The organism is Bariatricus massiliensis, assembly GCF_900086725.1.
In the GTDB taxonomy this organism is placed as follows: Bacteria; Bacillota; Clostridia; order Lachnospirales; family Lachnospiraceae; genus Allocoprococcus; species Allocoprococcus massiliensis.
Genome location: NZ_LT574838.1, coordinates 1,065,617 through 1,123,287 on the forward strand (window position 1 = coordinate 1,065,617; position 57,671 = coordinate 1,123,287).

55 protein-coding genes and 1 pseudogene (1 of these 56 cut by a window edge) are annotated in these 57,671 nt (G+C 45.5%); 10 read left to right on the forward strand and 46 right to left on the reverse strand.

Translation table 11 applies throughout. The features are described 5' to 3' along the window. Together BN6465_RS16715 and BN6465_RS16720 are read left to right on the forward strand one after the other, a co-directional pair. Positions 1 to 786, forward strand: a 786-nt coding sequence (locus tag BN6465_RS16715; protein WP_066737336.1) for a hypothetical protein, incomplete at its 5' end; no start/stop codon positions are given. A 317-nt stretch (positions 787 to 1,103) separates the two neighbouring features. Next, entirely contained in the window at positions 1,104 to 2,450 is a 1,347-nt protein-coding gene (locus BN6465_RS16720) for an MFS transporter (RefSeq protein ID WP_066737338.1), read from the forward strand. A 67-nt stretch (positions 2,451 to 2,517) separates the two neighbouring features. On the opposite strand, the gene BN6465_RS16725 is transcribed toward BN6465_RS16720, so the two are convergent. The 21 genes from BN6465_RS16725 to BN6465_RS20335 form a co-directional block, all read right to left on the reverse strand. Beyond that, a complete protein-coding gene (locus BN6465_RS16725; protein ID WP_066737340.1) occupies positions 2,518 to 3,285 on the reverse strand; it encodes an N-acetylmuramoyl-L-alanine amidase in 768 nt (255 codons plus the stop codon). Positions 3,286 to 3,314: 29 nt separating this feature from the next. Next, positions 3,315 to 6,089 carry an ABC transporter permease gene (locus BN6465_RS16730; RefSeq protein ID WP_227183539.1) on the reverse strand — a complete coding sequence of 925 codons (2,775 nt, stop codon included), beginning with the start codon at positions 6,087 to 6,089 and terminating at the stop codon, positions 3,315 to 3,317. 3 nt (positions 6,090 to 6,092) lie between these two features. After that, a complete protein-coding gene (locus tag BN6465_RS16735; RefSeq protein WP_066737341.1) occupies positions 6,093 to 6,767 on the reverse strand; it encodes an ABC transporter ATP-binding protein in 675 nt (224 codons plus the stop codon). Between the two features lie 59 nt (positions 6,768 to 6,826). Next, positions 6,827 to 7,750, reverse strand: coding sequence for a sensor histidine kinase (locus BN6465_RS16740; protein ID WP_066737342.1), 924 nt, complete (start codon positions 7,748 to 7,750; stop codon positions 6,827 to 6,829). A 1-nt stretch (position 7,751) separates the two neighbouring features. Next, entirely contained in the window at positions 7,752 to 8,414 is a 663-nt protein-coding gene (locus BN6465_RS16745; protein ID WP_066738741.1) for a response regulator transcription factor, read from the reverse strand. A 27-nt stretch (positions 8,415 to 8,441) separates the two neighbouring features. After that, the gene (locus BN6465_RS16750) at positions 8,442 to 11,012 is read right to left on the reverse strand and encodes an ABC transporter permease (protein WP_066737343.1); all 2,571 of its coding nucleotides are present in this window, start codon (positions 11,010 to 11,012) and stop codon (positions 8,442 to 8,444) included. Next, positions 11,002 to 11,682, reverse strand: a complete 681-nt coding sequence (locus BN6465_RS16755) for an ABC transporter ATP-binding protein (RefSeq protein WP_066737345.1) — start codon at positions 11,680 to 11,682, stop codon at positions 11,002 to 11,004. Before BN6465_RS16755 ends, BN6465_RS16750 begins: the two co-directional genes overlap by 11 nt. 66 nt (positions 11,683 to 11,748) lie before the next feature. Continuing rightward, positions 11,749 to 12,603 (reverse strand): sensor histidine kinase, encoded by an 855-nt coding sequence (locus BN6465_RS16760; protein WP_082891758.1) that lies wholly within the window; start codon positions 12,601 to 12,603, stop codon positions 11,749 to 11,751. A gap of 6 nt (positions 12,604 to 12,609) precedes the next feature. Next, entirely contained in the window at positions 12,610 to 13,278 is a 669-nt protein-coding gene (locus BN6465_RS16765; RefSeq protein ID WP_066737349.1) for a response regulator transcription factor, read from the reverse strand. A 12-nt stretch (positions 13,279 to 13,290) separates the two neighbouring features. After that, the gene (locus BN6465_RS16770) at positions 13,291 to 13,611 is read right to left on the reverse strand and encodes a hypothetical protein (RefSeq protein WP_066737351.1); all 321 of its coding nucleotides are present in this window, start codon (positions 13,609 to 13,611) and stop codon (positions 13,291 to 13,293) included. Positions 13,612 to 13,622: 11 nt separating this feature from the next. Beyond that, positions 13,623 to 14,030, reverse strand: coding sequence for a helix-turn-helix domain-containing protein (locus tag BN6465_RS16775; RefSeq protein ID WP_066737353.1), 408 nt, complete (start codon positions 14,028 to 14,030; stop codon positions 13,623 to 13,625). A gap of 214 nt (positions 14,031 to 14,244) precedes the next feature. Further along, positions 14,245 to 15,027 carry a M15 family metallopeptidase gene (locus tag BN6465_RS16780; protein ID WP_066737355.1) on the reverse strand — a complete coding sequence of 261 codons (783 nt, stop codon included), beginning with the start codon at positions 15,025 to 15,027 and terminating at the stop codon, positions 14,245 to 14,247. A gap of 93 nt (positions 15,028 to 15,120) precedes the next feature. After that, complete coding sequence (locus tag BN6465_RS16785) at positions 15,121 to 15,873, reverse strand: hypothetical protein (RefSeq protein ID WP_066737357.1); 753 nt, start codon at positions 15,871 to 15,873, stop codon at positions 15,121 to 15,123. Continuing rightward, the gene (locus BN6465_RS16790) at positions 15,866 to 17,275 is read right to left on the reverse strand and encodes a sensor histidine kinase (RefSeq protein ID WP_066737359.1); all 1,410 of its coding nucleotides are present in this window, start codon (positions 17,273 to 17,275) and stop codon (positions 15,866 to 15,868) included. The genes BN6465_RS16785 and BN6465_RS16790 overlap by 8 nt, the downstream gene beginning before the upstream one ends. Beyond that, positions 17,272 to 17,931 (reverse strand): response regulator transcription factor, encoded by a 660-nt coding sequence (locus tag BN6465_RS16795; RefSeq protein WP_066737361.1) that lies wholly within the window; start codon positions 17,929 to 17,931, stop codon positions 17,272 to 17,274. Before BN6465_RS16795 ends, BN6465_RS16790 begins: the two co-directional genes overlap by 4 nt. A gap of 71 nt (positions 17,932 to 18,002) precedes the next feature. Next, positions 18,003 to 18,593: a GNAT family N-acetyltransferase gene (locus BN6465_RS16800; RefSeq protein ID WP_082891759.1), complete on the reverse strand. Its 591-nt coding sequence runs from the start codon at positions 18,591 to 18,593 to the stop codon at positions 18,003 to 18,005. Between the two features lie 112 nt (positions 18,594 to 18,705). Further along, entirely contained in the window at positions 18,706 to 19,392 is a 687-nt protein-coding gene (locus tag BN6465_RS16805) for an ABC transporter ATP-binding protein (protein ID WP_066737363.1), read from the reverse strand. A 27-nt stretch (positions 19,393 to 19,419) separates the two neighbouring features. Then, a complete protein-coding gene (locus BN6465_RS16810) occupies positions 19,420 to 21,900 on the reverse strand; it encodes an ABC transporter permease (protein ID WP_066737365.1) in 2,481 nt (826 codons plus the stop codon). Between the two features lie 104 nt (positions 21,901 to 22,004). Beyond that, a complete protein-coding gene (locus BN6465_RS16815) occupies positions 22,005 to 23,411 on the reverse strand; it encodes a HAMP domain-containing sensor histidine kinase (protein WP_066737367.1) in 1,407 nt (468 codons plus the stop codon). After that, positions 23,412 to 24,116, reverse strand: a complete 705-nt coding sequence (locus BN6465_RS16820) for a response regulator transcription factor (RefSeq protein WP_330384829.1) — start codon at positions 24,114 to 24,116, stop codon at positions 23,412 to 23,414. Positions 24,117 to 24,698: 582 nt separating this feature from the next. After that, on the reverse strand, positions 24,699 to 24,872 hold the full coding sequence (locus tag BN6465_RS20335; RefSeq protein WP_227183527.1) for a lantibiotic protection ABC transporter ATP-binding protein: 174 nt from the start codon (positions 24,870 to 24,872) through the stop codon (positions 24,699 to 24,701). A gap of 899 nt (positions 24,873 to 25,771) precedes the next feature. On the opposite strand from BN6465_RS20335, the gene BN6465_RS20560 reads away from it, so the two are divergent. Further along, entirely contained in the window at positions 25,772 to 27,655 is a 1,884-nt protein-coding gene (locus tag BN6465_RS20560; RefSeq protein WP_082891760.1) for a sensor domain-containing diguanylate cyclase, read from the forward strand. A gap of 78 nt (positions 27,656 to 27,733) precedes the next feature. Here the strand turns inward: BN6465_RS20560 and BN6465_RS16830 are convergent, their stop codons facing one another. Together BN6465_RS16830 and BN6465_RS16835 are read right to left on the reverse strand one after the other, a co-directional pair. Further along, on the reverse strand, positions 27,734 to 28,786 hold the full coding sequence (locus BN6465_RS16830; protein ID WP_066737371.1) for a sensor histidine kinase: 1,053 nt from the start codon (positions 28,784 to 28,786) through the stop codon (positions 27,734 to 27,736). Continuing rightward, positions 28,774 to 29,442 carry a response regulator transcription factor gene (locus tag BN6465_RS16835; protein ID WP_066737372.1) on the reverse strand — a complete coding sequence of 223 codons (669 nt, stop codon included), beginning with the start codon at positions 29,440 to 29,442 and terminating at the stop codon, positions 28,774 to 28,776. Before BN6465_RS16835 ends, BN6465_RS16830 begins: the two co-directional genes overlap by 13 nt. Before the next feature lie 160 nt (positions 29,443 to 29,602). Here BN6465_RS16835 and BN6465_RS16840 point away from each other — a divergent pair, with 160 nt between their 5' ends. The 6 genes from BN6465_RS16840 to BN6465_RS16860 all read left to right on the forward strand — a co-directional run bounded on the left by BN6465_RS16840 (position 29,603) and on the right by BN6465_RS16860 (position 36,602). Beyond that, positions 29,603 to 30,979: an ABC transporter permease gene (locus tag BN6465_RS16840; protein WP_066737374.1), complete on the forward strand. Its 1,377-nt coding sequence runs from the start codon at positions 29,603 to 29,605 to the stop codon at positions 30,977 to 30,979. A gap of 16 nt (positions 30,980 to 30,995) precedes the next feature. Then, on the forward strand, positions 30,996 to 31,679 hold the full coding sequence (locus tag BN6465_RS16845; RefSeq protein ID WP_066737376.1) for an ABC transporter ATP-binding protein: 684 nt from the start codon (positions 30,996 to 30,998) through the stop codon (positions 31,677 to 31,679). After that, positions 31,679 to 31,825 carry a CD1871A family CXXC motif-containing protein gene (locus BN6465_RS21075; RefSeq protein ID WP_199882858.1) on the forward strand — a complete coding sequence of 49 codons (147 nt, stop codon included), beginning with the start codon at positions 31,679 to 31,681 and terminating at the stop codon, positions 31,823 to 31,825. The genes BN6465_RS16845 and BN6465_RS21075 overlap by 1 nt, the downstream gene beginning before the upstream one ends. Before the next feature lie 9 nt (positions 31,826 to 31,834). Then, positions 31,835 to 32,806, forward strand: a complete 972-nt coding sequence (locus tag BN6465_RS16850) for a 4Fe-4S binding protein (RefSeq protein WP_066737382.1) — start codon at positions 31,835 to 31,837, stop codon at positions 32,804 to 32,806. 44 nt (positions 32,807 to 32,850) lie between these two features. Then, on the forward strand, positions 32,851 to 34,104 hold the full coding sequence (locus BN6465_RS16855) for a TlpA disulfide reductase family protein (protein WP_066737384.1): 1,254 nt from the start codon (positions 32,851 to 32,853) through the stop codon (positions 34,102 to 34,104). Positions 34,105 to 34,232: 128 nt separating this feature from the next. Further along, on the forward strand, positions 34,233 to 36,602 hold the full coding sequence (locus tag BN6465_RS16860; protein WP_066737386.1) for a PAS domain-containing hybrid sensor histidine kinase/response regulator: 2,370 nt from the start codon (positions 34,233 to 34,235) through the stop codon (positions 36,600 to 36,602). A 430-nt stretch (positions 36,603 to 37,032) separates the two neighbouring features. Here BN6465_RS16860 and BN6465_RS21745 read toward each other — a convergent pair. The 15 genes and pseudogenes from BN6465_RS21745 to BN6465_RS16930 all read right to left on the reverse strand — a co-directional run. Continuing rightward, positions 37,033 to 37,155, reverse strand: a pseudogene (locus BN6465_RS21745) (hypothetical protein); the annotation flags it as partial. A gap of 230 nt (positions 37,156 to 37,385) precedes the next feature. Beyond that, a complete protein-coding gene (locus BN6465_RS16865) occupies positions 37,386 to 37,973 on the reverse strand; it encodes a nitroreductase family protein (protein WP_066737388.1) in 588 nt (195 codons plus the stop codon). After that, a complete protein-coding gene (locus BN6465_RS16870) occupies positions 37,957 to 38,775 on the reverse strand; it encodes a sugar nucleotide-binding protein (RefSeq protein WP_066737390.1) in 819 nt (272 codons plus the stop codon). The genes BN6465_RS16865 and BN6465_RS16870 overlap by 17 nt, the downstream gene beginning before the upstream one ends. A 24-nt stretch (positions 38,776 to 38,799) precedes the next feature. Beyond that, positions 38,800 to 39,654, reverse strand: coding sequence for a MerR family transcriptional regulator (locus BN6465_RS16875; RefSeq protein ID WP_066737392.1), 855 nt, complete (start codon positions 39,652 to 39,654; stop codon positions 38,800 to 38,802). A 74-nt stretch (positions 39,655 to 39,728) separates the two neighbouring features. Then, complete coding sequence (locus BN6465_RS16880; protein ID WP_066737394.1) at positions 39,729 to 40,238, reverse strand: GNAT family N-acetyltransferase; 510 nt, start codon at positions 40,236 to 40,238, stop codon at positions 39,729 to 39,731. Positions 40,239 to 40,902: 664 nt separating this feature from the next. After that, the gene (locus BN6465_RS16885) at positions 40,903 to 41,529 is read right to left on the reverse strand and encodes an alpha/beta fold hydrolase (protein WP_066737397.1); all 627 of its coding nucleotides are present in this window, start codon (positions 41,527 to 41,529) and stop codon (positions 40,903 to 40,905) included. Between the two features lie 11 nt (positions 41,530 to 41,540). Beyond that, entirely contained in the window at positions 41,541 to 42,044 is a 504-nt protein-coding gene (locus BN6465_RS16890) for a GNAT family N-acetyltransferase (RefSeq protein WP_066737399.1), read from the reverse strand. A gap of 58 nt (positions 42,045 to 42,102) precedes the next feature. Continuing rightward, a complete protein-coding gene (locus tag BN6465_RS16895) occupies positions 42,103 to 42,603 on the reverse strand; it encodes a GyrI-like domain-containing protein (protein ID WP_066737401.1) in 501 nt (166 codons plus the stop codon). A gap of 118 nt (positions 42,604 to 42,721) precedes the next feature. After that, positions 42,722 to 44,401 (reverse strand): M3 family oligoendopeptidase, encoded by a 1,680-nt coding sequence (locus tag BN6465_RS16900; RefSeq protein ID WP_066737402.1) that lies wholly within the window; start codon positions 44,399 to 44,401, stop codon positions 42,722 to 42,724. Between the two features lie 30 nt (positions 44,402 to 44,431). After that, entirely contained in the window at positions 44,432 to 45,154 is a 723-nt protein-coding gene (locus tag BN6465_RS16905) for a DUF5131 family protein (protein ID WP_066737403.1), read from the reverse strand. Then, positions 45,123 to 46,013, reverse strand: a complete 891-nt coding sequence (locus BN6465_RS16910) for a MerR family transcriptional regulator (RefSeq protein ID WP_330384831.1) — start codon at positions 46,011 to 46,013, stop codon at positions 45,123 to 45,125. The genes BN6465_RS16905 and BN6465_RS16910 overlap by 32 nt, the downstream gene beginning before the upstream one ends. Positions 46,014 to 46,115: 102 nt before the next feature. Beyond that, a complete protein-coding gene (locus BN6465_RS16915; RefSeq protein WP_066737404.1) occupies positions 46,116 to 46,475 on the reverse strand; it encodes an MmcQ/YjbR family DNA-binding protein in 360 nt (119 codons plus the stop codon). After that, positions 46,475 to 46,726 carry a DUF3781 domain-containing protein gene (locus BN6465_RS16920; RefSeq protein WP_066737405.1) on the reverse strand — a complete coding sequence of 84 codons (252 nt, stop codon included), beginning with the start codon at positions 46,724 to 46,726 and terminating at the stop codon, positions 46,475 to 46,477. The genes BN6465_RS16915 and BN6465_RS16920 overlap by 1 nt, the downstream gene beginning before the upstream one ends. A 32-nt stretch (positions 46,727 to 46,758) precedes the next feature. Beyond that, entirely contained in the window at positions 46,759 to 47,490 is a 732-nt protein-coding gene (locus BN6465_RS16925) for a hypothetical protein (RefSeq protein WP_154670281.1), read from the reverse strand. Continuing rightward, positions 47,471 to 48,274 carry an ATP-binding cassette domain-containing protein gene (locus BN6465_RS16930; RefSeq protein ID WP_082891761.1) on the reverse strand — a complete coding sequence of 268 codons (804 nt, stop codon included), beginning with the start codon at positions 48,272 to 48,274 and terminating at the stop codon, positions 47,471 to 47,473. The genes BN6465_RS16925 and BN6465_RS16930 overlap by 20 nt, the downstream gene beginning before the upstream one ends. Before the next feature lie 297 nt (positions 48,275 to 48,571). Here BN6465_RS16930 and BN6465_RS16935 point away from each other — a divergent pair, with 297 nt between their 5' ends. Beyond that, the gene (locus BN6465_RS16935) at positions 48,572 to 49,327 is read left to right on the forward strand and encodes a TraX family protein (RefSeq protein WP_066737409.1); all 756 of its coding nucleotides are present in this window, start codon (positions 48,572 to 48,574) and stop codon (positions 49,325 to 49,327) included. Between the two features lie 72 nt (positions 49,328 to 49,399). Here BN6465_RS16935 and nhaC read toward each other — a convergent pair whose 3' ends face one another. The 8 genes from nhaC to BN6465_RS16980 form a co-directional block, all read right to left on the reverse strand. Further along, positions 49,400 to 50,815 (reverse strand): Na+/H+ antiporter NhaC, encoded by a 1,416-nt coding sequence (gene nhaC, locus BN6465_RS16940; RefSeq protein ID WP_074017807.1) that lies wholly within the window; start codon positions 50,813 to 50,815, stop codon positions 49,400 to 49,402. Then, positions 50,812 to 52,218: a Na+/H+ antiporter NhaC family protein gene (locus tag BN6465_RS16945; RefSeq protein WP_066737411.1), complete on the reverse strand. Its 1,407-nt coding sequence runs from the start codon at positions 52,216 to 52,218 to the stop codon at positions 50,812 to 50,814. The genes nhaC and BN6465_RS16945 overlap by 4 nt, the downstream gene beginning before the upstream one ends. Positions 52,219 to 52,254: 36 nt before the next feature. Next, entirely contained in the window at positions 52,255 to 53,547 is a 1,293-nt protein-coding gene (locus tag BN6465_RS16955; RefSeq protein ID WP_082891763.1) for a glycine/betaine/sarcosine/D-proline family reductase selenoprotein B, read from the reverse strand. A 16-nt stretch (positions 53,548 to 53,563) separates the two neighbouring features. After that, positions 53,564 to 54,826, reverse strand: a complete 1,263-nt coding sequence (locus BN6465_RS16960) for a glycine/sarcosine/betaine reductase component B subunit (protein ID WP_227183523.1) — start codon at positions 54,824 to 54,826, stop codon at positions 53,564 to 53,566. Further along, positions 54,823 to 55,467: a GntR family transcriptional regulator gene (locus BN6465_RS16965; protein WP_066737417.1), complete on the reverse strand. Its 645-nt coding sequence runs from the start codon at positions 55,465 to 55,467 to the stop codon at positions 54,823 to 54,825. Before BN6465_RS16965 ends, BN6465_RS16960 begins: the two co-directional genes overlap by 4 nt. Positions 55,468 to 55,600: 133 nt before the next feature. After that, entirely contained in the window at positions 55,601 to 56,179 is a 579-nt protein-coding gene (locus BN6465_RS16970; protein WP_066737419.1) for a DUF1062 domain-containing protein, read from the reverse strand. Positions 56,180 to 56,270: 91 nt separating this feature from the next. Next, positions 56,271 to 56,801 carry an AraC family transcriptional regulator gene (locus BN6465_RS16975; RefSeq protein WP_227183521.1) on the reverse strand — a complete coding sequence of 177 codons (531 nt, stop codon included), beginning with the start codon at positions 56,799 to 56,801 and terminating at the stop codon, positions 56,271 to 56,273. A 156-nt stretch (positions 56,802 to 56,957) separates the two neighbouring features. After that, on the reverse strand, positions 56,958 to 57,671 hold the 3' portion of the coding sequence (locus BN6465_RS16980) for a LacI family DNA-binding transcriptional regulator (protein WP_066737422.1). The gene runs 324 nt beyond the window's last position; only the last 714 of its 1,038 coding nucleotides appear in the window; its start codon lies off the right edge, out of view — the gene reads right to left on this strand; the stop codon is at positions 56,958 to 56,960.

Consider the following 57,671-nt stretch of genomic DNA (forward strand, 5'->3'; position numbering starts at 1 on the left):
AAACTGCAGGAAAAGGGCATCCCCTGCTCCTTCGTCTATCCTGCCAGTGATACGGTGGTAGACACATTCCAGCTTCTTATAAGCGATATCAGGCTGGCGCAGATGGACTCCGACCTGCCGGCCGTACTGTATGTCACTTCCGACGCGCTCCTGTCCGACGGATTGACAAGCATCAACTCCAACAATTTAAGCATTCAGCAGAGCCTTCTGGAATTTGATCAGGAGAATACGGCAGGGCTCGTAATCCGGCAGGCCCCTCATTGTTATGAGATATACACGACACAGCAGATTGTAAAAAACATCACCGATAATTTCACGAACTGCCGGCTCCGGGCCTTTATCTTCAGCCGGACAGGCATCGAGACACAGATTGGATATGGGATTGGAGCCAACGTAATGAAAGCCCGCAACAACGCCTCCGCCGCCTCTAAAATCGCGCAGAGGAACCACAAGTCCTACCTTATCAATCAAAGCGAAGCTTTGGTCGGGCCGCTGGAGGCGTCTAACAGTACCGGTAATACGAAGGAAGTAACCCCCGGTATTCTTCAGGCCGCAAGCGATTCCCGTCTCTCACTTTCCACCATCCAGCGTATTCTCTCCGCCACGGAGATGCTGGGAACAAAAGAGCTAACCACACAAGATCTGGCCTCCTCCCTGCAGGTTACCGCCGCTAACGCAAATCGTTTCTTGAATACATTGTTAAAAAGCGGATATGCAGAAATCGTTTCCGAGAAAAAAAGCTATTCAAAAGGACGGCCAAGCCGCATTTATAAAATATTATTATGATGTCAGGGTCCCAAGGTTATCCAATGCATGCTTGCATGCAATTGGATAACTTTAGGATTTTGGGAGCACGAAGTGCGGAGAAATCTGTAGACATCAAAGTCAAAGAGTATTTTGACCCCAGCATCTTATTATAATAGACATTTCAGGAAGGGCGTTGTGCATTATGCATCAATTCCCTTCTTTTATTTTGTGCAATTAGGAGAATTGTGCTCCTGTATTACTAATGTATTTAATATTATTATTGAATTTATTTATTAAATAGTATATTATTTACTCATACTAAAAAACAAAAGATTCTCCACAGGAGGTAATTTCCCGTGAAACATTATGCAAAACAGGCATCTCTTTCCGATTCTCTGTACAAAAATGAAATCGTATCCTACGGGCTGGGAGCACTGGCCGGAACCCTTCCTCATCAATTCAAACTCCAGTTCGGGATGAGCTTTATGACCGATATAGCCGGGCTGCCTATCGCTGCGGTCGGTTTCTGGAACATGGTGCTATCCTTTTGGGACGCCGTCAATGACCCGATTATCGGCCGGCTGGTGGACCGTACGAATACGAAGCGCTTCGGAAAGTACCGCCCCCATATGATATTCGGCTCTATTTTCTGGGCTGTCACCATTCTCCTTTTGTTCGTCGTACCGCCGGGTTCTGAGCTTGTGCGGCTCGTCTACTATTTAATTGTGATGGCTCTCTTCTCCGTGTTCTATACACAATTTACCATTCCATGGCAGGCCCTCAACAGCGTAATGTCCAGAGACCCACACCAGCGGAACCTCCTGCTTGCCTCCCGCCAACTGGTAGGCGCTTTCGCCACCTCCGCAGTGGGGTTATTTACCATTCCCGTGGTGTCTGCCTTTCATGATGTTCGGGCGGGCTGGCTGGCCGCCGCCGCTATCGTGGCCTTTTTATGTGTGGCCAGCGCATTAGTTGCCGCCCGCAGCGCCCGCCGGATGGACTATCATAATTCCATTCCCACAAAAAAACATGCCACCTTCCGGGAACTGGCACAGCTTCTTTTTCACAACAAGGCAGTCCTGTGTACGGGGTTACTGCTTGGCTTTGTAAATATGGGCATCTCCTTCAATGCTGCCATAAGTATCTACTACCTCAAATATGTTGTCCATAATACAAGCATCCTTGCCCCTATCTCCGTGATTAAGATATTGTCCACTTTACTCGTTATGCCCTTGATGCCCGCCTTACTGCGCAGACTCGGAAAAATCCGTATCCTTTGTGTGAGCATGCTCCTTCAGACCGTATCGGCCCTGATGCTCCTCGTCCTGCGGGACGGGGCAGGATTACCTTTGGTTGTGATAATGAGCACAATTACGGCAATAGGCCTGACCTGCGCCAACACCTGCTGCTTTTCCCTCATTCCGGACTGTACGGATTATACAGAAGTCCACTATGGAAACGCCCATGCCGGATTCATCAACTCCGTCAGCACCTTTGTCCGCAAGTTCTTTGGCGCGTTCTCCACCTTGATAGTGGGCGGCTTTCTGGAACTTGCCGGTTATACAGCCGACGAGACTTCCTTTTCCGTCGTGAACACTATCGTAGACCTTAAAGTATGGATTCCCATTATATTACTTGCCGCAGTCCTGATTGTTGCCAGACAATTCCCTGCCCTGCAGGCAGAAACCAAAACCAGCCACTGATAAAAAGGGTATGCAGAAATGTCCCTCATTTCTGCATACCCTTTTGTCACGTACACACTTCCGGATACTACGTCATACTCACTATCACGGTAGGATACCCCGCCCGTTTCAACCGCTGCTCCATCTGCACTGCCTCGGCCAGAGTCATATAATCTCCCACCTGTACCCGGTCATATTGGCCACTGTCATCTATATACGCGGGGAAGTCCATCTCAATCAGCTCCTGAAGCAGACGGTTGGCATAAGTACTGTTCCTGAAGGCTCCCACCTGTACCCGGTAATGCATTTCATCTTCTACCGCTCCTACATTTAATGTATCTAATATGCCGTCGGCAATAGCCTGTGCGATATCGTTGAAATTATTGTCAAACAGCAGATTATCCGTGTCCGAATTAATAAATCCCACTTCTACCAGAACTGCAGGCATCCGGGTTCTTCTCAGCACGACAAGGTTGGGCCTTGCCTTTACACCCAGATTCACAAATCCCACCGTCTCCAGCTGCGCGTTAATATTCTGTGCCATCTCATATTTGATTCCCGACAAATCATAGACCAGACTTTCCACTCCCGAATATTGATTGGGCATGGGGCTCGAATTCCGGTGAATGGATACGAAGAAATCCACCCCCGCCTCATTTGCCTCCATGGCTTTCTGGTAAGGGGTCTCGTAGACATCCGTGGTTCTTGTGTATTCCACATCTATATCATTATTCTGTAAAATCTCTCCGATAGCCAGTACAAGCCGCAAAGTGTCATCCTTCTCCTGCCGCCCGTTATATACTGCTCCGGGATCGCTGCCGCCGTGCCCGGCGTCTAACATTATTGAATATGGCATAAGATTAGTTCCTTTCGCATCGTTCTATTCTATGATATGCGAACAGCGGCAGGAAGTGCAGCGCAGATTCCTGCCAGACTTAATATTAACAAAAAGAACCACCCAAACGGATATCCAAACACAAAATAGGACAGTTTCTCATTCATATAGAAAGATATCGCTGCCAAAATCCCGCTTCCTGCCGTCAGCATCAGCCCTGCCACGACCAGACAGTAATACAGGCCTTCCGCCTGCAGAAGCTTCCGCCTCTGTCTTTTCGTCATTCCCACGCTCTCCATAATATCCAGCTCTTTTTTTCTAGATAAAATTCCCGTAATCATGACATTAAAGTAATTCATCAGCCCGGCAGACAAAAGAACCGCACTGATACTCCCAAAAATCATGCGGTTTCCCTGAATATAGTTTGCCGCCTCCGACAAAAGCTCCGACTTGCTGATACAGAAAATGCCCGCCTCTCCGCGCTCACCTTCCATGTTGGTAACTTCAGCCGCTCTTCTTTGGTTCTCCCGAATGACAATCTCCTGAATCTCTGCCTTAACCGCCGGCTCTTTTTCCTTTTCCACTTCCAGCTCCATATAGAGCGTCTTTTTATCTGAAGGCAGCTTCTCAAAGCCTTTCTCACTGATAAGATAATATATGGAGCCTTTTGCGCCATGCCATGTCTGCCTGATTTCAGGGAACTCTTCTCCACGATTGTCAACATAACCGCACAGCGCAAACGCCTCTGACTGCTTTCTTGGAAATGTCTCCTCCATGGTATCACGCTCCTCCGGGTTCATCTTGTTCCAAGCCATCCATTCTTCCTTTGACCAGAGCGAAGTAAAATACACCGGTTCCCCCACGCTTTCTGCCGCCATCACTTCCTGCTCCGGGGATAATAGATGGTCGTGGAGAATTACCACACCGGTGCCATTTTGCAAGCTTTCCATGTCCACCGACAGTTTATTTTCTTCTGCATATTTCTGGAGTTCATTGATTTCTTCCTCGCTTAATATCTGGATTATATCCGCTTCAAATCCTTCCACCATGGCATAGTCGGAGCTGTAACCCGTACCTTCCTTTTCAGCCGCTTTCCCATTATAATCATCCTCTAAAGGCCGAATCCCTTTCCGGGAAACCGTGGAAATCATATAGGCCCCCTCCATAATATAGGACTTTGTCCTATCCACTCCGTCAAGCTTTAGCAGTTCCTCCTTGACCTCCGTGGAAACAGGTTCGAACTCATCATATTCGTTCCCATATAGCAGACAAAAATTATCTCCCTCTGTTTTCATGGGGTCTTCTCCTGCATCCCGGGATTTATATTCCATGCCATATCCCTCTTCCTTCCCCCACTCGCTGAATTCTCCGGAAATCAAAAAATCCGGGCGTTTTTCAATCACATGCATATAATCGCTGCCCTTTGTAATGACAATCGTTCCCAGAAAAGCCTCCATGCCGAGAAAGAGAGAAAAAACGGTAAGCAAGAACCGTCCCTTCTGTCTGGTCAGGTTTTGCCATGCCATATACCACAGCTCCAGCTCGGCGCTCCTTCTTTTATAGTTCACTCTTTCCGGTTTTTGTCGCACTTTTGCCTTATTACTCGCCGGAATTGTATAATCTACACTTTCCACACAAGATATATTTACGACACGGTAAATGACTCCCGCGGCGGCTCCTGCCGCAAGAACCACGGCAAATACTGTGGCGGCGCCAAGAATCTCCGGACGGAATATTTCAAATCCCCCTGCACCGCCATATCTGCTTAAATACTGGCTGCCCAGAATTCTTGGTATAGCGAAGTGCAGTACGAACGTAGAAAGGGAAATCCCCAACACTACTCCCGGAATTATGGCACTTCGAATCTGTCCGAAATATATGCTGCGAATTTGCTTTTTTGTTGTGCCTATCGTATGCAAAAGTCCCATCTGGCGAATATCTCCCGCCATAGAAATATGCATCACATTATGTACCAAAAAAAACATGCCGCACAAGATTACAAGTGCCCCCAGCACAGCCATGCCGTAACCTCCTGCCATCCGGCCCACTGCATCGTATGTAAAAGTGTTGCCCGCGGTTATTTTAATGTTTGTGCCATCCTCCTGCAAATCTTGATACAGCCTTTGCTCCACTTCCCTCCAGTCCATATTGTCGGACTGGCAGATCAGCATATTCGCATTTTCCCGGATATCATATCCCCAGGCTTTATATTTTGCCTGTGAAATATAGCTTGTCCTAGAGACTGTCCGGCTGTCTGCATAATCTGTATACCAGCCGCTGAGACGAAACGTTTCTTCCTCCGTGCGAAACAGTCCTAAGTTCACCGTAAGCGGAATCTCCATCCCTGCTGCCGGCTCATGGATTCCCATGTCTTTCAGTGTCCGTGCCGAAAGCATAATCTCCTGCTCCTCCTCAGGATAATGCCCATGAATATCTGTATAGGCAGGTTTGACCATCTTCTCCCACGCCAGCTCATCCAACACGCGAATCCTGCCGGCCTCTTTTCCCTCGAAAACAGCTTCTCCCGCAGGGGCATATCTGCCCAACGATTTTACATACGCAAGTGTGGACGCCTCCTCATACTGCCGCTGGCTCACATTCGCGACTTCTACCGAAGCTGCCGTCCCGGCCGCCCTTACTGCTCTCAAATATTCTGCCTTCACCTTGCCAAAGGATATGCCAAATACCATAGTCAATGTGACAATGCACAGACAAACCGCGCCCGCAAGAATGCGGTTCCTTCCTTTATTGGATTGCCCAAACTTTTTTGACAACATCCGAATCACGTCTTTATTGTGACTAGGGATAGCACCGTTTCCACTCATGACTTACCCCTCCCGCCCGCAGATTCGGCCATCCGCGATTCGTATGACATAATCAGCCATCTGCGCCACTTCCTCTTGATGTGTCACAACGATTACCGTTTGATGAAATCTTTCTGCGCAGGCTCTCAAAAGCCCTACTACTTCTACGCTTGTCTCCGAATCCAGATTTCCGGTAGGTTCATCCGCCAGTAGAATGGCTGGCTTTGTCATAAGCGCTCTCGCGATTGCTACTCTCTGCTGCTGACCGCCGGATAATGTCCGTGGCAGACGCTGTAATTGCTCCTGAATCCCAAGAACGCCTGTAATCCCCTCCAGCAGGCCGCTGTCTATATCGGAGCCGTCCAGACGCAGGGGAAGTACTATATTCTCGTATACACTTAGCACGGGAACCAAATTGTATTGCTGGAATACAAAACCGATATTTCTCCTGCGAAATACCGTCCGCTCCTCGTCCCCCATATCCTTCAGACTGTTTCCGCGAATCCAGACACCGCCCTCAGTGGGCGTATCCAATCCTCCCAGCAGATTTAAAAGCGTGGTCTTTCCACATCCCGAAGTTCCCACCACCGCGGCAAACACGCCCTCCTCCACAGAGATACTAACACCGTCCAGCGCATGTACCTCATAAGTATCTGTCCTATAATATTTTTTTAATCCGACCGCCTTCACCATCTCCATAGCCAGTTTCTCCTCTCCTGCCCTACCAAACAAGTATAGACGGTAAATCTAACAGACTTCTAACAAACGAAAGGAAAACTCATTTCCATCAGCAGTCCCTTCTCCATCCGCTTCGCCGCCAAAAAACCGCCATGCCTGTTCACGATTATTCTGGATAGATAGAGGCCGATTCCGTACCCTTGCTGGACAGTCACACGTTTCCCTCTGTAGAACCGTTGAAATATTAGATTTTCTTCCCCTGCTTCAATTCCGATTCCATAATCACGTATCCGTATTTTCAGAAACATTTCATTTTTTTCCATGGATACTTCTACCGTATCTCCGTTCTGACTGTACTTTACCGCATTATCAAGCAGATTGTAGATTGCCTCGCCCAGCCAATTGGGGTCATGAAGATAAACAGCCTCTTTAAGCAGTGTGATTTGGAATCGGATATCCTTCATCTCCGCCTGTCCATATATCTGTCCCAGCGCATTTCTGACAGTTCTCAGTATATCTCGTTCCTCTTTTTTAATTGGGATTACTTGCTGCTCCAGCCGGGACATTTTGATAAAGTTCTCCACCAGAAAGTGTAATTTCCCCGTGCTTTCTTCCATGGCTGCAATATATTTCAAATGCTTCTCTGCCTCTTTGCCGGCACTCTCCCGCAAAAATCTTAGATAGGTTTCCATATTTGTAAGCGGCGTCCTCATCTGATGGGCAATCTCAGTAATTAACTTCTGAATACCGTCGCGGCTCTTCTCCGCATCGTCTCTTCTCCCCTGCATCACTTCCTGCACCCGCACCAGATAATGCTCTGCCTTTGCGCACAGTGTTTCCTCCCCCGAAGCTGCGGCCTCAATCCGCTTTTCATTTAAAATGTCTTCCGCCATCTTCACAATCTTTTTTAATTCCTGCCCACGGTACCGCCTCTGCAGTCCATACATTCCACCGGCACCCAACACCACTCCCAACAGAACGCTCGTCCCGATTACTAAATACATGTTATTTTTCCCCCATCCGATAACCAAGGCCAAACACATTTATGATATAGGTGGATTGTTTTACGTCTGGCTCTATCTTCTTCCTTAACCGGTTGATAGTCACACTGACCGTATTATCTACCACAAACTGCCCGTCCAGCCCCCATATCTTGTCCAAAATATTCTCTTTTGTCAGCACCTGATTTTGATTTGCCATCAGATATTCCAGCAGCTTGAATTCCTTCGCCGTCAACGGAATCTCCCTTCCGTTTATAAAAGCCTGTTTTCTATCCCTATATAGGACAATTTCCCGGAAGGAGAGCGTCTCTTCCTTCTTCCGCCTGAGCACTACCTCAATTCTTTTTAATAATACCCTCATAGAAAACGGCTTTACCACGTAATCATCCGCACCGATGTCATAAGCCGCCAGCATCTCCTGTTCCTCATCTCTGGCAGTCAAAAATAGGGCAGGAATATCACGCCTCTTCCGTATCTCCTGATACATGCTGAGTCCGTCTCCGTCCGGAAGACCGATGTCCACGAGAAGCAGCTCAGCTTGCTCTCCAATCGTGGACAGAACCTCTTTCTTTGTATGTGCGCATATGGTGTCATAACCGGCATCACGCAGAGCGATTTCCAGTGCCTGACTCAATAATCTGTCATCTTCAACTATCCCAACTGTCATATTTTTTCTGCCCACAGCTTCCTTTCTCTAATCTGTATAACTTCTCAATCTATCAATGACGCTTTCTCCCACTGCCTTTTTATACATGAAAAGGGGAATCACGATGCACACCGCAAAGAGCGCCGCAATACATGCCGCCAGCTCCAGCGCTGGATATGTAAACGCAAAGTACGCAATCCTCTTCTTCATCAACATTTTCAGTCCAAACAACGCCGCGCTTCCCATAACCACGGTCGCCGCCGCAACAATCACACTATAGAATACTCCCTCCAAAAGTATCATATTCTGCAGCTGCTTTCTGGTGAGCCCGATGCTTTCCATAACGGCAAATTCCTTCCTGCGCATAGTCAGGCCGGTCATCGTCACATTTATATAGTTCACCAGCCCCATCAAAATCAAGATTGTGCACAGCACGCCCATAACAATTCTGGACGCAGAGATATAATCCCTTGCCGCCTCCAGCATATCCGACTTTGCCAGCATATACAGCGACTGGTTCAGCAGCTCTTCCCCCTCACTTTCCGCCCTGATCTCAAGGCTGCGGTTGTTCGCCTGCACCAGATTATTTAAACGGATTTTTAAAAGCGGTTCTTTTTCCTCATCCACATCAAGGGTTATGCCGAAAGTCCGGTCGGCCAGTCCTGTATTTTCAAATCCCTTTTGACTGGTGATAAAATAGAGGATTCCGGGGCCATTCCATGTTCTTTTGAACGGGGGAAGCCCTTTCTCCTTAAAGTCCAGATATCCGCTTAAGGTCATCGTTTCTGCCTTATCCTTGTCAAGATTATACACTACAAGAGGCATCCCGATTGTCTCACGGCTTTTCTCCGTCATTATCTTTGAAAGACTGTGATTATGCATGATAATCAGTCCCTCCCCGTTCTTCACCGCATCCACATCGATGTAAAGATTCTTCTCTGCCGCGAGCTCGCCCAGCTCATCCAGATACTTATCCTCAAGTACCTGCACTACCATACATCTGTCCGCCTGTTCATTCTCCGCTTCCCCTATGTCGAACCCTTCCGCCTCAAAACGGATTGCGAGTGCCTTCTCGCTGCTCGAAACTCTTGCAAAGCCTCCGTGCATAATCTCACTGTCTTGGATACCGTCGAGGCTGAGAATCTCGTCTCTTAAAGCCGGCTCAAAGAAAATGTCCTCGTCCTTAGACTGCTCTGTACTCAATGCGGACATATGAGAATGTATCGTGAAATCCGGATTGTTGTAATCAATCTCATGGGTGGTGTCCGTACCTTTCGATATCACCACCGCCCCGAGAGATACAGTAATGCCAAGAACAAGTGACAGCACCGTGATTATCAGACGTCTGCGGAAACGAAATATATTCCTCCACGCCATACGGAAAATGCTTCCCCCCTCCGTGCTCCTTCGCTCCTTTTTCCCCTCCGAAGCCGTGCGCTCCATATATCTGGATGCCTCAAGGGGAGACATCTTCACGACTCTCCTCATAGCAAATGCCGCACTGATAAAGACGACCGACGCACCGAAGAGATTGGCGCCCACCAGTATCCAAGGTCGGAACGCAATCATAGCCGAGGCTTGTCCCAGTCCCTTCAGGTACATATCGGAGAGCAGCCTTGGCACGACAAACAGAATGAGGATACAGCCCACCGTGCTTCCAATCAGGCAGCCCGGCAGCACGGTGTATGCGACTTGGCGGTACACGATGCTTCTCAGCTGCTTTTTCGTCGTCCCCAATGTCTTCAAGAGGCCATATTGTCTAATATCCCGGTTCAGAGAGATATGCAGCACATTGTGCAGGAGCAGGTAGGCTCCTCCTAAAATCAACAGCATCAACGCGAACGCGGTGTCAAAACCTCCTGTCATTTCATAAATCACCTGACGGGTCATGGCAATGCCACCGATAAACTGCTGGGTGTCATCACTCATCGGAACATCCCTATATAACAGATTTTCAATAAAATCGTCCACAATCGTATCATTCTGCTGTATTAATAAGGTTGTATTGTACTCTTTGTCGATGTCCAGTGTGTCCAGAAAAGCTTGTGAGAAATAACCTTTCGGGGCTGCCGTAAGCGGGTCTACATATTCGGTATAATAACCTGACAGATAAAAGGCTTTTTTTAGATTCTCCCCGTTCACAAGATGAATCTCCACCACAATCTCCATACCCAATTGGGGTGTCTCAATTCCCAGTGCTTCTAACCCACGCACGGGAAGCATAATCTCATCCTCTTTTTGCGGGTATGCCCCATTGATGTCTGTGTACGCCGGCTTCTGCATATGCTGATATGCATCTTCATCCAAGACCTCGCATCCGAACGCTTCTGTATAGCCAATATCGACTGTCTCTCCGGTCTCCTTGATATAACTAAGATTTTTTATGATTTCGGCCTGTTCTTTCGAGGGACGTTCTAGCGACGTGTACGCCGCAGTTCCGGCAGTTCGTATATAGAGCAGGTAATCCGACTCAATCTTTCCTATGGAGAGGCTGAATACACCGAACAGCATGATAACTACAAAAGCCACTGCGGCGGTGAGGATTTTGTTCCGTCCCTTATTGTCTTTATAACTTTTTTTAGCAAGTAGGGCAATTACTTCTTTATTGTTATTCTTCATGTCCGCCACCGCTTACCTTTCCGTCCTCAATACGGATAATACGGTCGGCCATCTGTGCAATGTCCTCATTGTGGGTCACAACAAGAATCGTCTGGTTGAACTGGATGGCGCTTGTTTTGAGCAGCCCGATTACCTCCGTCCCCGTCTTGGAATCCAGATTGCCGGTAGGCTCATCCGCAAGTATTACGGCAGGCCGCGCCACCAAGGCCCTTGCTATGGCCACCCTCTGCTGCTGCCCTCCCGACAACGTGTTCGGCATACTGTAAAGCTTTTCCTTGAGCTTCAGGCTTTCTATGATCTGCTCCAAAAAGTTCCTGTCCTCCCCCAGCCCGTCCAGCTTGAGCGGCAGCGTCATATTTTCGTGCACATTCAGTATCGGCATTAAGTTATAATTCTGAAACACGAATCCAATATTCCTCCTGCGGAATACGGTCAGCTCCTCGCTGTCCATGTCGGTCAGGTTCTTGCCCCTGACAATAATCTCTCCTTCCGTCGGGTTGTCCAGCCCGCCCAGCATATTCAGCAATGTCGTCTTCCCGCTGCCGGAAGACCCCACGATTGCAATGAACTCTCCCTCTTCTACAGAAATATCAATTCCGTCCAAAGCCCTGATCTGGCTTGATGGGGTATTGTATATCTTCTTGAGTCCCTTCGTTCTTAAGACTTCCATATCTCCACCTCATTTCATGATTGATATTTCTTATTCTAGCATCTAATACTTACAAACTACTTACATTCATCTCCTTCGTTCTCCCACCGGCAGATAAACGGCAATCTCTAACCCGGGACTCATGCGCCGTGCTTTCACAAATCCGCCGTGTTGGAGGACAATTTCTCTGGAAAGATAAAGTCCAAGCCCGAAGCCTTCTTGTACAGTCACCCTTTTCCCTCTGTAAAAGCGCTGAAAGATAAGATTTTCCTCCCCTTCCATAATACCGATTCCATAATCCCGCACCACAACTTGCACAAACATCTCATTTTGTACCGCCCTAACATCAATATAGGAATCTTTTTCTGAATACTTCATGCTGTTATCCAAGAGATTATATACGGCCTCTCCTAGCCAGTTGGCGTCGTGTGGGACTTTTATTTCCGCCGCCTCCAGCCGAATCTGAATCCCTTTTTCCTCGGAAAGTGTCTTTGCCTGCAGGATACTGTTCAGCAGCGTATCACGCAGATACAAGGACTCCTTTTTTATCTGGATGATCCGGCTCTCAAGACGCGCCATCCTAATAAAAGCCTCCGTCAAAAATCGGATTCTCCCTTCCGACGCGGCGATTGCCTCTATGCAGAACTGTCTTTCCTCCTCACTGGCCTCTTCCTCCGCCAGCATCTCAAGATAGACCTCCATATTGGCAAGGGGATTGCGCAGCTGATGGGCAATCTCTGCGATCAACTTCTTAATCTCATCCTTTTCCCGTCCGATACGTTCTTCGTTCCCACGTATTTTATCCGACAATCTAATAATCTGATGTTGTATCTTTGATGGCAGGGTGTCCCGGCTCACCTCAGCCATCCCTAAATATTCTCCGCCGATAAGCCTCTCCAGATTCCGGGACAAGGCTTCCATTTCCTTCTTCTCTTGAAACATCACGTCCTACTTTCCAAATGTATAGCCAAGGCCAAATACATTTTTTACAAATATGGGGTTTGCCGTATCCGGCTCTATTTTCTTTTTCAGGCGGTTCAGCGTCACATTCACCGTATTTTCCTCCACGAACGCCCCTTCCTTATCCCACACCTGTTCAAGCATCATGTTTTTTGTGACTACTCTGCCCTTATTTCTGACGAGAAGCTCCAGCAGCTTGTATTCTTTTGGCGTAAGCCTGATTTCCTCACCTTTATAAGTGACCGTCATTCGTTTGAAATCCAATTTCAAATCCATGTAGACAAATACGCCGCTGTCATCCTCCGTCCGCCTGAGGATGGCCGCAATGGCTTTCAGCAGTACCGGCATGGGAAAAGGTTTCACCAAATAATTATCCGCGCCCATATCAAATGCTTGAAGCATGTCTGCCTCTTCATCTCTGGCGGTCAAAAAAATCACAGGAATCTGATTGAAGCCGTGGGCCTTTTTGCAGATTTCAAGCCCCTCCCCGTCGGGGAGATTGATGTCGATAATCATCAGGCTGAGGCTTTCATCAATCAGCCCCAGCCCTTCCCGGACAGTATAAGCCCTGCCTACCTCGTATCCTGCCTTCACAAGCGTCCGGCTCAGCGCCTCATTAAATAAATAATCGTCCTCCACGACCGCAATCTTTCTCATCTTTTCTCTCCTTTAGAACTTCAAAATGCAAACCGCCATCAGGCAGATGGCAGACAGCGCCAGTAAAGTAAGGGAAACACCTGCTTTTTTCTTGCAGCTATCCATAGATTCCCTGTCGCCCATGCTCATATTGGAAGGGTACTTTCTCCTCCCGAGCAGATACAACAAGAGTCCTCCGCTGCCCTCGCCGCTAAGCGCAAACATTCCCCAAAAGTGCGGATGCTTCAAGCCCCTGCTTTTTGCGTCGATAGACGTCATCCGGAACACCTGATAAGCCAATGTAACTGCTCCCAATAAAACAAGAAATACTAATACAACCATATACCAAGTCATGTGAAACCCTCCTAAATTTTTTTGATAATCTGATAAAATAACGCCGTCGTACTTAAGATAGCAATGGATGCACTGCCAGCCATCAGAAAACGGTTCTCTGCAATCCATCCGTTAAAAAACACAAATAGAACAACTAAAAAGGCGTTTATGCCTATCGCCGTCAGCAGCTTTTTGTTACTGCTCACGACGTCCGTACTTTCCTCCAAATGCTTCATCATATCATCGTCCCCTTTCAATAAGATATCAAGGCTGATGTCATAGAGGTCGCTCAGTTTAATCACACTTATAATATCGGGGTAAGACTTCTCGTTCTCCCAGTTCGATACGGTCTGCCGGGATACTGAAATCTCTTCCGCCACCTTTTCCTGAGTCAGCCCGGCCTTTGTCCGTGCATTTTTTAATTTACTGCCAATCTCCATAACACGTCTCCTTTCAATCACATCCTGCCATACTGTACGCAGATTGTCTATCAAACTTGTTTGACACAAGGGATTTTCCACTGTCAAAATTCTTTGACACTCCTGCAATCCTACGGAGATTACAGCAGATGGGGCTGCCTCGCCTCTCATAATTTGATAATAATCTTAACATAAAAAGAGGACTATTACCACTCTTGTAATAGTCCTCATAGGGTCAATCCTCTCCGCCCAAATACTCTTCCAGACAAATCCCCCGCTCATATATTTCCTTTGCGGCCTCTTTCCCTACATACCGATAATGCCATGGCTCATAATTGATTCCTGTTATCTTACTTTTATCTGTGGGGAAGCGCAGAATGAAACCGTATTTATAGGAGTTTTCCATCAGCCACCTCTGCTCTGGGGTATCCTCTTGTTTCTTATCGAGAATCTGGTAGCTCTGAGCCACGATATCCACCGCAAGCCCGGTCTGATGTTCACTGGTGCCGGGGACAGCCACCCATTTTGCCGCCTCCTTTTCTGCCTCTTCTTTTGAATATCCCTGTGCCATATAACGTTTTGTCTCGTTATCGTATAATGTTCTCTGTTTATCCCATGTCCTGTAGGAGGAGCAAATCATTGGCGACAATCCCTCGGCACGGGCGTCATCCATCATATTCTGCAAATCCGGATAGGCTCTTTTGTCAATAGCGTGCCCGTTGGCCAGCTGTGTTAATTCGACGGAAAAATTTTGATTCATGGCATTCCATGGATTTACAAGAATCATATTCCAGCCAGACTTGAAGGACGCGGTCACATTTCCCTGCGACGGTTTCGTCTTAGGCTCTGCCTTCAGCGCCGCCTGAGTGATATTCTGAGTCTGGTTTTCCCTAACGTTCATGCGTATTTTCCGTCCGAGCACGGTTCCTCCGGCTGCCACCGCACATATCAGCGCCCCGCAGCACAGCATTCTCAAACATCCGTTTCTTTTTTGTTTGCCTGTATTTCCTCTCATCATCTTCTGCCTCCTGAATCATATACATTGTTCTGTAGATGATTCTATAAGACAGGTGATTCCTTTTTGATTCGGATTTGTATCAAAATTGCATCATTATTCGGTTGCTAGATTATATTCTTCTACACGGTTGTATCCCACCGTTCCCTGACTGCCGAACTCAAACGAATGGACTTTTTGCTCTTTTTCATCATAGGTAGCCGCAAACACACTGATTATACTTTCTGAATAATAGGCAGCTACGCTGAAACGCTCTCCCTCCTCATCCACTGATTCCAAGCCAAGCTGCAGATACTGCAAGAATTTCTCCTCCGGCAGTTCCATTACCGAATATAAAGAATTTTCTCCCTCAAAAATAATATCGAAGCCATACAGTAAGAAGACATCAGTGTCCATATACGCGATGATATCAAGTCCTTCATACCTTACATGCATCTCCCATAGACTGACTGCTTCCTTCGGATTCTGAGACTTGATATAGGTTATCTTAGATACAGAAGCCTGATATACATCTGGGAACACTAATTGCGGAATGATTCCAAGACCTGTTAATTTTTCAAGCTCCTCCTCCATAATGCTTACGATATCCCGCTTCTTCTCATCAGAAACTGCGTCCGCCTGCTGCACTATCACATTGGGAGCTTCCCGGATTATACAAAGGCGCTCTCTTATATCAGAACTCTGCTGCGTTTTCTCTCCATCCCCCTCCTCCACCGGCAAGGAAGTGACATTGATACGGCCGAACATTCTGTTGTTTTTATACATCATAACTAAAATCGGCGCTGCCGCCACTGTAACCAACAGGCCAAAAATCGCAAGGACCCCCAGCCCTTGTTTTACTCTACTCATTCTGGGCCTCCTTCATAGTCACTGTCACACTCGTCCCTTTGCCCACAGCGCTGTCAAACGTGATTGTAAAATCGTGGAGCTTCAGTATTTCATCACAGATAGCAAGCCCAAGCCCTGCCCCTCCCTGCTTTCTGGAGCGGGATTTGTCCCCCATATAAAAGGCCTCTTTTATTCTGGAAAGCTCCTGCTTTTCCATGCCTTTTCCAGAATCACGTATGATTACCTGATAGTTATCCCCGTTCCATCTTCCGCTTATCTGCAGCTTTCCACCATTCTCCATAGCCTTTCTCCCATTATCGATGAGATTAAGAAATACGGTCTTCATCAACTCTGCGTCGAACGCTATGACAGCCTCTTCCATACAGCAGGAGAAGTGAATACCTTCTTCTGCAAGCTGGGGCCCTATCATAAAACTGATTTCATCAAAAAAGGTGCGCATATCCGTGGGAATAAGATTCACTTCCTGATTCTTCAATACAATCAAATTAAGAAGACGCATAGACAATGTTTCCAGACGTTTTCCTTCCGCAAAGATGTACTGCGCGCATGTATGTATCTGCTCTGCGCTCATCTTCTTCCTGCGCAGCATATCCGCATAGCCGATGACCGAGGTCAGGGGCGTCTTCAATTCATGGGAAAATGCTCCGACAAACAATTCTTTCTTTTGCGCGCTGTCCTCCAATTCATATATCTTTTCTTCCAGATTATCCGCCATCTTGTTAAAGTTACATGACAGGGCGGCAAATTCATCGCTTCCCCTCATATCGACTCTTCTGCTTAAATTCCCGGCCGCGATGTCCTGTGTCGCTCTTGTCAGAGAGACGACCCGCCGCATTAAAAGCTTAGAGACCACAAAGGTAATCATCCCTCCAATCAAAAGCATGCCGGCCATTACTTTTAAAAGTGTCTCATATTGTGACTTTTGATTATCAAAAATAAACGTTACTTCTCTTAGCATCTCAATATAAAAAGTGCTTCCCTCAAATGATGCCGGACGTATCAATTGGACATAAGCCCCCGCCTCTGTTTTTTTCATAGTCCAGCCAGCCTCATTCTTTGTTAAGGAGGCAATCAACTCTTTATCGAAAGTCTGGTCCAGCGAAGAAAACACTTCCCCACCGCCGGTGTCCGTCACTCCAAAGGCGATTCTCTGGTTCATATTATTGATGTCGATGGACTGGGCAACCCGGGTCAGTTTCTGCCTGATATCTTCACGTCCACCCTCGCTTTTACATTCATTCGCAAGAGAATAATAGACGATTTCTCCGTAGTCGTATGCCGTCTCTACTTCATTCTTCAACAGCGCATTAAAATTAGAGTCAATCAGAATATAGCCTCCCAGAGAAAAGCAGGCGGTGCAGATAAGCATTGTGGTGAAAAATATTTTCCAGAAAAACTTCAATCTTCCACCTCCAGACGGTAGCCTATCTTATAGACAGGTACGATACTTTTTTCCAAAGACAGCTTTTTCCGGAGCCGTTGTATGTGCAAGTCAACAGTCCGGCTGTCCCCCAGATACTCCTCCTCCCATACCTGTGCATAAATCTGGCTGCGATACAAGGCCTTATTCTTGTTCCTCACAAGCAGGACAAGCAAAGCAAATTCCTTTGCCGTCAGTCCCACCGGATTCCCAGCCTTTGTGACAATATGGGCCTCGGTATCTATCTTGATATCTCCGAACCCAATCTCTTTTGAAGTCTTATTGTAGCGCCTAAGTACGGTCTCCACCCTTGCCAGAAGCTCCATAATCTCAAAGGGCTTTGTTATATAGTCCTCCGCCCCCGCCTTCAAGCCCTTCACTCTGTCCTTCACCTCTGCTCTGGCGGTCAGGAAAATGACCGGCGTGTGATAATAGTTAATATACTCCAGCAGTTCGTACCCGTCGATTTTGGGCAGCATAATGTCAAGCAGTATCAAATCAAACACCTGCTTCTCGATGATGTCTGCCGCCTCCTGTCCGTCATAGGCGCAGACACAGTGATATCCTTCGTCTGTAAGGCTCATTTTAATCAAATCAGAAATGGGCTTTTCATCCTCTACAATTAATATTTTTATCATTTCCCAGCCCCCTCATCGTTCATGACCAGCTATCTACTAAGATTTTACTGAATAAGTGTATCCAAGTTGTATCATTGGCTTAGTAAATAGGTGGGGTGGTATAATCCGGTAGGCTCATAAAAACAATCTTCCTTAAATTGAAATCCCAGTTTTTCTATCAATCTCTTTGATGACTTATTATCCGGATGATGCCCCGCCTGCAGAGCGGAAACTCCAAGCTTCGAAAAAGCATACCGGACAGCAGCCTCCGCCGCTTCCTGTGCGTATCCCTTTCCCCAGAACTCCGGGCACAGGTGAAATCCCATCTCCAAAATATCTCTTTTCCCACCGCATGGCCTGAATCCACAGCATCCGATAAATGCCCCGGTGCCCAGCTCAAAAAGCGGCCAATACTGTATCCCATACTTACCGTCGTTTTCGATTTCCGTTCTTAACCGTGCTTCAATCTCCTGCGCGGAAAAAGTGCCGTTGGCGCTTATGTAATGTGCCACCTCAGGGTTTCCCCAAAGCCGGCGTGCAAGCGGCATATCTTCTTTTTCCCACTTTGAGAAGCCAATCCGCTCCGTCTCCATGAAATAAACTCCGGCCACCCGGCTCACCGCACGCCCCTTATCCTGCGTGCTCTTATCAATTTTTTCCTGTTCATCGACCTGACTTTGCATACCAATTCCACCTTTATTTCAGAACGCTCATCCCGTCCTTTACTATGCGCTCATTATAGCATGCTTTAGGTTGATTTAAAATGGTAAGCATTGTAAGCTGACAGACTTGGCCTTATAATATGGCTCCATCTTTTACCGTGATGATTCGGCTGCTGCTTTTTGCCGCTTCTGGAGAATGGGTGACCATGATAATCGTCTGACCATCATTTTTGTTAATATCCTGTAAAAGTCCCATAATCTCTGCCCCGGTCTTACTGTCCAGATTACCGGTAGGCTCATCCGCAAATAAGATTTCCGGCCTCCCTATAAGCGACCGCGCAATGGCCACCCGCTGCTGCTGCCCTCCTGACAGTTCCCGTGGAGTATGCTTTCTCCTGTCCTTCAGTCCTACGACTTCCAATATTTCTTCAAGCCGCTCTCTATAATCCCACATCTTACAACCGTCCAGAAGAAGAGGCAGCATAATATTCTCTTCCACATTGAGATTGGCTATCAGATTATAAAACTGAAAGACAAACCCGATTTTCCGTCTGCGCATCTCACTCATCTTCCGGTCATCTAATTTTGAAATATCAGTTCCGTCAATATATACGGATCCGCCTGTCGGTGAATCCAGACCCCCCAGAATATATAACAGTGTACTCTTGCCAGAGCCGGATTCCCCCATAACAGACACAAACTCTCCCCGCTGTACTTTTAATGATATTTCTTTTAAGACACACACAGGCGCCCCACCCACTTGAAAATTCTTCGTGATATCTTTCCCTTCAATCACGGTGCTTGTTTTATATGATTTCATATTCAATCCTCCTATTCATCGGTAATGTTATTCATATCTTATTTCCTCGACAAGCTTCATGCGCCTGCTTTTAAATATAGGTATGAAAGTGCCTGCCAAAGTGACGGCAATCCCCATAGCCCCAGAAGCGAAGAACATTGATAGCTCCAGCTCCGGAGCCATTGTTATCTTAGGCCCTGCCACGAGAAACACTGTCTTTATCTCTAAATAGGACACGCCTGCGGCTATGGCCGCCCCGATTACCCCGGAGGTAAAGCCTTCAATCAGCATGATACTTACATTCTGTCTATGGCTAAGTCCAATCGATTTGTACATGGCAATGGTCCGCCTCTTTTGTATATAGTTAATCAACAAATTGTTTATGACCCCCACGGCCGCCAGCAGTAATATAAAATAAGTCATACTGTGCATAGGTTTCAGGAATGCGCTAACCGTAGACAGCGCATCTTCATTAAATTCCTCCACTGTCCTGCTCCAATTAGGTCTGTCCGCAAACAAGTCCCTGATTTGCACCATGACCGCATCTGCGTCTTGTGCCGTGTAAGCCAAAAAACCGTAGGAATCCGCATGGAAGTCGGAGACTGCATAGTTAGAAGGCACCACCGCCTCCACATCTGTGGCGCGGGATTTAAAGCTTCCGGCAACACGGTAGTCCTTCTCCACCCCGTCTTTCGCCAAAGTTATGATATCATCTATCTTTACCCCCTTCTCTTTCAGACAGTCTTCACTCAATATGACCGTGCGTTCTTTCTCAAACGCAGCAGCAGCCTTCTTTTCCATATCTTTTGCCGTATAATTCAGTCCGAACATGGCACTATAGGCTTCCAGATCATCCGTCGCCTCCACTCTGGTGAACATGTCCCCCTCTCCTTTTATCTCATTTTTAAACACGTAAAGAGGCAGTATCGTTTTTACTCCATTCATCTGCTTTACCTGCTCTACAAACTCCTGATCCACCTCCCCGTCCGCAAAGCCCTGCAGTTCGGCATCCCGGAATACATCGGTAATATAAGTAGACACAAAATCTCCCACCACGCTGATTACGATAACTGCCGAAATACTAATAAAAAGCAAGGTGATATTCTGCACCGTGTTTTTGTTGGCTTTCATATTGCGCGCCGCAATCCTTCCTTCATTTTTAAAAATCAGTCCATACAACTGCTCAAGGCATGCGGCCAAACCGTCCACGACCAAGGGAATAATAATGATTGTAGACGCAATCATCCCCACGATAGAAATTCCTCCGGCTAGATAAAGCATGTTCCCCTCCGCCAGATGCGGAAGGATGACGGAGAGGATGAACAGGACTACACCAGCCGTCATAAGGAAACGTTTTGGTACGACTCTCTCTTCCACCATTCCCATGACCACATCCTTAACCGAAAGACGGCTTGCTCTCCGCACCGGAATCCACGCACTTAAAATAGACACAGCCAAGGCAACTAAAAACGATAAAAGAATTACCGGCACCGGCATGACTACCGGTATCTCTATCCCTTCTGTCAATGACTTCCCCAGCCCCCTCAGTATCAGTTTCAGAGCGAACATCCCGGCCGGAATGCCCAGCAGGCCTCCTACACTTCCATACAGAACACTCTCCAAAAGCAAAATACCTGTCACGGCCTTTTCAGTTGCTCCAATACTGCGGAATGTACCTATGGACGGCAGACGGTCCAATGTAATTACTTTATAACTGCTATAAATAATAAAGACACTCATAGTTAACGCAAAAAAACTAATCAGAAAGAATGGCATTGATTTTTGCCTTGCCCCGGCTTCTATCTGGATTTCATCTACGATCTGGGCCACCTGATACTTTTCCGCCGCTAAATTTTCATGCAGATCATAGAGCAGTTCTTCCGTGGAAATTCCGGCGGCAGGCTCCAGCAATATTTCACTGCCACCCCCTTCCCCACCCAAAATCTCCATCAGCGCTGAATAGGGAATAAGCGCGGTCGCCCCTCTTGTGTGCCGTAAAAACACAGTATCATAGGCCGCTATCTCCGAGACCGTGAATGCAACCGGCTTCTGATTTACCTGCAGCGTAACCGTATCACCTTTTTCAATGTGATATTTGGATGTAAAACGGTCCGGAAGGATAATCTGCCTCCCCGTAAAATCTGAGATTTGGCCGCCATCAGCCAGCCGGGGCGGATTAATTTTATTTAATTCATCTAGTTCTGCCCCGATCAAATCAACAGTTTCATAGTATCCCTTCTCGTGATAGAGCGCGGCCGACTTTAATACTTTCACTTTCTGGCCGGTAGATTCCAAATCGGGGATTTCATCCGGCGATATAGGCCTTGTTCCATCGGCGGGACTGACTGAAACGGTCGCACTTCCAGCCATCCCTATGGCCATTTTTCTCTGTGCGCTTTCATAGGAGGCACCGATACAAAAAGAAACAAACAATAATGCAGATGACAAAAGTATTGACAGCATCATAACAACAGATCTGGCTTTTCGTTCTTTGACATTCACTAAAATATACTTGAGTATGATTTTCATTTTCCCCTCCATAAATTCTTTCATAAAATAAAAAGGCTGACAGCTATTACTCTTGATAATAAACTGCCAACCTTAATCTAATTTTTATTGTACCTTAATTAACCTTAATCAGAAAAAATGATATAAAACTCTGTCCCCCTGCCAGCCACGCTGGTGACCTGAATTGTCCCATTATGAAGCTCGATGATGCTCTTCGCTATAGCCATTCCAAGCCCGGTTCCTTCCGTCCTCTTTCCCGTGTCAATGCCCCGATAATAACGCTCGAATAAATTATCCATTTCCTCTTGGGACATCCCCTGCCCATTGTCGGAAACGATGATTTCGATTCTCCCGTCCTCCTGTGAAACCTGCATTGCAATCTCAGTTGTCTCATTCCCGTGTACGAACGAATTCAGCAGAAGATTGTCAAATGCCCTCTTTAACAAATTTTCGTCAAATTCAAAAAGTATGATATCTTTTTTGCTTTCAAAGTTTATCTTACGCTCTTCGTATTCTGGCATATTGAGAATATCTATTACAAGTTCCTTCAAAAAGCGGACTATATCCTTCTCCTGCTTATTGACAGGGAACATTTCATTTTCCAATTGATATGTGAGTTTCAAATCATCGAGCAGGATTTCTATGTGCCTCACATTTTTCAATATAATTTTGCCGTAGCGCCGACATGGAAGCGCCGTATCCTCGGGGCTTTCACATAGAATTTCCGCATACCCTTTGACCGGTGACAGAGGCGTTTTTAAGTCGTGGGTGATATTCGCTATCCATTCCTCCCGGAGCCTTTCCGTCTTCCTTCTTAGCCGGTCACTGGACTTTATTTCCCCATCCAGCGCATTTAAACTTTCATATATATTTGCAAATGTTCCTTCCGGCCTCACCGGTTGATAACTGTGTTCCGCGATGTCACCGATTGCCTCGGACATCTTTTTCACGGTCCGTGCAGTGTAAATTCCATAGACTGTGCCAATCAAAAGAATAGCAAAGGACAGTACACCCGCCATGACGAGCGCCATTGTCTTTCCATCAGAAAAACGTTCCCCATTCAGATACATGGTAACCTTCTGAATCCTCATGGGAAAATACAGCAGGTACGTATAATCACGGTTTTTAAATGATATGGTTTCCACAAAAGTGCTCCATCCGCCTTCCGTCCTCCCCGTTTGGATTAGATTCAAAAGTTCGGCATGGGAATAGGACTCACCCGCAAATGACGGCTTTTGGTATCCATAGACCTCACTTCCCGTCCCGTCTAAAATCTGCAGTCCAATCTGCTCATCCTGCAAAAACTCTATCCCCTTCTGACTGACTTGAACCTTTTTTTCCGAAAAAACAATTTGACTTCCAAATTCCTTCGTGACACTCTGAGGCCAATCACTTTTCCGTATATCTCCTTCAGGACCTTTAACAAGAATCGTCGACAGTACAAGCACAACTGCCAAAGTAATCAATCCCATAAAAGCGAGAAAAAGCAATAAATAAATGCGAAGCATACTTCGATAGCTTGTTTTTTTCATTTAACCGGCCCTCTTCTTTAATTTGTACCCAAGTCCTTTTATTGTCACGAGCTGTCTTGGAATTGACGGATTGTCTTCAATCTTTTCCCGCAAATGACGGATGTGCACCATAATAGTATTGTCACATATACTGCTGTATTCTCCCCACACCTGCTCATAAAGCTGTTCCTTGCTTATTATTTTATCCGCATGTTCCATGAAATAACATAACATCATAAATTCCCGCCCAGTAAGCTCTAATTCCCGTCCTTCCTTATAGACCCGTCCGCTGTCTTTGTCCAAGGTGAGCGGCCCGGCACTCAATACTTCCTCCAAGCCCCTTTCCTCGCTATGGAACTGCTGCCTCCGCAGCTGCGCCTTAACCCTGAAAACAATCTCTCTGGGGCTGAATGGTTTCGTTATATAATCGTCCCCGCCGCTTGACAGGCCTAATATCTTATCGATATCGTCATTCTTTGCTGAGAGGAAAAGTATGGAGCAGATAGAGAATTCCCGTATTTTTCTGCAGACTTCAATCCCGTCGATGTCCGGAAGCATAACATCCAGTACGACAATATTAGGCATGAATTCCCTGCATGATTCCAACGCCTCAATGCCGGTATAGGCTTTTTCAATCAAGGAAAATCCATCCTTTTTCAAGACCTCTTCCATTAAATCTACAATGTCCTTTTCATCATCTACAAGTAAAATTTTATTTTCCTTCATATTCATCTCCCTGCATCATTCATCACATTATGCGGCCCGACAGTATGACCTCCCCACCTGCCAAACCATAGCGTCGACAGAAACAACGAAGCCCATTGTTTCCATATCTACAGACCACTTCACGCCCACATAGAAGCACACTTCATATAATAGCATATTTATCGCTGAAAAAAACAGCAGAAAGAGTAGTTTTCCCATATATACACTTGTCCTTGACCCAATCGGGCCAAGCGTATTTTGAATACCGTTTATATTGATGTCCAATTGTAAGAACACAGATGCAGGACAATCATTGGAGTACGCTTGATTTTGATAAAATTAGAAAGGAATTCTTTTCTCATCATTTGCGGTACACCTGTTTCCTATACCAGTGTGAAAACAAGACAGAAAGAGCGAACGTGAAAAGTAGCGCAGTAAATATCAGAAGTACACTTTATCCTAAACTTAAAATCAATCTGGAATCTTCTGGAACCAATAGACCGTTTGTCATAACTCCAAAAAATGCCACCATGATTCTGGCAGGCCAGCTATGTGGGAAAATCCAATCTTTTGCTCCAGATTTTCGTCTGCGCCAATTTTATTTTAATATAAGAAAGAGCCATTGTATATGATGCCTATGTCATTGGCAGCCTGCTGTATTTCACTTAAAATATGACTCGATATAATGACCGATATGCCAGACGACGCGAATCCCCTGATCATAATTCTCAGTTCTTCCAGCTCAAAGGAATCCAGCCCATTTGCCGGCTCATCCATAAATGGGGGTATCCCTCCCACATGTCTTGTAAACACTGGGGTTAACAATATACAAACAAGTGTACTGTGTAAGTTTTTATTTCATTAAATAAATATCAATCTCTTTGCGCCGTGTATTTCTCTTTCCCCGGCACATTTTGTAGTGAACACACACAAGGCCGGCATCTGGCTGGATGTCGTCACAAACGCGCCAAAAGTTACGGAGTATCATTATCTTCCGCTCGGAATCCTGACACGAGGCTTATGCCAAAAAGCCTGTTCAGAATAAAGGGGGGGTGTTCGGACTCGGCATGAGATTTATTTTCTCCCAGCGTGTGTCTTTTCTGGCGGCTTCTTCTGGTACGCTACTCCAAGCGGAATGTACCCTGTATCTCTCCTAACTGTCATCCCAAAAAATTATAACCCTAACAGAGTCTATTGAGAATTGACTGTATAGAAAAATATTGCCATGCTTCTTTCAGCTATACGGCAATTTATCTACTTTTTCATCACCGCCTCCCAATAATCTCATTAAAAGTCGAGAAATTTATGGATACAGCAAACACAATCTAGTGCAAAAGGTTTTTGTTTGTGATATTATTTAAGTAAGTCATATCAAGGTACTTTTTTAGGAAAAGAGCAGATAAGAGATGTCAGAAAAAGTCCGGCAGGCACTTGCACAGAAACCGGAAGATTTTATGAATATATAAAAGACCCTCCATAATCTGTATTAAGTTTGAGGTAAAATCAGCATAGGAGATAGCCTTCCTTTTTTATTTAGTAAGGTTTTTGTTTGGCAGCTTGATCTTATACCAAAAGAACATGAGATTTCTTATATTTGTAAGCGTAAATAAATGTAGACTACATTTATAATCTGTCATGATTATCCAAATTTTTAATATCTGAGGAGCGGATATACAATGGAAAGCACCGAACAAGAACGGAAGGTAAAACCTGCCCTACTGGGAATAAAGATTGCTATTGTGTTCTTTACAGCACTTGCTATATTGGTTTTTGCAGCTTATATTGTGATTTCACAGAATGTACAGGATATGCTGATCGATAATACACTGAATCTGTTTAGCTCGATGGTGGAACAGGGTGTAACAACGATCGAGTATGAACTGCAGGTGGGGAAAAAAGACGCAGCAGACATGGCGGAAGCTTTTTCAATTTCTAATCGTGATGACAAAACAGTCACTTTTCCCACAGTTGATTCTGATCCAAATATAATACGCATGGTTTATGTCACAAATGATGATGTCACTGTTACCGATGAACAGCACTTGGATATAAGAGAACGAGCGGATATTGTGGAAGCTTTTTCTGGAAAAACCAGTGTCTATGGTCCATATTTTAATGAAGATAATGAATATGTGATCTGTTACTCTGCGCCAGTTGTCCAAGATGGTAAAGTTGCAGGTGTACTGAGCATAGAAAAAGATGGTTACTATTTTTGTTCTTTAATCCAAGAGATACAGTTCATGGGGACCGGAGAATCTTATATCATTAATGAAGAAGGAACCGATATTGCGGTAAGCAATCAGAATCATATAGAGTGGGTAGATGAACGGTACAATGCCGAAAAAATTTTAAATACAAAGGATGATCCTGTTACCCGGTCCGTTTTTGAATTGGAGCAGAAAGGGCTTAAAGGTGAAAAGGGAACCGGAAACTATTATTGGAATAATGGTTTATGTTATCTGGCATATGCCCCAATCCCATCCGAAGGCTGGGTTCTTTTAGCTGGTGTGAGGGAGGAGGAGTTAGTTTCGATGACACAGTCGGCCCTATACTCTTCCATCATAAAGAGTCCCATATTCAATATATGCATCGTGGTTTTTCTCATGCTTACCGGGATTATTGTCTATTGGATCGCTTCAAGTTTTAAGAAGACTGTTGCCATAAATAAGGAATTAAAGATTATTGCAAACTATGATCCCCTGACAGGTACATTAAACCGAAACAGTTTTCACACAGCAATGGATACTCTTTCTAATGAACAGAACAGTTCTCTGGCCTGTATCTATATAGATGCAAATGGCCTGCATGAGATCAATAACCATCTTGGGCATCAGGCAGGAGATAATATGCTTAGAACGGTAGTAGAGGTGCTGAGACGTGTCTTTTCTCCAGAGAACGTCTACCGTATCGGCGGCGATGAATTCGTAGTGTTCTGTCGGAATCAAAAGGAACAAGAGGTATATCATAAAAGCGAACTTGCCCGTAAGAATCTTAAGGAACAAGGCTATGAAATTTCCATTGGGATTGAATGGCGAGACAGCAACATTGATATTAAAAATATGGTCAACATGGCTGAAGAATCCATGAACCTTGATAAGCAGCGGTATTATCAATCGAATGGGAAGGAACGTCAAATCCGCGCACTTAACCAAAAATTAGAAAAAATGGTACTTGAAAAACAGGATGCCGATGCCTTTCTTGCCGTATTATCACCAATATTTAAAGGCGTCTATTTTGTTGATCTGGGAACTGATACTGTACGACACATATTTATACCTCCTTATTTTGCAGAAATGCTTGAAGAAGCAGGTGATGTATTCAGTAAGGCATTGACACTTTATGCCGAACAGATTGTCGCAGGCGGATTCCGAAGGGAGTTTAAAAAATTCTGTGATCTTGCCTATGTAAAAAAACAATTGGATATGGATAACACACCGGAACTTACCTACCCAAAGACAGATGGCTCCTTTATGAAGTTACGGATTCTGAAATTCAAAATATATACAGATCAGTGCAGGGAGACGCTCTGGATCTTTTCAGAAATAGAAGGTCAGATATAATTTGTGTCTATAGTAAAAATAACTCCTTTTTGGTAAGAATGAAGATATGGCCATTCTTATCAAAAAGGAGTATTACGTTTAAAGGATTCCGGCTGAAGGAAACGCCAAAACAAATTCACTTCCCTGCCCCTCGCGGCTGTTCACACGGACGAAACCATCACACAAGGTACAGACATGCTGGACAAGACTCAATCCGATCCCATAGCCGTCCTTGTTCAACTCCCTGATCTGATAACCGTGTTCAAAGATCAGTTCCTCCTCCTCCTCACTCATTCCCATGCCGTGATCCCGTATGTGGAGCAAAACGCTTTCATGCTGCTGCTCCAGAGCTACCTCGATCAAACTTCCATCGCCGTATTTAACGGCGTTGTCCAGCAGATTGTCAACAGCCCGGCGCAGCCATTGCTCTTTACCTGACATTTCATAAGAAGCGTCTTCATCAAAGTAAAAAATGAGATTGGGATAAACACTTCGATAGGTATCACATTCTTCCGCCGCAATCAGCGCCAGATCCACCATTTCACGGCTGGCGTCCCTATGTGCGGAGATGGTCAGGATATCATCTACGGATTGTGCCAGTTTCCCAATATCCCGTATCAACAGGGGATCAGAGGATTCATCAAGGCGGGATTTGATGAGCATGATTAGATTTTTTTGCTCGTGGGCAATAAAGGAATGGAGACGCTGCTGGTCCTTTTCATATGCGGAAAGCCGTGTATGAATGTTCTGATACTCCTCCTTTAGATCCGTTTCCCGGATGCGTTCAGGGTCCAATTCAGATAAATCCCGCAGATCACTGGCAATGATTCTGTTATGCCTGCGTTCTAGTGCGCGGAGGCAAAGCAGCAGCGCGCTGGAAAGTAAAAGGACCAGAAGACAGACAGCGGTAATCAACAAAGGAAGATATTGGAAAAAGGCTGAACGAAAATAATCATACAGCTCAGTTGAGGTGACAAAGCTGTCCATGACAACCTGTCCGCTTTGAGGGGCGTAGAACAGGGTCTCCGGCAGCCCACTGGTGTCTGCGCTTGAATTACGTACAAACAGATAGAAGCATGCAACAATACTCAGGCTTAATACAATTGTATATCCGGCAATTAAAAATCTGGTTTGCTTTTTTATTCCAGACATAGATAATACCCCTTTCCTTTCACGTTACAGAGAATGGATGTATCTCCTATTTTAAGCTTTTTCTTAATGTTGGCCATGTGGACTCGGATGACTCCGGAAAAGGGATCAAAATTTTCGTCGTAGACATGCTCTGCCAGTTCCTCATTGGATACAATGCGGGGATAGCAGCTTGCCAGATATTCTAAAATATCAAATTCTTTAGCGGAGAGAGAAATCTCACATCCCTTCAGTGTTACCCGCCGGGTGGCCGGATTCAAAGACAGTTCTTTGATGAGTATAACAGGGTTTGCCCGCCCCCGGAACCGCCGGATCACTGCCTGGATACGGGCATCCAGCTCTGCGAATTCAAAGGGCTTTGTGATATAGTCGTCACTGCCAAGCTGCAGGCCTTTGACCCGCTGTTCCAGTTCGCCCCGGGCGGTCACAATGAGTACAGGAACTGAGATTCCCTGATTCCGCCAGTCCTCCAGAAGTTCAAATCCATCTCTTTCCGGCAGGTTCAGGTCCAGCAGGATTACATCATAATCATTATCAAAAGCTTTCCGATCTCCATCTTCTCCATCATAGGCCACATCACATACATATCCAAAGCCGGACAGTTTTACCTTCATCAGGTCAGCCAGTTCGATATTATCTTCAATTATCAATAAACGCATCACAATCACCCACCGTTCTAAATTTATATTTATATAGTATACCACAGTCAATGTTTGTATAAAACAAAAATATAATCACTAAAGAGTCTGGCCTTGCCTCAGAATTAACATTGTCTGTGCTATACTGAAAAAAATCTTAAAAGAAAAGAGCGAACATGTTATGTATATTTTAAAAAATGCGTTTCAAAATCTGTACAGGAATGCGGGAAGGAATCTGCTGGCGGCCGGGATATTTCTGGTTATCATCACGATGAGCTGCGTGGCTCTGGTGGTCTACAACGATGCAGATAACATCGCAAAGCAGTACAAGGACCGGCTGAGCACGGAAGTGCTTCTGGATGTGGATGAGCGGAAGGTCGGTGAAGCCAGTGAAGACGATGAAACATTCAGACGGCCTGAACTGGCGGATGAACTGATCCGAAAAATGGCTGCCTCCAAATACCTGAAAAAGGCGATGTACTACGTTCAGATGGAGGCTGTGGCAGATGACCTGAAATACACCAGACCCATCGATTATGAGGATATGGAGATGCAGCGAGCAGGAGAAGATCGCGTAAAAACCCGTGCCCCCCAGTACTATCTAAATGGGTTCGAGGATGTGAGCCAAGCGGAGCCATTCCAAAGCGGAGAGGCCAAACTCGCCGAAGGCGGAAGGTTCCCGAAGGAGGATAACGAATGCCTGATTTCCGACACACTGGCTGAGCTAAACAACTTGAAACCCGGTGATACATTCCAGACGAAAAGCATTTACCACACGGACAAGCAGGGGGAACCACTGGAAGAAATGACTCTCAAAGTCAGCGGCATCTATCACCGGGAATACAGCGAAGGCGAAATGGACCGCGACGATGAGATTTTTACCAGTTATAAGCTCCTGATCGATCCACGTTATACGTATGAACCCGTATTTTATACGAAATTTTTCCTGAAAGACCCAAAGGATTTGGATGCCTTTGCCCGGGAAGCCTATGACGCCGGTCTCTCTGAATACTACAGTCTGAGCACTGATACGGTCGCCTACGACACTTTTGTAAAACCCATTGAGCAGATGTGCGTGATCTCCATAATCTTCCTGTGGGTGGTTCTGGCGCTGGGGGCCGCGGTCCTAATCATACTCTCCGCGTTAGTAGTGAGGGAACGGAAATATGAGATTGGTGTTTTGCGGTCTATGGGCATGAAAAAGAGTAAAGTTGCAGTGCAGCTGGTTCTGGAATCTGCACTCATCATGACAGTCTGCCTGATCCTCGGCATTGCCCTTGGCAGTCTGCTGGCCCAGCCGGTCACCGATATGCTGCTGGCAGACCAGATGTCTCAGGCTATGGCCGGACCCAGCCTTGCAGGCAGTATGGGCGGCGCCTCTTTTGGCGGGCTGGCTACAGACAACAACCCTATCACGCATATCAATGCCGCGCTGAGTCTTACCACCATTACAGAGCTTACAGGCATCGCCCTGATTCTTACGGCGATTGCAGGTGCGGTCAGTGCAGTCTGCGCGATGAAGTACGAGCCTATGCGCATCCTGCGCCAGCGAGATTGAAAGGAAGGAAGGAAACATGGCTGTTTTATCACTTAAAAACGTAGGATATACCTATGAAAAAACCACAAAGCCGGTATTTCAGGGATTAAATGCGGAGTTTGAGCCGGGCAGGCTCTACTGTATCGTGGGAAAATCCGGAGCGGGAAAAACTTCCCTGCTCTCCCTTTTAGCCGGACTTGATATCTGTACGGAGGGAGCCATCCAGTATGAGGGCGAGGATTTGCGCGAGCTGGACAGGGATCGGTACCGCGCCGAAAAAATAGGCGTTATATTCCAGAGCTATAACCTTTTGTTGAATAAGACCGCATTGGAGAACATTGAGCTTTCTATGTCCATCAGCGGAGTCCGACATAAAGACAACCGTACCTATGCACTGGCCCTTCTGGAAAGCGTGGGCATCGACCGGGAGACGGCAGGACGACGTGTGCTGGGGCTTTCCGGAGGAGAACAGCAGCGGGTGGGCATTGCCCGCGCCCTGTCCCACGAGCCTAAGCTGCTGCTGGCGGATGAGCCAAGCGGCAATCTGGACCGGGAGACAGAGCGGGATGTGATAGATATTCTGGTGGATCTGGCCCATGTGCAGAACAAATGCGTGATCATTGTGACGCATTCCCATAAGATCACCCGCTTTGCAGATGAAATCTGGGGACTGAACAAAGGCGGCCGTCTGGTTTACATGGGGAAGGGAGGTGAAGCCTGATGGCAGAAAGAAGAAGATATTATATGGGCATCGCCTGCTTTGTTATGGGTCTGGCATCTGTGGGACTCGGACTACTCCGGGAGGAGCATTTGACGGTACTTAAAAAAGCGGCGGCGATCTGCCTGGAATGTATTGGAATCGGTTAGGAGAAACATATGAAAAATAAAAAGCTTACAAAAAAAACAGCAAACAAACGGCCAAAACAAGGAATCCGGCTCTGGGTGCAGATTCTATTTGCTGCGCTGACAAACGGCTACGTGAATGGCTTTATCCAGTCGAAGATCTATACCGGGCCTACAAAAGCGCTCTGTGTGCCGGGACTTAACTGCTATTCCTGTCCCGGTGCTCTGGGAGCCTGTCCCATCGGTTCCCTTCAGGCAGTCATCGGCAGCCGTAACTACCAGTTCTCTTTTTACATCATCGGTTTTTTGATGGCTGTTGGAGCTTTGATCGGACGAGTGGTCTGCGGTTTCCTCTGTCCCTTCGGACTGGTCCAGGATCTGCTGCATAGGATCCCGGTACCAAAGATAAAAAAGCTGCCGGGGGAAAAATACCTGCGATATCTCAAATATGTCATTCTTGTGGTGTTCGTCCTGCTGCTGCCCATGTTCGCGGTGAACATCATCGGTCAGGGAGACCCCTGGTTCTGCAAGTGGATCTGTCCATCAGGCACCTTGCTGGGAGGGATTCCTCTGGTAGCGGGAAATCCCGACCTGCAGGCTGCCGTTGGCTGGCTGTTTGACTGGAAGGTCTTTCTGCTGGTATCCGTCGTGGTGCTTTCCATGTTCGTCTATCGGCCTTTCTGCAAGTTCCTCTGCCCACTGGGCGCGGTCTATGGCGTATTTAATCCTATTTCCCTCTACCATCTGCGTCTGGATGAGGAGAAATGCGTGGACTGCGGCATCTGCAAAAAGACCTGCAAGATGGGCATCGATCCACGGAAGACGCCAAACAGCCCCGAATGCATCCGCTGCGGAGACTGTGTCCGGGCATGTCCCACAGAAGCCCTTACAAAAAGCTTCGGCATTGGTAAAAAAGCAGCGGCGGCATCCTGTACAGGTTCATGTGCTTCCTGTGCCGGGTCGTGCGCCGGAAACTCCGCTCCAAAAGAAGGGCATAAAAACTGACACTCATAAACATATATTTTGAACAATTGAAAGGATAAAATAAAATGAAAAGATTATCTACATTATTTCTGGCCTTAGGCCTGACCGTTTCCCTTGCTGCCTGCGGCAGTCCCTCTGCATCCTCTTCCTCCTCTGAGTCCGCATCTGCGGACAGCGAGAGCACAGCACCGGATATAAACGATATGGTGAAAGAGGATCCTATCAGCGAGGAAGATCAAGAACTGATGAACCGCAGCGTCCGTTTCACAGCGGATAAAAAACTCAGCTATGATACATGGAAAAAAGTAATGGAACTGCCCGGAGTGGAATGCCCAAACCATATCTCAGGATATATCGACGATGTATCTTTGGGTGACAATAAGGATATGCTCCTCAGCGGAGAACCTGAGCTGGAGGAAAACGGGCTGTTTGTCACTTATGAGCTGACGGAGGGCAAGGTCCCGGCAGACGGTTCCACCGGAGGCTGTGTGATTCCTGCATCTATGGCGGAAAGTATGGGAAAAAAGGTAGGCGATAAGGTGACTGTGGATACGCCGCTGGGCAAGGCGGAGTATGAGATTACCGGACTGTACCGCTATAGCGAAAAAGGCAAGGTGGGAGGACTCACGGAAGAAAACGCACCGCTGTATGAAATCTTCGTAAATACCGAAGATATCGTAAAGCTGACCGGTACGAATAAAGACGGCTATTTCCTCGGAAACTCTGTCACCTGTGCCACTGCTGAGGAGGCGAAAAAGCTGGTAGAGCAGGCTTCAGCGATCTTGAAGGAGTACGACATGAAAGCAATGCTGGCAAGCGATTCCAGCGCAGAAATGACTTACGCGGACAGCAATGAACTGTTCCAAGATGTTGCACTGGACGGGACCGATCTGGACGGCAAAGCCCTGCCGGATGATCTGCTGGCAAAAGACGGTGTCACGATGGTGAACGTCTGGGCCACCTTCTGTAATCCCTGTCTGGAGGAAATGCCCTATCTGGAGAAACTGAACAAGGAATTTGCCGCTGCTGGGAAAAATTTCAAGGTCGTGGGAATAGCAGCCGACGTGATAAACGATAAAGGAAAGGTGGGCCAGGAACAGTTAGATCTGGCAAAAGAGATCGTGAAAAAGACCGGCGTGACCTATACAAACATCATCCCCGGAGAAAAGCTCCAGTCTGACATCCTGCCGAACGTGACTGCCTTCCCTACCAGCTTTTTCCTTAACGACAAGGGAGAGGTGATCAAAACTGTTATGGGGGCCACCACCAAAGATGACTGGGCCAATACAGCTAATGAGCTGTTAGAAAGCCTTAAATAGGGATGGCAAATGCCATAAAGCAATGCAAAAAATATACAGCATATTAAACCCCAAGCTCAGCTAAATGCTTGGTAATTACCATTTAGCTGAGCGGACGGCGCAAAACTGCGTTGAAAGGAAGCAAACAGATGGAATGTGATTTTCCCAACATTAGAACAGAAAATCTAGAACTAATTAGCATGTTGCAAGTCAGTGCCAGTAAGAATCTATTAGATGACCATTTTACCCTTGTGTGTGCCAGCGAGTTTTATTATGATTTAATTGGGTACACAAAGGAAGAGTACGAAAGGCTCTACCAAAATCAGTGGGATCTTTACTACGCGGCTGATAAACCGGAGTGGCATAAACTGCAAAAGACCATAGCAGATGCTTTCAGTGCTCATCAGCCCGGATATAAGCTTTTGTCGCGTATGCGTAGAAAGAATGGAGCATTCATCTGGGTCAAGCTGACGGGTACTTTCTCCGGTGAATCTGACAATGGGTATCCCTTAGTATACACGACGGTCACGGATGTCAGCGATATCATGCTTGACCGCTCTGAGCACTCTGCTGACTATGACGATATCCCTGGCCTTGTAGCGAGGTATCTCGTTCCGAAGGATTTGGATCTCAAGATTCTCGGAGCGAACAACCAATTTCTGCAATTCTTCGGAGACGATATCATGGAACCTGGTAATACTTTGTATCGCAGGGATTTGGAAAAAAATCTGGATGTTTTGGTAGCTCACCGGGACGAACTTCTAAGGGGGGAGCCAGTTTCCCTTGTTGCTCGGATGTATGGACAGCACGGAGAAGACGTCTGGTTTCAGACCAGCATGGCCTGCGTTGGTTGGCAGGGCGAAGATCCTATCTATCTCACGATTTTTATCGATATCACTAATGAGACAGAACTTCGCGAGATGCAGAAAAAACTAGAGAAGCAGGCGGAGGAATTGAAGGTCTCTCTGGAGTTGACAGAACAGGCGAGTCGGGCAAAAACGGATTTCTTCTCAAATATGTCTCATGATATCCGCACGCCGATGAACGCAATCATCGGTATGGCTAACATCGCTCGGTCGCATCTGGGAGACGATGAGAAGGTTGACAACTGTTTAAAAAAACTTCTTCTCTCCAGCCAGCATCTTCTTGGACTTATCAACGATGTGTTGGACATGAGCCGAATTGAAAATGGCAAAATGACTGTTAACCCTGAATCACTATCTCTGCCAGAGCTTTTGGAAAATGTGGTTGCAATCATGCAGCCGACCATAAAAGCAGCAGAGCAACAGTTTTCAATCCACCTGAAGGGCATTCAGCACGAATGGTTCTGTGCCGATGCTTTGCGCATGCGACAGATATTTATCAATATCCTTTCAAACGCATCTAAGTTTACACCGGCGAAGGGCTGTATCACGGTAGATGTAGAAGAACTCAATAGTGCAGACGCAGATACAGCAGTTATGCGGTTTTCGTTTTCTGACACTGGAATTGGAATGACGGAGGACTTCATCGCCCATCTATTCGACACATTTTCAAGAGAACGGAATAGTCAGGTGGCTAAAACGGAAGGAAGCGGTCTGGGGATGGCAATTACGAAAAGGTTGACAGAACTGATGGGGGGAACCATTGAAGTCCATAGCCAGTCTGGAAAGGGTTCCTGTTTCCAAGTTACGTTACCGCTTCTGACTGTGAAGGCACCGGATGACGGTGTATTCCCTAATCTAAAAATCATGGTCGTGGATGATGACCACATGATAGGTGAGTACCTGAAATCAGCGTTTGAGAAACTTGGTGTCTGTATAGAAAACGCAGGTTCGAGCATGGAAGCCGTCGCAATGCTTGAAAAGTCTTATCAGGAGGAGCAGATCTATGATGCGATTTTATTAGACTGGAAGATGCCTGAGATGAACGGGCCACAGACCGTCAGAGAAATCCGTTCCAGATTTGATAGCAACATACCAATCCTTATCGTCTCTGCTTACGACTGGGGAGATATCGAGGACGAGGCCAAAGCATCTGGTGTAGATGGTTTCATTTCCAAGCCATTATTTCGCTCCACTGTTTGCCATGCGCTCAAAAAATATGTGCTGGGAGAAAAAACTGAGAGCTTCCATCAGGAACAGACTCTCAAGTTTGCCGGACAACGCTTCCTGTTGGTGGAAGATAATGCGCTGAACCGTGAGATTGTAATAGACCTTCTGACAGAGGAAGGAGCCAAGATAGAATATGCAATTAACGGTGCAGATGGGGTTACAATGTTTAAGCAGTCGCCGGAACATTTCTATAATCTAATCCTGATGGATGTTCAGATGCCGGTGATGGACGGGTATGAGGCAACCAAAAGGATACGCGCTCTAGAAAGAGATGACGCAAAAAACATCCCGATTCTGGCGATGACCGCAGATGCCTTTGCAGAAGACGTAGACAAGGCCCAAAAGTCAGGAATGAACGGGCATCTGGCAAAGCCATTAGAAATACAGACGATGTATCAAAAAATAAGCGATGCACTACAAAGTTGACTGTGTTTTGCATGCAGGTGTATTTCTGAAAAAGCTTTGATTTCTTTATAAAATGCGGCGGTCACAGCTCCTAGCGTGTGCCGCCACTTTTTGTTATCAGCTTTCGAACTTTATTGCAGCAGGCAAAGCAAGCGTAGGTTATAGGAATACTCCATATATCAAGTTTTTATTTTTAATTATCTTTTCAAATGGAATAACACGTTCTTTGTTAATCACCATTATATCTTCTCCGGATAACCAAGGAAAAGTTTGTATCTTTACAACTGGTTCCAATGGTTTTATTGTAGATGCGCGTGACCGAATGTCGATTATCTTCCTCAACGTTATGACTACAGATAGTTTTTTTCTCTTCTAAGTTTCTGTCTTACTTCATACACATATTCTCTATATCAACTGTGTATACAGTAACTATATTCCATTCTTTTTAGCTCTATGCACTAGATACACGGCTAAAACTGTTACCCCAGTTTACATCCAGAACCAATAATTTTGATTTGCCTGAGCCGTTGGGCCCCAAAAGGCCGTAGACAGAATTCCTCCTTACAGACATAGATAACCCTTTGACCGCGTAAGTTTTCCTAAATTATTTAGAAACATCTCTTGTTTCAATGATGTGCTCGTTCATCACTACTCCCTCCATTTTCGATTTGTTACTATTATGGTAACAATCATTTTTAAGGATTTTATAAAGAAGCAGGAGAATAAAATTTTAGCCGCCCGCTATGCGCGGACGGCTCTGTAATGAAGTATGATTAGACGGCCTTTTTCTAAGTTAAGCATCCCTTACCACCACTCAACTACCTCTTCTATCGCTTTTCTCGGCCGGGCCTTCGGCGCTTCATCTGCATATCCCACCGCCAGCGCTGCCAAAAGCTCCCCCTCCTGTTTCAGCCAGTCATTTAATTCTTCATAAGCAAAATAAGTGTCGCATATCCAGAGGCTCCCCAGCCCTAGTTCGGTCGCTGTAAGCGTCATGTTTTCAATGGCTGCTCCTATAGATTGTGCGTTGCACAGTTCAAATATACGCTCTTCGGCCCCCAGTGGGCAGTGAATATCCTTTCCCAGCGTATTGACAATATAAATCACCACCGGAGCCTGCCGCATGATAGCAAGCGTATATTCTGCCCCGCCAATATGCTGAACGCTCTCTGGCAGAAGAGGGCTTTCTTTCTCCCTCTGCAGTCCCGCTTCCATCCTATGAAGCGATTCCTCCTTTGCCGCCCCTGTCGTCACGATAAATTTCCACGGCTGTCGGTTTTTGGATGACGGAGCCAGTATGCCTGCTTCCACAATCTCCTCGACCAAATGCTTCGGCACCGCAATATCCTTGTATTTTCTAACACTTCGTCTGTCCCTAATTACTGGTAACATACTGAATCACCTCACTTATCGTTGTCTGCATAGAGTCAGGAATCTCACTTCTGCCGGGGATGACTGCCTGCACCTCCCTCTTGTCGCCACAATCAGTGACGTCAAAAACCGGCTCTTCCAGATGCAACGAGGCAATGAGCCTGCGGTGAAGGGAAAGATACTCGCATACATCCTTCGTTCCCACATGAAAAATCCCGTCCAAACCATGCTGGATAATATACAAGATCCATTCTGCTATCTGTACGTCCGTGGTAAGATTGATAAACAAATTCTTGTACGTAGCTACTGGGTTTCCACACTTTATATCACGAATGAGCCTTACGAGCCTTGGACAATCTCTGCCCCACACGCCCGGAATGCGGATTATAACTGCTCGTTGCCCCAACAAAGACTGCAGCTCCATTTCACACTTTATCTTAAACTGTCCATACTCGGTTTTTGACTTGAGACAATCATTCTCAAAATGTTCACATTCCATAGCCGCGTCAAATACATTGGCTGTGGATAAAAAGATTAGTTTTCCTGCTCTCTCTGCCAAGTATTCCGCAGTCAGCCTGTGCATCTCCAACTGCTCTTCAAAATCTCCTCTCATACAGCTGATTACATAATCCGGCTCTGTCTGATTGAAAATATGTTTCAGAGTCTCACTGTCTCCAAGACTATATGGATACATTGTAATATCTCTGGCGTAAATCTCATTTTCCGTCCGGTATGTACCGTATACATTTTCATAATTTCTTGAAAGAACCTCTTTCACACGCCGTCCGATAAAGCTGCTTGCCCCCAGCACTAAAATCCTCATCTTTCTCCCATTGAACTCCTTTCTTTATTCATGACTGCCGTAAAATGCCTTCAATGCCTTTCCAATAAACATTGCGGAGCCGCCGCCGTGTATCTGATCCAGACTCTCCTGCATCTCCTTATTGTCCATATACATCTCGGCCGTCTGGAGCATAAATGCAGTCACGTCTTTCATCCGATAGAGCTGCTTTACCACAAAGTCCAACTCGCCTACAATCTGTTTTACTTCAAACGTAGTTACATCCTTGCCCTTCATTGACACAAGTTTTTTAATCACCTGTTCGTACCGTTTCGAATATGCCTCCACAATTTCAGAATTCTCCGGGGCTTTTGCCGCGTACAACGTACTGTCTTTATCCCCATACCACTCTACTACTTTTGCAAAATTCTTTTGTGCTTCTTCCCCCGACGCGCTTTCCACAAAATGTTTTTCAAATGCCTCCATACTCCCGTACTCTTGAACGAATATTTTCTTTTGCTCTTCCGTCATATTTTGAGACATTTGTTCATACATCTGCTCAATCTCTGCTTTACTGAAAACTTCAAAATCCATCTTGTTATCTCCTTCCAGAATGTCTTCAATACTGGCAATGATTCGCTCCAATCTTTCCTTTTTCAGTACCAGTATTTTTTTCTGATTACTTAGTAATTGATTTTTATCAAGATCAGGATTTCCCATGACCGCTTTGATTTCCTTCAGCGGCATGTCAAATTCTCTGAAAAACAGAATCTGCTGCAATTCTTCTAGTGCCTTATCGTCATAAAGCCGGTATCCCGCCTCACTGATTCTTGTTGGCTTCAACAGCCCTATTTCATCATAATAGTGAAGTGTGCGTACGCTGATACCTGTCAGATGTGATACTTCTTTTACTGTTTTCATCTATTGTTACCTCCTGTCCTGATAAATCAATCCTATCTCATCACGCAGCGTGAGGGTCAATAGATAAATTAAATTTATGCCTGCAGCCTTATCCTCGTATAATATTCTGCTTCGTCTTCGTGATGGATATAAGCGCCATTTTTCTCCTGTGCCCTTAAGGACGCAGGATTATCTTTGTGAACAGACATATATATCTCATCCTCCGAGATAATTTCCTTCGCCTTTTCTATCGCCAGACGAAGCCCCTCCGTGGCAAATCCTCTGCCTCTATATTCTTTTTTAATTCCGTAGCCAATATGTCCTGCCCCATCCCTAAGAAAATCATTCAAAAAATGTCTGATACGGAATAACCCTACAATCTGGTCATCGTCCCACAGGAAAAAATCCGTTTCCGGCACATATCCTTCCGGCAGTCCGATGCCCTCAGAATAATCGATTAATTCCGGAAGGACTTTGTTCATAAATTCTTCCTTAGAAATCCCAAAATAGTTGTTTGTAAATCCACTTTCATCCTCCGGCAGAGCTGTGATATATTCATATTCTTTCTCCGCGTCTTCCCAGTTTGTTTTTTTTAAATACAGCATGTCCATTCTCCTCAATCTTCTCACAGATATTTCATTTCTCGCATATTGTCATTCCCACAAATATTGATTGTGATTTGATGATTTCCCTTGAAAATACTAATGCTATCGCAGGCAAATTTTCCCTTAAAGCTCCTATTGTATTATATCTTCCCACTGGGCACTACGAACCATGATAAGGAAAAATAAGGGAAGCAAAATCATATAAAATAGTATATCACAAAACATATGACAATTGGAAAACTGATTGAAATGCATTTAAAAAATTAGTGAAAAGAGGATAAATATGAGCGTCTGTCTATATCTCGATGACAATATGCAGATCTGAGTGGATGCAGAAGATTCATTAGAATTGAGGTGAGAATTTTAAAGGGTATTTGAAAAATTCAAGTACACAGTGTATAATTTACTTAGAAGTAATCAAAAGACATGGGTTTATCTGATGATTGCGCTTCGGATTAACTCACAATTTTTAGTTATGGGCTATCCTCTATTTGCGGTAGAGGATAGCTATTTTTTATTCTGATAGTTATCTATGTAGGTAAGTACGGCAAAAATCACCATCATTACCATTAAGGCTAATTTCAAAGCTACTAAAATGTAGTTTATACCGCAGGTTAGGTCAGTTTGCAAGGAGCTACACGGTTTTTTAGACTTCTGAAATAAATTAAAGATTTTCCATATAAAATTCATTCAATATTTTTGCTAAAACCTTTGGATTTTCTTCATTTACAACATGACCAGTATTTTCAATAATTTTCAATTCGGCATCTTTAATGTTTTGCGATAAGTAATTCGCCGATTTTATATTTGCGCTGTCTTTCTGTCCGCAAAGAATAAGGGTGGGGCACTGAACGTTACTTACTTTGCCGTTGAAATCTAAGTTTTTCATAGTGTTCCCTAAAGCAAATGTTCCTTTTTTATCAAATGCCATTGTTTCAAAAACAGATTTTGGTAAAAATCTGAAAACTAAATTTTGAAAAGCAAACATTACTTTCGGAATTTTATGGGGCGTTCCTATTAAAACTAATGATTTTATTTTTTGTGGGAAATCCAATGCATAATTTAACGCCAAAATACCTCCTAATGAAATACCGCACAAATGAATTTTTCCATCAATTTGGTTACAGTACTTCACAAATGAAGAATACAGATTTTCATAACTTGCTTCTTTCCCTGCAAGAATAGAAGATAGATTAGGACACATAATTTCCTCTTTGCTTGCCATATATGAAATCATTTCATTCCAACTTGTTTCTTTATGTCCCGAACCGTGAATTAGAATTTTTTTCATTATAACCTCCACTAAGCTATGTCAAACAAATAGGCAGTCGCAAGTCTATCTTCATATACACCTCGCACACCGGTGACGACTTTGGCCTCACCAGCTGCGGCTGAATCTGTCACCTTTTTCCAAAAAGCGTGTGCCCCTTGATTGTTGGGATGTATCGTAAGCTCCCACCGCCCCGGATGGAGCTTCAAGACTTCACAGGCCGCTCTTTTTCCGACTCCCTGCTTTCTGTATTTTTTCATCACGAAGAATTCAGACATAAACAATGTGTCTTTCTTTTTGGACACATAGCAATGCCCACACACCATTGCGAATCCGGCCAGCCTGCCGTCAACCTTAATAAAATACGCAAATCTATTCTTCTCGGTCCAGTAATACTCCAGATAAGAGTAGCCGTAAAGTCCGCACGGATTTACATCCATGCCATCGTATTCTGAAAAATCATATTGGTACAATTCCAATAAATGTGCCAATATCTCTTTTTGCTCTCTTGTGACCATGCTTATTTCTATATCCATCGTGTGCTCACCTCAGTACATTCTCTATCATCTCCACGGACTTCTTTCTGCTTTTAGACTACTTTTCTCTGACGGCTATCCACACCTCTACGAGTCCGTCTGCCCCATAAAACTCAATATCCGGCGCAGCAGACTTCATCCTGCCCGTAATATATCCCGCATTGAGTGCCTTATATCCTGCTTTCGGTATCCATTTGGTGATGGCCTCTACCTCCGTCTTTCCTATAGTATCCACCGTACACGGGAACACGGCCCAGTCTGCGGCGGGCACGGTATACTCATTCATGCCCGGCTGCGTCTGCGCACTGCTGGAAACTGCGATATAATGTGCAAACTTACGAGAGTCCGTTTCATCCGTATTATAGACGCTTATGCCAAACAACCCATATGGTTCCTGATTCATGAGCGGCATAAGAATATCCTGAAGATTTTTCTGCTTGAACTCGTCCCATTGTGCCGGAACCGCCTTTCTTCCTTCTTTTCCTTTGTTGGTAGTCTGCACCGTATAACCTACTACGCGAAAGCTTTCTCTTTTTTCAACTCTGAATGGTAGATTCATTTTTTATTCCTCCTGTAGTTTAGATGGCCCTTGGGCCTTGTCATCATTCTAACGAATCTACCCGGAGTTGTCCTCTCAATTCCGTCCCAAAATTAAGAGTGTTTCTTCACATTACAGCTCAACTAAAAAGCTTTGTTTCTAGGAAATCAGCAATCTCTTTCAGTGTCCCATCCCGGAACGGGTTGCTGAGTCCGGCATAGGCAAGCGTCTCAAAATACCCACGGCTTCCCCCTGATTTGCACAATTTATAATAGTCCGCCCACGCCTGCTCTTTGTTTTTGGTCATCTTCTTGTAAAATTCAAATGCTCCCATCTGTGCCAGCGCATAATCCACATAATAAAATGGGTTGACAAATATATGAAGCTTCTGCATCCAGAAACCGCCGTTCTCCAGAAAAACATTGCCGTCATAGCTTCTCCACGGCATGTACGTCTGCTCCAGCTCCCGCCACACCCGGCGGCGTCCTTCGGCGTTAAGCCCCTCCTCGAACACCCGGTGCTGCAGTTCGTCCACACATACCATATAGGGTACAGCCTCTAAGGCTTGCGCCAAATGGCGCATACGGTACCGCTCTGCCTTATCTCCAAAGAACTTTTCCATCCACGGATAGGTGAAAAATTCCATGGACATAGAATGAATCTCATTGATTTCGCTGCTGGACCATACCATAGCAGACAACGGATAAATCCGGCTGGAGGTATACGCCTCAAACGCATGGCCTGCCTCGTGAGTCAATACATCCACGTCCGCGCTTGTTCCGTTGAAGTTAGAGAAAATAAAAGGCGCTTTTTCTTCTTTAAGGAACGCACAATATCCTCCGGGCTGTTTCCCTAGTCTCGTCTCCAAATCAAACAGCTCATGCTCCAACATGAAGTCAAAGAACTCTCCCGCCTCCGGCGCAAGCTCTTGATACATCTCCCTGCCCCAGCCTAACATCTCTTCTCTGCCACCGGCAGGAACCGCATTCCCGTCCGGGTCTGTAAGCTGCTCATCATACCATTGAAGCTCTTCCACCCCCAGACGCTCCGCCTGTTCCTCAAAAAGCCTCTGACATAAAGGAACTATATACTCCTTCACCTGTCTGCGGAAGTTCTTCACATCTTCCGGGGTATAATCAAAGCGTCCCATGCGGGCATAGACAAAAGAAATAAAACTGTCAAATCCTAATTTCCCAGCTATGCGGCTTCTCACTTCCACCATCTGGTCATATATTCTATCCAGTTCACCAGACACCCCTTCATACATATCCGCCCAAGCTCGAAAAGCCTCCTGCCGTTCCTTGCGGTTCACACTCTGCATATGCTTCAAAAGTCCCGAGAAATTACAGGCCTTTCCGTCAAATTCCGTGCTGCAGGCAGAAATCACTCTGTTGTACTCCTGACATAAGGCTGAATCCAAAGCCATATCGTCCACAACTTCAGGGCTTGCCAGTTTCTGCCCTATCTCAATCTCCTGAACCAGAAGCTCACCAAACTCACGCTTTAAATCCTCCAGATATGGAGACTTCAAAAGGGCTGCCTCCGCCTCCTGCTCCAGCAAAGTCAGACTGCCCTGCCGCTTATAAAAATTGGTCATCTCTGCGTCATAAAACTCATCTCTCGTGTCAATGCTATTGCGTATATACGCGACATTGAACATCGTGTCAAAATGTCTGGACGCCTCTTCACGGTCAAGAAATACGTTCCGAAGCTCTTCATAGCTGGAAGCATTCTTAATATCTTCCGCATATCGTTTAAGAGCATCCTTTTCCTGCTCAAAATCCGGTCTCTCATAGACCAGCTCCTTAAATGTTTTCATTATATTCTCCTCCTTTCACCAATCAGAAAATCAAAAGAACCGTTTCCCATCTAATATATCTATTCCCAGCTCTTTCGCCATACTAGTCTGCTTGAATGGGTTTATTTTATTAACTACTCCGTCACGTTTAAAAAGTGAACCGGTATTTTTAAACCAAAACGTGACATTTGCCTCTATGCACTGCTCACGGATATCGAGTACCCAGCCATAATCGCATTCCCTCGCTTCCCTGCCCGTTTCGCCGCCCACGGTGACATGGTCTACACCATGCAGGTAAGGGGTTAAATCTATGCCTTCTAAAAGCGGGGCACAGGCTATAAACCGCCGCTTTATCGGATAAGATAAAAAAAGCGGAAGCCTGTAATCAGCCAATTCTTGGTTTTCGACCGTACAGCCAATGTTTATATTTTCATACCCCTCTCCCCAATCATCAGGGAGCGATACAAGAAAGCGGTCAATTCGTTTGGTCAAAATCAAAAAGTCTATGTCTTTTCTTTCTTTAATCATGGCCCATGCTTCCTTGCGCCATTCATCCGCTTCCGGAAGAAAAAAATCGGTGGCAAAGCATGTGGGAAGGATTTTATTCCCCTTAATGTTATACTCACCATTTGCTTTTTTTCTTATAGGCCAATCGAATTTATCTGTCTTTTGAATCGTATTTTGACCATAGCGTTTTGCATTTGGCCCATAAAAATAGCAGTTGCTGCACCCGTCACTTATCTTATAGCACCCTGTCCACGGTTCCCAGTTCATAGTTGTCCTCACTTTCCTTATAATACTCTTCAATTGCCTGTGCAAAAAACTCAGCTGCCCCTTCACCATATTTCTGCTCCAACGTGTTTTTGAAATGCTCATCCCTATAGCTGGACGCAGTAGACAGCATAATCCCTCTCTCATACTTGATTTTTGAGAACTCTTTCATTACGAGTCCATATTCACCAATCAGCTCATGTACCTCAGGGGCGTTAACCGGACAATCTTTCAGCATAATCAACTTGTCTAAAATCTGCTCTATTTTAAATTCACATAGCTTTCCTGCCTGCGGACTTGGCGGATTGTTCATCACCTTCAGCGCGGTTTCCTTATCTCCGTACCACTCAACCAGATTTTGATACCCCTTCTGCATGTCCGGCTTGGATGCCCGCTCAATATAATGGTTCCTCCACGCCTCCATCCCGCCGAACTCCTTTTCGATTGTCTCGCGCAAAAAATCCGGCATATGATTCATGGTCGTCTGGCACATTTCTTCGATTTCTGATTTGTTGAATACTTCAAAGTCCATTTTATTTTCTCCTTTCAGAATGTCATCAATACTGGCAATCAAGCGTTCCATACGCTTCTTTTCGGCCACCAGCATACTCCTCTGCATTTGCAGTATTTGATTTCTGTCAAGAGAAGGATTGTCCATAACGGCTTTGATTTTTTTCAAAGGCATATCAAATTCACGAAAAAAAAGAATTTGCTGCAAAATCTCCAAGGCACGCTCATCATAAAGCCGGTATCCGGCCGCCGTCTTATCCGTAGGCTTCAGTAGTCCAATCTCGTCATAATAGTGAATTGTACGCACACTGATACCTGTCAATTCTGATATTTCCTTAACTGTTCTCATCATCTAATTCCCTCCCGCTCTTAATAGAATTCGCTAAATCAGATATCCTGCAAAGATATCTTACTTAGAATTATATTTTATGACGTTACGTGAGGGTCAATAGTTTTATGCAAGTAATTCCTGCTGCCTCTTTTTGCTGAATCCTTTGAGCACTAAATCATATGACTTGTCCAGCATATCTTTCAGCAGATCATCTGGAACTTCTCCATCAGGCTTTATAGAATTCCAATGAACCTTATTCATGTAGTACCCCGGAATAATATCCGGATACTTGTCCCGGAAAAACTCTCCCTCCAGCGGCTCTAATTTCAAGGTAATATAGAAAGGCTCGTTATCATCATTCAGGCAGACTGCCGCAAACATCTTACCGCCTATCATATAACGAATCCAGTTCCATTCTTCCTTTAAATCTTTTGTCACACTTTTTTTACTTAATAGGAATTCATCCATCCAATCATATTTCATTACTTTTTCTCCTTATGGGCTGTGATTATCGTATAGCTGTACGCGTTTATCGTTATAATGCATCCCTCCACATTCACATACCAGTTTTTCCCTTTTCTTGTAATCACCGCGTCAGCAGATTCTGTTCTAGTCCTGCACCACTCCACCACGTCGTCCGTAGATAAAGAAAGATTTCTTTTTATTCTCTCTACTCCCAGCTCCGTAGTATGCAGCTTGTCTAAATTCGTCAATAACTCATTATTTCTGTCCATTTGTCAATTCCCCTAATCTCCTCTATCTTTTGTCAAAATTTATTTCTATGGCAGATAATACTTTTTATGATGCTGTAAATAATTCCGTAAAGGATGAGTGCGGCAAAAAGCGCGCCCATGCTGCCCCAAGAAAAATATTCTGCTTTTCCGTAAATCTCCGCCGGAAGCATCACAGGCGGAAGCACCCAGAGAATAGCCTTCAGCGCCGGAAACACCGCCGTCAAGGATGTACTGGTCAACGTCAAAGTTGTGAAGAATACAGTTAATACAATTGCCAGTTTCCGGTTCTTCATTACCCGCGGGTGAAGAAGGCTTCCCAGAGCCGCCCCCGCAAACGCGCTGCCCCCCTGAAGCAGTAAGGCATTTATTACATCAGAGACAAGCATCTGTCTTGTAAACATATCACCACCGTTCAGTATATTTTGAATGACTGGGAACAAGGCGTACAAGACATCCGCCAGAAGGGCGATGCAAACAAGAAAAATCACTTTACTTGTATAATAGGAAGACACACTCTGTACTCTCAGCAAGAGAATCTGCTCTGTCACTATATTTTCTCCGGAGTTTACCGATAGTCCTACCCATACCATCACGAAAAACAAGAAAACGCTGGATACCAGATAACTGGAAACAATCTGCTGGGGTTTGATGGTATACATCGTATACAAAAATATGACAGATACAATAAGAGGCATGATAAAAGTACTACCTTTAAAATAAATCTGGAGCTGAGTCTTAACTAAACTAACTGTCTTTTTCATCATACATACCTCTCAATTTCCATCCATTTTCAAGCAGTCTCAGGATAGCCGGCTGTGCCTCATCTTCTCCTATCAACAATCGGTATCCTGTCCCAAATCTTTCCATCCCTTCCCACAGCTGACTATTCTGCCCATTCTCCAGAATAAGAACATACCTCTTCTCCTTATCTGGCAGATAGGCGGTAAGAACCCCAGCCTGTATCGTATAAGTCTCCTCCGCCACAGCGTCCACCAGACTCTGCTCATGGCAGGCCATAAACACCGTTACCCCCTCACTCCTCAGCTTATTCACCTTTTGGATAAAAACTTTCTGGGATGCTGTGTCCTGCCCTGACAAAGGTTCATCCAGCAGCAGTATGTCCGGTTTTTTCATAAATGCCTGAATAACGCCAATTTTTTGAAGTGTCCCTTTGGATAAGTGTTTCATGGGAACATCCAGAAGCTCCGACAAGAAAAATTCCTCCCCTAAAACTTCTATCATACCGCCGATGGCCTTCTGTTCCAGTCCATCCAATTCTCCCATTCTTTTAAGGTAAGATCTCGCAGTCAGAGGCAGCGGCATAAACTTCTCCGGCACATAGTGGAAAAGAACCGGGCTGCTGTAATGGACACGGCCATCTGTCGGCCTGACTAACCCCGCTATAATTTTCAGAAGCGTACTCTTACCACACCCGTTATGCCCCATAAAAGCGATGGACTGCCCTTGTAAAAAGGTGTGATTCACCTGATTCAACACGCATCTTCCATTAAAATTTTTTGTTATGTTCTCAAGTCTTATCTGCTCCATTATTGCCTCCCTGCGCAATGATATACTTCGCACTCAGCGCGAACGCCGCTATGCGCTCATTATAGCATAGTTTACATCCCAATATAAAGTTAAACAGAAATATGTTCCCGGGAATGAAAAGAAACAATAATGAAATCTTAAGAACTTCTTCCACTCTTCTTTCATAGAATATGGCATAATATACAACAAATATGTGTTATTATATTTCTATACATGTGATGTTAGGGACAAAATATATTTTGTCCCCTGATGCCGACAGATTTCTCCGCAGGCATCCTACATATGAGGGAGGGTTCTATGAAAAAAAGATTTGGTATTAGTGCCTTTTGGCTTAAATTAACCGCAATGGCAGGAATGCTCATTGACCATATACATACGCATTTTTACACCCAGACGCCTTATTGGCTAGGGTTCATAGGCGCTTTTGTGGCGCCCGTATTCGTTTATTTTCTGATAGAGGGATTTTTCCACACAAAAAGCAGGCCTAAATACTGTTTCCGTCTCTATGTCAGCGCCGCTGCCATGGGCATTGGTTCTGCTGTTTTAAATTTATTTCTCAAGGCCAGAGATGTCTGTATCGCCAACAATATTTTCCTGACTTTAGCAGTTCTCTTTACAATTATTTGGCTGATAGAGACTGTCCGCAGACAACGGCACGAAGAGCCTCGTATCTATTGGCTGCTTCTTCCTGCCACTGTTCTCGCTTTCAGCTGCCTGATGCTGGAAGGGGGAATATACATGCTTCCTTTTGCGTTAATAACCTATGTCTTCTATGGTAAGAAGCAATTCCAGGTAACCGGATATCTTCTGTTTTCTCTGATTTTACTTGGGAAAGCGCTATATTCCTATTATTCAGTGGGCATGGCCTATGAATCTCTGTCCCATTACCTTGCCTTTGACCGTGAGTTTCTGATTGCCGCCGCGATTCCGCTTATCTGTCTCTATAACGGAGAACGCGGGCCATCCGGCAAAGCTTCCAAATGGATGTTCTATATCTTTTATCCCGCTCACCTATGGATGATAGGGATTTTGGAATATTTGTCGAAAGGGTAATTTCATCTAGGAATGGACAAAAACGGCAAAGAGGTGTACTCCAAAGCGGACGGCTTTGAAGTACACCTCCATTTATTTTGTTCTCTTAAAGCTGATTCCTATGCCCAGCGCCGCCAAGAGCAGTGCCATAATAGGATTTGCGTAGGTGTTTACACTGTACAGAGCATATCCCTTCATACCGTATACACTTACTCCTAATGTAGCCACATAAAAGGCTCCTGCCGCGCTCCACGGCACAAGAGGCAGCATCATCGTGCCCGAATCCTCCAGAGTTCTCGAGAGTACACAAGGATCCATCCCCTTGGCGATAAACGCCTCCCGGAACATCTCTCCGGTCATTATGAAGGCTGGATACGAAGAACCGGCACAGGCAGCAATCACAAAATTCACGAGCAAAGCTCCGCCTATCAATGATACTTTTGTTCTGCATCTCTTGAGCAGCGGCTCTGCCGCTTTCTCTAAGAACCCGGCCTTTCCGATGATAGCCGCATAAGCATATCCACAGTAAACTACAATTACAATCCCGGCCATGGATTTCATTCCGCCCCGGTTCAAAAGTGTGAGCACCCCTTCAGCAGCTTCTCCCGCATACACCATGGCAACGGAGAATCCATTTACACAGCCTTCCATCCCTTTTACAACATCAAATCCCTGATAGGCTCCGCCGAGAATAATAGCCGCGGCCGAGGCCATCAGCATGACGGGAACCGGAGGCTGTTTTAAAAATGCCCCCGCAAATAGGATGATAAATGGGATGAGCAGTATCACATTCCATTGATAAATCCTGTCCAATGAGGCCAGCATATCGGCCGCTGTCTGGGGCAGCCCTGCCTCTGTCACTTCAATTCCTTTTCCGGCGATGAAGAAGACCAGCAGTGAAATGAGCGATGCAGGAATCGTCGTCCACAACATGGATTTGATATGCTCATATATGTTGACGCCACAGCACATAGGCGCCAAATTAGTTGTCTCTGAAAGTGGAGATAGTTTATCTCCCACAAGCGCCCCGCAGATGACCGCGGCGGCAGTGATATGCAGCGGCACCCCGAATCCCGCAGCCACTCCCATCATGGCTACTCCGCCGGTCGCCGCGGAGCCCCATGATGTGCCTGTGACTGTGGAGAGTATTGCGCATACAAAAAAGCTACATACATACAAATATTGTGGATGAATCAGTTTTAATCCATAATAGATGACCATAGGTATTGAGCCACTGAACATGAACGCGCCGATTACAATACCTATTGTCCAGATAATTAGGATTGCAGGCGTCGCCTTCAAAAGCTTTTCCCCAATGCCCTCTTCCATGTCACTAAACGTCAGCCCAACTCTTCTAGCCAGAATTCCGGCCAGTACCGCCGCCCCGATCATTAAAATCTCAATGCGTATTCCAAGCCATATATATCCCACAGCCACAATAACCGCCATACCTAGAAGCGCTGCTGCCGACTCCAGCAAGGTGGGTTCCCTTTTTTCATGCTTTTTCACTGTACATCATCCCTTCTCTCAGGCAGCCGTCTCATGAACCAGCCAGTAAATCCATACACAATGAGCAGGATGGAAGAAGCCCAGAAAGAAAAGTAAAATGGCAGGAAATCTTTGAATGTAATGCCAAGTGTGGAGACAATCAATACATGGCTGCCACACCAAGGAACCAATGCATTCGTATGTCCCGAACCTTCAAGCAGGGCTCTCGCCATATTCAAGTTGTGGAGCCCGGCGTCCTCATAGGGCTTTTTGAACATCCCTGTATTTAATACGACTCCTGTGTATGCAGTTCCACCCAGATAAGTACAAAGTACGGCAGAAATATAGGAAGAAAGAACTAAAGTACCTCTTTTTCCTGTAATCTTACCCATCTTTGAGATCAATGCGTCCATGACCCCTACGGCCTCCAGTGTTCCGGCCAATATGAAAGCACAAAAAATTATGAGCATGATACTCATCATCTTTAGAATGCCTCCCCCCGTCAGCAGCTTGTCAATCTCAGCCACTCCGGTGTCCGTCACATAACCGTTATACAATGCGTTCAGTATCTCACCGGGATTTTTCCCTTGATAGAATACCGCCAGTAAAATCGCCAAGACTACACCAAGCACGAGGACCGGAAGAACCGGCTTTTTCATAGCCGCCAGCACGACAACCACGAGGATAGGAATCAAAAGCAGTAGAAAATTTATATGGTATTGTGCCCCGATGCCATCGACCAAAAACTGAATCTTCTCCTTGTCCATGCCTTTACCGGCATAGCTGATACCAAGTATCCCAAATATTGCCGCCGCAATCAATCCCCCGATTCCACTGGTCGGCAGCATGTATTTCCATACGTCAACTACATCCTCTCCGGTCATAGCCGCGCCCAGATTGGTAGTATCGGACAGCGGGCTCCACTTGTCCCCAATCCAGCATCCGCTGACGATGGCTCCTCCTGCAATGCCCACAGGCACACCGATTCCGTTTGCTACCCCCATCAACGCCACTCCCACGGTGGCACAGGTCGTCCAAGATGAGCCTGTCGCTATGGAAACAACCGCGGATGACACAAAAGCAGCCAGAAGGAAAGTTCCCGGTGTCAAAATCTTAAGTCCCATTATCACGAGGGCTGGTATTGTTCCGCTGGCCAGCCAAGACGCACTGATAAGTCCGACCATCAGCAATATAATGACTGCCGACATCCCTTTTGAAAACATAGCAAGAATCTGTTTATAAATGGTATCCCATTTGATTTTCAGCACGATTACCCCATAGGCCGCTGATACAAGCGCGCATAAAAGTATTGCCATGCCTGTGGGAAACCGGCCGCTGGCCCAGATAAAAATACCTACAAATACTGCAACTAAAACCAATGCTTCCCCAAAATTGATACTTCTTTGATTTTCCTTTCTTTCCATATGGTTTTCCCCCTGTATGAAACAAGAACACAATATTTACTTTTTAAAAATAGTCTGCTTATCAATCTCTGTCTGTAACGCCAAAAGAGCAGTCTCCACCAGCTCCCGCCTCACCTCTTTCTCTTCTTCCTTGCTTACCTCCGGATTTCCCGTGACATGCGGTATGGATATCCCCGGAACGATACGATTCGCCCCTACTGACTGTGAGATAGGCGTCACGGTACAGATATGAACCGCCGGAATCTTCTGCGCCTCCAGTTCTTTTACAATCGTTGCCCCGCAACGTGTACAGGTGCCTCATGTAGATGTCAGAATGACGCCATCCACCTTATCTTTAATCTCCCCGGCAATAGCTTTACCGAACTTAGACGCCCTACTCGTAGGCATGGCTGTCCCGGTGGTCACATAGACCTTATCGTAAAGATGTCCGAATACACCTTCCTCCTCCATCTCCTTCATCACATCCGCCGGCAGCACTCTTCTTCCGTCGTCGTTGACATATACGGGATCGTACCCGCCATGGCATGTCTCAGAATTTGGCAGGGTGTAGCCTCCATACTCCTCAAAGTCATGTGTAACGTATTTCATGGCAGCTGACGCTTCCAGATGATCCGGGTTGCCCTTTGGAACCAAACCACCTGTAGTAATCATTGCAATGGTAGCGTGCCTCATATCTTTAATCGCAGGACTTGGCTCCACCTTTTCGAATTTTGGCATAGGCAGCTCGGTGCGGTAAGGACGTCCGGCGATTTTATCAAGCAGCATCTGTACACCTCTCTCTGCTCCTGTACGGTCTGACACAAAAACTTTGCGGATTCCCCGCTGTATGTATCCGTCCTTCTCCGGCTCATCTATCGTCTCCCCATCTGACATACGTCTTATGAGTCCACCCAGCTTTCCTACGGCTTCTTTCATTCCGCGGGCCGAATCCCCACAGGGGATGATATACGCATATCTCCGGTACATCAGAACGCCTGGATTATCCGGGTGCATGGCGCTTACGGCCGGTATGCCCATCTCATAAGCCGCCTTACAGGCAGCACCGCAGGCCACACCGTATCTGCCGGCCATAAATGCCGGGCCTGCCACAAGAAGCTCAGCGTCATACTCTTTCAATATCCGTTTCATTTGCTCCGCCGCTTCTTCATGTTCCACAAAAGAATTGTCCCCGCATATTACAGTGGCAGCTATCTGCGCACAGCCGCCAAGTTCCCCTTGGATTCCAATACCCGGCCCCATAGCTCCTTCTCTCACTTCCAGTGGGTGCCCGGCAGCCTCTTCCCCTCCTATCTGGCCAAAAAACTGATTGATATAATGTACGATTCTCATCTCTCCACCTCGTTTCTTAATAAACCTTGGATGTCAGTTTCGTCATTCCCATGCCATTGTGCATGCTCATAATACTGGATACAGTCACGTAAAGACTTCCGTCTGGCAGTATGCTTTCGTCCGAGCCTCCCGCCAATACCTTGATCTGCTCTTCATGGCCAATTACGCGCTCCATCTTAGGAAGCAGAAGTTTCTCAATTCTGCTGCCCACATTCACCACGGCATCTGCTTCTGGCGTAGTGTCGGTGATAGCCTCCTCTTCTCCGATTGCCCCCACAATCAGAACCGTCCGTATCTCCCGCTGCTCTGCCATTCTGCAGATCATCATTAAATCTGCCTCCGGATTGCCGCCGCCCTCCTCCGGAAGGAGCAGGCCATCCGCTTTAATAGTAGAAGCTATATTGACCGCCGCCATGCAGCACCTCTTTTTATCTGCCAGCCCCGGGCAAGAAGGAGTGAAAATGACCCCTGCAAATTCCAGCTCTTTGCCATGCTTTTTATAGAGTTCTTTTATGAGTGGATTATTCTGGTGATCGTAAGTTGTATATTTGTTCGACGCAACGACACAATTGCCGCTTACGATAGCTCCGTCAAGTATTTCATTAGGATGGAGAAGCGTTGGATGAAGCCGTTTTGCGTCAATCCCATAGAGATAATTATCGTGGAGAAGCCCCTGCGCCATGGCAAGGAAGACCACTGCGACCCGGGGAAGCTCCTGCGCCGGCTCTGTTAATTCATATTCTTCTGTCTCGTCTGCCGGTACATCCTTCGCACACTGTGCTAAATACTGCGCCGCCTTAATACCGGCCATTCTGACCGCCGCCTCATGTTCTGCCGGTGTCACTCCCTCTTTAACTTCTGCCACTATAACAACATTATTAAGTGCTGAATAATAGCAGTACTCTGCCGCAGGCCCGGTCATATCAATGATTCCTTCTTGAAATCCCACGATTTTCCCTGTAGTAACTACCCCTGCCCCTTTAAGTACCTTGGTAACTCCTTGTCCCACACCTTCACATTCTCCTAGGACACCCGGAAACGCGTCCCCCGCGTCGCTTACCTTGGCCCGTGGTTCAATTACATCTTTTACCGGAATAATCCTCACCGATTCCCCCGGTCTTGCAAGCTCCAAATCAATAGAAGAAAAAATATCATTTGTAAGCTTCCCTAAAAGCTCTTCCTTGCAGATGGTAAGGACACCATTTTGTACATAAGTCCTGTCGCCAAACTTGATATCCTTGATATAAACTAACTCTAGCTTTAAGTTCATACCCTTCATCGTCCTTCCTCCTTTTCACCATAATTGCTCCAAAACTCATCCGCCGTATTGATTAAGTGCAGTACCATATATTTGCTTGCATCGTCCCCCTCCTTTCTTTCAATGCAGTCAATAATTTTTCTCCATTCGATTATACTTGCACGGCGTCTTGCTTCTGTGACAGACGTCTTAGATGTAATGCGCAAGATATTATCCATCATTCCATCCATGATTTTTTCAATAATTTGGTTCTGGGACTTCTCTTTTATCACACGATGGTTGTCCAGTTCACTGTACCCATAAACTTCATGACATCCATGCTCCATATTTTCACAGTTCTGCTTCATTCTCAAAATATCTTCTTCCCCAAAATTATTGATATTCCATATCAACAATTGCGGCTCCAAAAGCTGCCGCAGCTGGAAGCTGTCTTTAATTTCTTTTGTGTCGATAGCCGCAATATAAGTGCCCGATTTAGCTTTCACATACAGCCAATTGTCCTTTTTCAACCGGTCTATGACAATCCGCACTGTAGAACGTGATGTAGAATACGCATCACAGATATCCCTCTCACTTAGTTTCGTATGTTCCTTTAATTCTCCCGACATAATCCTGTTCTTAATGTCACGCACAATTACATCTTCCAAATTTTCTACCATCATAATGTTTCCTCCCAGTTCCTGTATTGGTATACCAGTTTTTTATCTTTTCATTAAATTTAAGTATATTTATGTCGAATAGTGTCTTTTATATTAAAATCTAGTATACCAGTTTCTTTTTATATTTACAATATGATTATGAAAATTTTAAAAAAAATATAGTGTCGGTGGATGTTAATTTCCCTTTTCTCAAGTCTTGCCCGGTATTGATATGAATTCGATCGTTTAAAAGAAGCATGTTAAATTCACGCTGTGAAATATTGAGTTTCGTCCGTAAAATAGAAGATATTTTTATCGGCAAAAAATATTGGCTTTGAATCTTTATACTTACCGTCCTTTCTAAAGAAACGTCTTCCCCAATAACCTGATAGTCAGGTAGCTTTATTTCTGCCCCGTTTTTCTGCAAAAGCGCAATATCCATCGCATACTGCATGACTAAGGCTTCATCATTTGCATGAAACCGTTCGAGCAGCGCGGCCCCCAGCCTCTGTGGTGAAATTCGAGAAAATATTCTGCTGTTCCACGTCGTATTACAATGGGCACATTTATAAATGAGCCAAATATCCAATGTTTTTTGCTGTGCATTGACGCGAAATTCTCCAGAACAGATATACTCTCTTTTCCTGCCGCACTTTTTACAGTGCCGCAGTACAGCCGGAGGACCGCTATACTGTATCGTCCAAATGACAAAGTCTTCTTTTTTGCTGATTAGCATAAAAAATGACCTCCTTTCTATAATGAAGCATTTTAAAACACTTCTAAATTATAGAAAGGACGTCATCTTTCTGGCTTCTGAATTCTTGCTTTTATGATATAGGGATATATAGATCCATAATAACGCTGTGGCTGCCGCGGTCAATGTGGCGATAAATATTCAAACCATACCTCCGTGACATATGGTAACCGCTGCCCGGCAGCCAGACACTAAAGATTCCTTGTATTGTCTCGAAAATGTCTTTGATTTCTCCGTCAAACTGATACACAATCCATTTCCCGCCGCCAATCCACATAACATTGTCCAAATCGCAATCCTGCTCCACAGTCATGCAAATATCACAAATGCATTGTGGCATATCTGTAATGGCCGGGTCATTAAAAAAGCGCTCTAGCAGAATTGTTTTCTCATTCAAAAAAGCTTTATATTTATCTAAGAACTGATACCAGTGTTTTTCAATATCCACATAGTTTCCAATAAAACGTTCATATACCACAAAAAGGTCATTAAGCTCTCGAATTTCTATTTGAGCAGCGTATTCTTCCGCACTTTTAAAGTTGGCAGCACGTTCCGTATCAAAAGGAACCGGCATACTATGAGTTGGTATTGACTGCTTGAACATAGTTGGGGAAATATCATGGTGTTTCTTGAATACAGAGCTATAATTTGAAGCGCTGTATCCATAATCTAAACCAATATCTGTAATGGCTCTATCAGGGTTTAATTTTATATCTATAGCGCTTTGATCAATTCTACAGCGTTTAATAAAAGCATACTTTTATCGGTTATCAGGCTCATTGGCCGGCCCTTCACCTACACTCTCTCTTATAATAAGTGCTGGCTGGAACACAATGCACTTTCTCGCCCCAACACCGCTCTCCACCTCTTCGATAAGCTGCTTTACACTTTCCACTCCCATCTCATAGATAGGCTGCTTCACAGTCGTCAATGGAACATCCAGAATTTCCGAAAAGAAAATATCATCGTAGCCAATTAAAGACATTCCTCTAGGCACAGAGATTCCCTTCTTTTTCAGGCCGTTATAGACACCATAAGCAGACATATCATTAAAAGCAAATATGGCGCTTATCTCCTTGCCTTCAAAGAAATCAACCGCACCTGCCCCGCTCTCCCGGTCATAATTTCCCTCGTAGATAAACTCATCCCGGTAAGAAATCTTATATTCTTCTAATGCTTTTTTATATCCCTTCAAACGTTCCATGGAATCTTCCAAGCCACTAGGCCCTGTCACACAGCCGATATTTCGGTGTCCTAGTCCTAGAAGGTATTTCACAGCCGCGTATCCCCCTTGTTTATGATCCACTATGACCGAACTGCAGTCCGCCTCCTCCAGATACCGGTCAATCATGACAAACGGGATTTTCAGCTTCTTCAGAAGCTGGATACTCTCCTCTGCTTTTTTCTTATCACTGTCTCTCGCCATACAGAAGAGAATACCGTCCACGCCTTTATCCGCCAGAACTTGTATGTA

Excerpts from the sequence above, each read along its gene's own strand:
- BN6465_RS16885 (WP_066737397.1), bottom strand. The coding sequence starts at position 41,529 with ATGAAAAAAATTCTAATTCACGGTTCGGGACATAAAGAAACAAGTTGG.
- BN6465_RS16965 (WP_066737417.1), bottom strand. The coding sequence starts at position 55,467 with ATGATGGTAGAAAATTTGGAAGATGTAATTGTGCGTGACATTAAGAAC.
- BN6465_RS16900 (WP_066737402.1), bottom strand. The coding sequence starts at position 44,401 with ATGAAAACATTTAAGGAGCTGGTCTATGAGAGACCGGATTTTGAGCAG.
- BN6465_RS16755 (WP_066737345.1), bottom strand. The coding sequence starts at position 11,682 with ATGGAAGTCTTAAGAACGAAGGGACTCAAGAAGATATACAATACCCCA.
- BN6465_RS16780 (WP_066737355.1), bottom strand. The coding sequence starts at position 15,027 with ATGATGAGAGGAAATACAGGCAAACAAAAAAGAAACGGATGTTTGAGA.
- BN6465_RS16815 (WP_066737367.1), bottom strand. The coding sequence starts at position 23,411 with ATGAAAAAAACAAGCTATCGAAGTATGCTTCGCATTTATTTATTGCTT.
- BN6465_RS16805 (WP_066737363.1), bottom strand. The coding sequence starts at position 19,392 with ATGAAATCATATAAAACAAGCACCGTGATTGAAGGGAAAGATATCACG.
- BN6465_RS20560 (WP_082891760.1), top strand. The coding sequence starts at position 25,772 with ATGGAAAGCACCGAACAAGAACGGAAGGTAAAACCTGCCCTACTGGGA.
- BN6465_RS16915 (WP_066737404.1), bottom strand. The coding sequence starts at position 46,475 with ATGAAATATGATTGGATGGATGAATTCCTATTAAGTAAAAAAAGTGTG.
- BN6465_RS16840 (WP_066737374.1), top strand. The coding sequence starts at position 29,603 with ATGTATATTTTAAAAAATGCGTTTCAAAATCTGTACAGGAATGCGGGA.
- BN6465_RS21075 (WP_199882858.1), top strand. The coding sequence starts at position 31,679 with ATGGCAGAAAGAAGAAGATATTATATGGGCATCGCCTGCTTTGTTATG.
- BN6465_RS16745 (WP_066738741.1), bottom strand. The coding sequence starts at position 8,414 with ATGACAGTTGGGATAGTTGAAGATGACAGATTATTGAGTCAGGCACTG.
- BN6465_RS16890 (WP_066737399.1), bottom strand. The coding sequence starts at position 42,044 with ATGGATATAGAAATAAGCATGGTCACAAGAGAGCAAAAAGAGATATTG.
- BN6465_RS16960 (WP_227183523.1), bottom strand. The coding sequence starts at position 54,826 with ATGAAGGGTATGAACTTAAAGCTAGAGTTAGTTTATATCAAGGATATC.
- BN6465_RS16870 (WP_066737390.1), bottom strand. The coding sequence starts at position 38,775 with ATGAGGATTTTAGTGCTGGGGGCAAGCAGCTTTATCGGACGGCGTGTG.
- BN6465_RS16930 (WP_082891761.1), bottom strand. The coding sequence starts at position 48,274 with ATGGAGCAGATAAGACTTGAGAACATAACAAAAAATTTTAATGGAAGA.
- BN6465_RS16740 (WP_066737342.1), bottom strand. The coding sequence starts at position 7,750 with ATGTATTTAGTAATCGGGACGAGCGTTCTGTTGGGAGTGGTGTTGGGT.
- BN6465_RS16795 (WP_066737361.1), bottom strand. The coding sequence starts at position 17,931 with ATGATAAAAATATTAATTGTAGAGGATGAAAAGCCCATTTCTGATTTG.
- BN6465_RS16765 (WP_066737349.1), bottom strand. The coding sequence starts at position 13,278 with ATGAGAAAGATTGCGGTCGTGGAGGACGATTATTTATTTAATGAGGCG.
- BN6465_RS16875 (WP_066737392.1), bottom strand. The coding sequence starts at position 39,654 with ATGAAAACAGTAAAAGAAGTATCACATCTGACAGGTATCAGCGTACGC.
- BN6465_RS16750 (WP_066737343.1), bottom strand. The coding sequence starts at position 11,012 with ATGAAGAATAACAATAAAGAAGTAATTGCCCTACTTGCTAAAAAAAGT.
- BN6465_RS16975 (WP_227183521.1), bottom strand. The coding sequence starts at position 56,801 with ATGTTCAAGCAGTCAATACCAACTCATAGTATGCCGGTTCCTTTTGAT.
- BN6465_RS20335 (WP_227183527.1), bottom strand. The coding sequence starts at position 24,872 with ATGGATGAGCCGGCAAATGGGCTGGATTCCTTTGAGCTGGAAGAACTG.
- BN6465_RS16785 (WP_066737357.1), bottom strand. The coding sequence starts at position 15,873 with ATGAGTAGAGTAAAACAAGGGCTGGGGGTCCTTGCGATTTTTGGCCTG.
- BN6465_RS16810 (WP_066737365.1), bottom strand. The coding sequence starts at position 21,900 with ATGAAAATCATACTCAAGTATATTTTAGTGAATGTCAAAGAACGAAAA.
- BN6465_RS16850 (WP_066737382.1), top strand. The coding sequence starts at position 31,835 with ATGAAAAATAAAAAGCTTACAAAAAAAACAGCAAACAAACGGCCAAAA.
- BN6465_RS16905 (WP_066737403.1), bottom strand. The coding sequence starts at position 45,154 with ATGAACTGGGAACCGTGGACAGGGTGCTATAAGATAAGTGACGGGTGC.
- BN6465_RS16970 (WP_066737419.1), bottom strand. The coding sequence starts at position 56,179 with ATGCTAATCAGCAAAAAAGAAGACTTTGTCATTTGGACGATACAGTAT.
- BN6465_RS16770 (WP_066737351.1), bottom strand. The coding sequence starts at position 13,611 with ATGACTTGGTATATGGTTGTATTAGTATTTCTTGTTTTATTGGGAGCA.
- BN6465_RS16880 (WP_066737394.1), bottom strand. The coding sequence starts at position 40,238 with ATGCTGTATTTAAAAAAAACAAACTGGGAAGACGCGGAGAAAGAATAT.
- BN6465_RS16800 (WP_082891759.1), bottom strand. The coding sequence starts at position 18,593 with ATGCAAAGTCAGGTCGATGAACAGGAAAAAATTGATAAGAGCACGCAG.
- BN6465_RS16735 (WP_066737341.1), bottom strand. The coding sequence starts at position 6,767 with ATGGAGATGGTGAAGGCGGTCGGATTAAAAAAATATTATAGGACAGAT.
- BN6465_RS16775 (WP_066737353.1), bottom strand. The coding sequence starts at position 14,030 with ATGGAGATTGGCAGTAAATTAAAAAATGCACGGACAAAGGCCGGGCTG.
- BN6465_RS16865 (WP_066737388.1), bottom strand. The coding sequence starts at position 37,973 with ATGTTACCAGTAATTAGGGACAGACGAAGTGTTAGAAAATACAAGGAT.
- BN6465_RS16945 (WP_066737411.1), bottom strand. The coding sequence starts at position 52,218 with ATGGAAAGAAAGGAAAATCAAAGAAGTATCAATTTTGGGGAAGCATTG.
- BN6465_RS16895 (WP_066737401.1), bottom strand. The coding sequence starts at position 42,603 with ATGAATCTACCATTCAGAGTTGAAAAAAGAGAAAGCTTTCGCGTAGTA.
- BN6465_RS16725 (WP_066737340.1), bottom strand. The coding sequence starts at position 3,285 with ATGCCATATTCAATAATGTTAGACGCCGGGCACGGCGGCAGCGATCCC.
- BN6465_RS16830 (WP_066737371.1), bottom strand. The coding sequence starts at position 28,786 with ATGTCTGGAATAAAAAAGCAAACCAGATTTTTAATTGCCGGATATACA.
- BN6465_RS16925 (WP_154670281.1), bottom strand. The coding sequence starts at position 47,490 with ATGATGAAAAAGACAGTTAGTTTAGTTAAGACTCAGCTCCAGATTTAT.
- BN6465_RS16845 (WP_066737376.1), top strand. The coding sequence starts at position 30,996 with ATGGCTGTTTTATCACTTAAAAACGTAGGATATACCTATGAAAAAACC.
- BN6465_RS16760 (WP_082891758.1), bottom strand. The coding sequence starts at position 12,603 with ATGTTTCAAGAGAAGAAGGAAATGGAAGCCTTGTCCCGGAATCTGGAG.
- BN6465_RS16730 (WP_227183539.1), bottom strand. The coding sequence starts at position 6,089 with ATGAGTGGAAACGGTGCTATCCCTAGTCACAATAAAGACGTGATTCGG.
- BN6465_RS16860 (WP_066737386.1), top strand. The coding sequence starts at position 34,233 with ATGGAATGTGATTTTCCCAACATTAGAACAGAAAATCTAGAACTAATT.
- BN6465_RS16835 (WP_066737372.1), bottom strand. The coding sequence starts at position 29,442 with ATGCGTTTATTGATAATTGAAGATAATATCGAACTGGCTGACCTGATG.
- BN6465_RS16920 (WP_066737405.1), bottom strand. The coding sequence starts at position 46,726 with ATGGACAGAAATAATGAGTTATTGACGAATTTAGACAAGCTGCATACT.
- BN6465_RS16820 (WP_330384829.1), bottom strand. The coding sequence starts at position 24,116 with ATGAAGGAAAATAAAATTTTACTTGTAGATGATGAAAAGGACATTGTA.
- BN6465_RS16855 (WP_066737384.1), top strand. The coding sequence starts at position 32,851 with ATGAAAAGATTATCTACATTATTTCTGGCCTTAGGCCTGACCGTTTCC.
- BN6465_RS16910 (WP_330384831.1), bottom strand. The coding sequence starts at position 46,013 with ATGATGAGAACAGTTAAGGAAATATCAGAATTGACAGGTATCAGTGTG.
- BN6465_RS16935 (WP_066737409.1), top strand. The coding sequence starts at position 48,572 with ATGAAAAAAAGATTTGGTATTAGTGCCTTTTGGCTTAAATTAACCGCA.